Here is a 57,671-nt window from a genome sequence, read left to right on the forward strand (position 1 = left end):
ATCATGATGGGATGCTGACGAGAACCATCTTCGGCGACATATTCCAAGTTAAATCTTTCTTTTGATGGCAAATTATAATCTACCTGTACCGTTCCTAATTGCCATTCTCTTTCCAAAGCATCTTTAACGATAAAATCTAACTTGGGTCCGTAAAATGCTGCTTCACCAATTCCCTCGAAGTGTTCCATACCCAAGGTTTCTACAGCACGACGGATCGCATTTTGTGCTTTTTCCCAAACCTCATCAGAACCAATATATTTATCCTTATTATCAGGGTCGCGGAAACTGAGCCTAGCTTTGAAATTCTTGTCCAGTTTCAACTTCTTAATAACGGATAAAATCAAATCTACTACGTTGAGAAATTCGCTATCAAGCTGTTCTGGAGTGACAAATATATGTGCGTCATCTTGAGTAAATCCACGTACCCGCGTCAATCCACCTAGCTCTCCTGACTGTTCGTAACGGTACACAGTACCAAATTCCGCCATCCGCATTGGTAATTCTTTATAGGAGCGCAGCTGGCTTTGATAAATTTGGACGTGGAAAGGACAATTCATCGCTTTAAGAACAAAACCCTGTTCTTGTTTTGCTGCTTCTTCATCCTCTGCCATCATTGGGAACAGATCATCTTTATATTTTTGCCAATGTCCAGATTTTTTAAATAAATCTATTCGACCAACATGGGGCGTTACAACCTGTTGATAACCACGTTTGATTTGCTCTCCTTTCAGAAAATCTTCCAGAATTGTCCGCAGCAAAGTTCCTTTGGGAGTCCATAAGGGTAAACCCGGTCCAACAATATCAGTAAATACAAATAATCCTAGTTCCTTACCGAGTTTACGATGGTCGCGACGTAAAGCTTCTTCTTTACGACGTTTGTACTCGGTTAATTGTTCGGGAGTTTCCCAAGCAGTACCGTAGATACGTTGCAACTGAGCTTTGTTTTCATCACCGCGCCAGTAAGCACCTGCTACGCTTTCTAAAGCGATCGCTTTGGGGGTTAAATCCTTAGTGTTTTCCAAATGAGGTCCAGCACATAAATCCCACCATTCTTCTCCTAGGTGGTAAATGGTAATTGGTTCCTCTTTAATATCATCGAGAATTTCTAACTTGTAAGGTTCGTTAATTTCTTGAATCCGGCGTTTTGCTTCTTCCCGGCTAACCTCTTCTCGAACGACAGGTAATTTGCGTTTAATAATTTTTACCATCTCTTTGTAGATGGCTTTTAAATCCTTATCGGTAAATGGTTCTGGATTTTCAAAATCGTAGTAAAAACCATTCTCAATCCAGGGACCAATTGTAACTTGCGCCTTAGGAAACAGCTTTTGTACAGCCATCGCCATCACATGAGATGTAGTGTGACGAATCTTTTTCAGATTTTCCGATTCGCTAGTACGGGGTAAATAGATTTTTTTTGGTTCTTCCGACTGATTTTCTTCAGATTTCGGCGATATCGGCTGTTTAAGCATTGGCGAAGTAACTACCTATTATTAAGTGATTTCAACTGCATATATATTAACCAGACTTACATCAACTCACACCATATGAATACAAAGCAAAGTTAAGTCTGATAAGTAATAAGTTATTTTCAAAGTAAATTATGAGAGGTTTCTGACTGTTGAAAGAGTCTCAGACATCTAACAATACTAGATCTATCTCTACTACAGTTCCAAAATTTAAATTGAAGTTAGAAACCAAAATCGAAAACTAAAAAATAGTTCTACTGTTAACTTTATAGAAAACTATAAATTACTCAGACTTTTTTGAAATTTTATTTCAGTTTTAGTTCGTAGCTTGATTCAGGCGATAAATTGAGATTTAGTCGAAATATTCCGCCATATCAAAAATTTTCATTATTTCTGTAAAACTTGGTCTAAGGTTAGTCTAGAGCTTTTGGAAATTACATTGATTGCTTAATTAATGGGTATAAATTAATGGGTACAAATTCTACTACAACTTTTTCCGCAAAAATCTCTTTCCTAGAGTCTATCAGCTGCTGTAATCATTAACTTTTTCTCAAGGCTCACCTTTTAAAGTCTCATCTTAAGACTAATAAATCATATTGTAGTCAGCAAAAGTGTTATATCGTCCATTGCTCTTTATCATTTCTTCAGATTTCGTCTGAATTGACTCAATTAGCTCCTCTTACACCCAAAGCAATTGTTAAAAAAATGTTAAAAAATTAAAACATTTTGGGATTGAAAATCTGAATGTCACTCACTGCGGTTCTGCTCAAGGAATCCAAAACTCCAAGGATATTAGAGCTAAAAACTCAGTTTGTAACAAAAATTAGAGCGATAAGTAGTTCCGATAGTGAATTGGTTTTTGATTCGATGTCAAGCTTGTCACACAGTCAGAGATATGGGTTGGGTCTCAAACCCCAATATTTCCCTGAGTTTTTCACACTCCTTCCTTTGGGTATATACATAAAAACTTCATAGTTTAATATAATAATTGTGTAGTATTGTTAACATTTTTTTTAATGTATATGGTTTAGGGAAAACATTTACTAAACATTAAGAATAGTAAAGAACGTTAATATTAGTAAGAAACTTGGAATAATCCTTCTCATTTATGCGAGACTCGAAATTACCGGACTCAGAGTTACTTAAAACGGTATTGCAACCGTTGTTAGAAGATTTTCAATATTGGTTTGCACGCTCGCGTGAATTTCTTGAAAAGGAAAAACTTGAGTTCATGAGTGGTGAGGAACAATCTGCCCTACTCGCCCGAGTTAAGCAGGCTCAAGAAGAAGTAAATACAGCAAAAATGCTGTTTAGTGCAACTGAAGGACAAGTTGGAATAGATATGGATACTTTGATACCTTGGCACCATGTGGTAACAGAATGTTGGAAAGTCGCTATGCGGTTTCGTTCTCAACAAGCTAAGGGGCATTAAGACGACACGATAGTTTGTCAGATGATAAAACACTTTAAACGTTGAACTTCAAAGTAGCTCTAGCAAACGTCTAAAGATACTTTGAGGCGATACAACGGTAGAGTTTTTAAGTACTTGAATTCTGTTGTATCATAAATCACTTGTCCGTATTTATGTGGATAAGCGAAATCATAAAATATTCAATTTTGAAACTTGCTTCTCTTGGAGGAACACCCTATGCTACACCTGCTTTACATTCTTGTTTTTACAATCCTTGCTTTAATAGCTGTTGCGAATTTAATCCGCAATCTAGTAATGTTCAGTTTTGATTCGGAGCAAAATTACCCTGGAAAAACTTCTTCTGTAGCAAATAATGGTAATTTAGCTTACATGGCAACAAATAAACAGCATCCAGAGTTACTGGATGAAGCGGGTAATTTGATTAAAGAACCATTATTAGTAATGCGTTCGATTAATGTTGAAGATGCACGCCAAAAGCTTGATGCACTTTATGAAGCTTCTCCTGGGAAGAAAAGAGATAATAGAGAAGAAAGTTAAAGTTAAATATTTAGCTTAGCAATATACCAAATACTACCCGCATTCAAGGTTATCTTTGTTAAATGCTAGGTAATAAAGACTAATAATATCCATCTAATTCAAGTTAGGAGTAAGGTTTTTCTATCTGTGACTCCTAACTTTTAGTTGTTTGGGGAGTAGAGAACAGGGAATAGGGAGCAGGTAATACAAAGAAGGGGAATAAATAATAAAAGATATATCCTAATCCAACAAACTAGTACCTCTGCGCGGAAGTCACCAGCTATCGTCTACTCTTTAGAGTGGAGTGCAACCTATGTCCAGTTTTGGATAGGTTTTACACAAGTGTCTTGAATTATGAAAAAACTACACACCAATCTTTAAGAAAGGTGTGTTTTTATTTTGAATTTGCTGGGTCATGCTTCAATGACGACGCGCAAATTACCCCGTTTTTTGGCTACGCGACAAGCTGTAGTATTTCCAGAACGCTCGAACTCCAAATCGAGGATTGTCCCACCAACTCTTAAGTTTTGTAAGGACAACCTGTTAATTGATTCTGGCAAAGTGGGGTCAATAATCCGCAAGCAATTGTTAGGTGCATCGGGAACCAAATTAACGATCATATGTAATAGTTGGAAAACACTTCCAGTCGCCCAAGCTTGAGGCGTACAAGCAACGGGATATTGTACGGGAGCATTTTCGCCATTACGTTCGTAACCACAGAATAATTCCGGAGGACGTTGATAAGCTTGCTGAGAAGTCATATCAAACAAACCTTCAAAAATTTCTAAAGCTTGATCGACAAGACCTAGCGATCGCAGTCCCATAGCAATTAAAGCATTATCATGGGGCCACACAGAACCAATATGGTAACCCATAGGATTATATGCGGGAGACAAACTACTTAAAGTTCGAATTCCCCAACCGTTAAACATATCTGGTGCGCGCAATCTTTCCGCAACGCTGTAAGCTTTTTCAGGAGAAAATAAACCCAAATGCAGGCAGTGACCAGGGTTAGAAGTAATACTATCAACCTGCTTACCCTCACCATCCAAAGCTAAAGCACAAAAATCTTGGTCTTCAATCCAAAAGTCCTTATTAAAATTCTGCTTGAGGTTTCTGGCTTCTTCTTGCCAGCGATCTGCTAGATCCAAGCGCTTTTTCATTTTGGCTATTTCAGCCAATCGAAGTTTTGCAGCGTAAACGTAAGCTTGAACTTCGCAAAGAGTAATCGATCCATGGGCTAATTCTCCTTTGCGGTCAACAACACAATCTCCGGAATCCTTCCAACCCTGATTAACCAAGCCACCTTTTGATTTGCGGAAATAGCTTAGATAACCGGTAATTTTCATATTACGGTCAATCCAATTCATTGCAGCCAAAGCATTTGGCCATAGTTGCTCTAGAGTTTCGCCATCATGGGTCCAAGCATAATACTCACAATAGAGCATTATCCATAATGGTGTAGCATCAACAGTTCCATAATAAGGAGTATGGGGTATTTCTTGAGTTCGAGCTAGTTCACCCCAACGCAGCTCGTGTAAAATTTTACCTGGTTCTTCTTCGCGCCATTCGTCGTCAACTTTACCTTGATAGTGGGCTAATAATTTCAGAGTTTCTTTGGCAATTTGCGGATTTAGCATTAAGGTTTGGGAAGCCGTAATCAAGGAATCTCGACCAAATAAAGCTGAGAACCAAGGAACCCCTGCCGAAACGGTTTTATACTTGCCAAAAGATTGGCGCAATAAATACATATCCTGCTCAGCTCTTTCAATCACGCGATCAAAAGTTCCTTTGTCCGAGCGAATTTTAGTAATATGTTGTCCCCAATGTTGCTCCTCCATTAATTCAGCAGATCTTGCTTGAACTAAAGTCACAGGAGAGCTAACAATGGAACTAGATTTATTATTTGTTAATAAATTTATTCTATAACCTAACCTTTGGGTTTCGTGGGAAGCCAACTCTAACTGCCACACAGCAGTATAACCTTTAAAATAATCGGGCTGTCGATGTTGAAAATGGATACGCGATTCCATTATCAACCCGTCAAGACCTTGATAGGCCATAGTTAAAGCTTTATCTTCTTCAGCCTCAGATAATTTCTGATTTTGGGAAGTGCTGCTACCATCACCATTAGTAGTATTTTCTTCCAGTGGATTTTCTACCAAACGCAACAGTCTACCCCTTTGGTTTCGACCATAACCGCGCACTTCAAACAAATCGGCAAAATCTGCCTCAAAACTTATACTTAATTCAAAACTCGCGCTGGAGGTACCGTAGTTAGATATTTCTAATTCTTCAAATAATGCACCGTTAAGTACTATCTCACGCCGAATACCTACTGTATCAGGCTTTAATCCTTCATTTATTTTTGGATTAGTACATAAGACGGAGAGGGAAAATCCTTTATCTGCTGTAGAACTCAATAGTACTGGTGATCGCCCTTCAATTTGTAGCTCCAAACGATTAATGAACCGGGTATCGGAACAAAATAATCCCATACTAGGATTATTATCACCTAAGGAACATCCAGTAATATTACCTAAAGTATCTGTTACTAAAAATAAATCATCATCCTTAACAGTCAATGTTGGCTGCGGTCTTTCACTCACAACACAAGGCCATTCTGGGATGGGCATTTGCTCTGCATAAATGAAAGTTTTTCCGTCTAAAATGATGTTTTCTGATGTCATAAATGTATCTAAACTCATCCGCTTATTTACGTGTATGTCCTAGGATTTCTTAGACTCTTTCAGCCCAACAGGAAAAATATGCTGTTTACAGCTGCTTGAACTATTTGAACAAAAACAAGCAATAAAACAACGGTTCTCAATTTAAATAATCAAATCTTTATCTATCTAACCGCTGTCTAAAAGTATCAATAGAAACATTTTACGCATAAGTGTAAATTGTCGTTTCATTTGCATACAATAAAATACTCAAACTAATTTGGGTGGGACAATTACATGGAAAAATGACATGGGAAAATGCTTGAATTCATATCAAGCCGTATTTTGAGAACACCAGAAATAAAAATAAAAAATAAAAATATCTATAACTTTAGTCAATGGCCAGAAGTTGTAGAGTCGGAAATTTAAACTAAATAATTAGTTTACGAGGTTACCAGCTGATCGTAAACACGGAAAAAGTTTTGGGCATATTTTTGAGTTAGATTAGCTAGCAGGTGCTCTTCAAATCATTAATTAAATTTATTATATCCCTAGCTAATTATAAGATTTTTTGTGTAAAACAACTTCATCAACGGCATAAGTAATTTTGGTAAGGTTGAGAAAAAGATTTGTAGAATAGGGATTGGGAATGCTTCCTTACCCATTTTGATTTACCCCATCCGATCGGTTTTAAATCTCTTCAACAGCTTATTAAGCATACCAACAAAAATTACCTCCACAGAATAAATATGTTTTTTATTTTACTTATGTTAGTTAATTTTAATTACGCTGCAATAAGTTATACGAAGTTTAAAATATATTTAAGCTTGCTAAAGCAATGAATTGATTTTGGCGAATTATTACTATTTTTGAAGTCAAAAGTCAATTATTTCTGTCAAAATCAAGTCAAATCATAATATTTCACATAAGTATTAATACTTTAGAGAATAAATAATTAATGTCGCTGTTTATGAATAAAAATATTATTTTTTTAATTTATCTTAGTAATTTAAATTTTGCATATCAACCATCAAAGTGTTTTTTTGCAAAACTATATAAATAATTTAATAAAAATCTATTTTTTGAATCGACAGAATCGTAAATATTATTAGAATTACCCTGTAAATTTTATATTTTGCGATATTTTGCTGGTAAGCCTTGAAAAAATGGCATTTTTGAAATGTTTATTCTGGCTTAAAAATTTATAATTAATAAGCTGTATCTATTTCTAATTAAAATCTGTAATTAAATTTTATGGAGAAATAAATAATTATTTCTGTTTTACAGATTGCTAAATAATCAAGTAGGATAAAACGCTAAATTAAAACTTCCAGCAATTAAATGTAATTAATATAACAAACCAACAATATTGTACTTAAGGTTAAATAGTTATGAGCTTTATCAAAACCACATAATTTATGTTTGAAAGAGCGTGAATTACAAATCTTATGAGTAAGTGCTAGCAGATTTTCGTGTTGCTCAAGATGTATATTGAGCTAGTAGTTTATGATTTAAGACGTTACGGTGTCAGCATAATGAGAAAATGTAATTTGAGTATGGATGAGCCTGGAGCGAGTAAAAAGTTAAGACTCGTTCATGTTTATTTCCGGGAGACACATAAAGAAAAAAACGCCTACAGTGTTGATATCTGATAATTTTCAGGAAATAGCAACAAGCTTTGCAATACTGTATCGCCTGAAAGCTCTTTTCCTAAAAGAGTATGGTAATAGAGATGATGAATTATCGTAACAGGTGTTGTACAGACAATAAATGCTTGCGAGAGTAAGTGTTGTTGTTACGGGCGGTTTTTGGAGCGATATACATTTTGATTTGTGTATTCAGAAGGAAAGCTCAGCATTGCCTACATATTTTTATTTAATCGAGTCTTATTCGACCGAGGTATGCAAATTAAAGTCCTTTTGGCTTACTTTCGATTAATGAATCGAGCCAATCTCTCAAATTAACTTTACTTTGCTATTCTTTACGTGTAATAGCTATGGTAGTTAACTTGGGAAACCGTTGTAATTTGTACAATGCATCTGAGTTGATGTTGTCCAGATTGTGGCTCTAAACAACATTCATGAGCATTTCGACTTCAGTGCTAAGTGATTTGCTACAGGCGCTACCCCACCTCCGACCCCAGCTTTACTTTAAGGCTTCACTGACAGCACTTTCTCACGCAATGGAAGATCAAGTTTTGGCTGCTACTTTGGAGCAGCCATTGGTGATTGCGAATTTTCAAAGGGAAAGATTTTATCGCCAGGAAGCACATCGATACCAGCGTCTAGCACAAATCAGCAATCAAATTTATGTATTATCTGCGCCAGAAACGGATTTTGCTAATAGTTCAGAGTATTATGAAAAAATTGCTTTCGAGCCAGACGATTCTTTAAGTCAGGAATGGCATTTAGTTGTAATTGCTCAGAACTATGCTACCTGTTTGGTTTGTCGTGAAAGCGTTGGTTCATTAGCAAAGCATAAGCAAATACGGGAAGTCGCTAGTAGTCTTGATATGGACGCAGCCCGCAGATTTGAAGGAATTTGGACTGCAGAAAGGGGAGTAAGTCTCAAAGCGGCAGACTTCCTACTCCAAAAAATTTTGACTTATCGACCCGAACTAGCCGATAAAGTCGAGCAAGCAAAGCAAAGGTTGGGAATTGGGACAACAGGAGGTCAAGAGTTATCAACGTTAGAGCAAAATAATGAATACGCTTGTGACATTGATACTAATCCTTTTGTCCAACGCTTAGTAACCTATCTACAAGCCAGCCAATATAAATTACATAAAGCTTATCGTTCGATTTCTGCTCAAGCTCGCAAAGAACGATTGGTAAATTCCATTAGTACTGCAATTCGTCGCTCCTTGGATCCGCAAGAGGTTTTAAAAGTCGCAGCACAAGAATTAGGGCAAAATATGGCAGCTTCACGTTGCTTAATTTATCGTGCCCAAGCCAATGACAATAAGGCGACAATCGAACATGAGTTCTTAAATAATGGTTTAGTATCTGTTTTGGGGAAAAAATGGCCCTTAGCTAATAATCCTTTGTTTCAGTCTGTTGTCCAGGAGGGAGAAGGAATTTGTGTCACGGATGTAATTCACGAACCAAGGGTTACCGGTTCTAGGGAACTTTGGCGCTTGGTGGAAAAATTTTCAATTCGTTCTTGGTTGATAGAACCCGTACTATTTCAAGGAAGATTGTTGGGGATTGTGGAATTGCACTACTGTACTGAAGTTCCCCACGAATGGCAGACAGGAGAAGTAGATATGGTCAAAGCGATCGCTACCCATCTCGGTTCTGCTTTAATTCAAGCTGAAGCCTACGCCAATTTAGAAGATCTTAACCAGCAATTAGAAGCTCTCGACCGTACCCGCAGCAACTTAATTGCGATTACCGGGCACGAGTTGCGCACGCCCCTTTCGACAATTCAAGTGTGTTTGGAAAGTCTTTCCACCGAACCTGATATGCCCGCAGAACTCAGGCAGGTGATGTTAAACACAGCACTTTCTGATTCTGAAAGAATGCGGAAATTAGTGCAAGATTTTCTTACCCTTTCTAATTTGGAAAGCGGACGGGTAGAATGGCATCCTGAATCTTTAACATTAAAGGAATGTATTGACCTGTCCCTGAGCAGGGTTAATACCCGTGTTGTTCAAGAAGAATTACCTGAAATCACAACTGATGTTGCCAAAAAATTACCTTTAGTCAAAGCAGATGGTGATTGGTTAGTTGAGGTACTAGCAAAATTAATAGATAATGCCTGCAAATTCACGCCGTCAGGGGGGCAAATTAAGATTTCTGCCCACTTGAATAAGCAACACATGGTAGAGGTTACTGTTGCCGATACTGGTAGGGGTATCGAACCCAATCGCCTGGAGGTAGTTTTTGACCGTTTCTACCAGGAAGAAGGAGCTTTGAGGCGAACTGCAGGTGGAACTGGGCTAGGCTTAGCCATTTGTCGCCAGATTGTTATTGGCTGGGGTGGAGAAATTTGGGCAAAGTCATTAGGTAAAGACCAAGGAAGTGAGTTTCACTTCACCATACCTGTATTTGAAGGGAGTCAGGGACAAAAACGCTCCAAAGTTAATAGTAATTAGTGGTTGGGGATAGCACTGCGTGCCGCCGCAAGCGGCATATGGGGATAGGCGACTGGGGTACGCCCGCACTGCGATCGCAGTGCGCAAACCTGCTACGGGTGTCGTCTGTTTTGACTTTTAACTTATGTCCTACGGACACGCGATGCTAATGACTTTTAACTTTTAACTTTTGATTTTACCCCCTACGGAGTGTTCAATTAGCGTTCGGAAAATTGAATTATAAACATTGGGAAAAAAAATAAATGACTAAAAACTGTTAAAGTTCCTTACATAATCGCAATATTTGCCCGACGGGAGTGCTACGATGCCGTAAAAACCTTGAGAGAAACTTTATGGCAGACACACTTACTGGAAAAACTCCAATATTTGGTGGTAATACGGGTGGCTTGTTGCAAAAAGCACAAGAAGAAGAGAAATACGCCATTACTTGGACTAGCCCTAAAGAGCAAGTTTTTGAATTGCCCACAGGTGGCGCAGCTGTTATGAATGAAGGCGAAAACCTTATTTATTTACCTCGCAAAGAACATTGCATCGCCTTGGGTGTAAGAAAACTAAGACCATTAAAAATTACTGACTACAAAATTTACCGAATTTATCCCAACGGAGAAACTCAGTACCTGCACCCTGCTGATGGTGTCTTCCCTGAGAAAGTTAATGAAGGTCGCCAAAAGGTACGTTACGTTCCTCGTAACATCGGTGCTAATCCCAGCCCCGCAACAATTAAATTTAGTGGTAAAGCAACCCACGATGTTTAGTTAAGATTGGGGAAATTTCAAATTAAACTCCCGATCTAAGCTATGCTTCAACGCTGACTAGCTAAGAATTACCAAGGATGAAACAAATAAATTCCCTATTTATTAACTTTCTCCTTGGTAGTTTGCGATAATTGCTAGATTTGAATATTTAATGCTTATGGCTCAATAAATGATTGCTCCTAACTTTTCTCTGTTTTCCGAACTCGCGCAGCAAGGTAATTTTGTACCTGTGTATCAGGAATGGGTCGCTGATTTAGATACTCCTGTATCGGCGTGGTACAAGGTGTGTGTAGACCAACCATATAGTTTTTTGCTTGAGTCAGTGGAGGGTGGAGAGCAATTAGGACGTTATAGTTTTGTTGGTTGCGACCCCTTGTGGGTTTTAGAAGCTAGAAACGACCCATCTTCACAGGATAGTTTGGCAAATTACCATACCACTCAAACTCACCGTGATGGTTCGCAAGTTGTTTTCAGGGGCGATCCATTTACAGCTTTAGCTGAATGTCTCGAAGTATACAAACCAGTAAAAATACCTCAGCTACCTCCAGGAATTGGTGGTTTATTTGGCTTTTGGGGTTATGAATTAATTCGTTGGATAGAACCACGCGTACCCGTTCATTTACAAGATGAAAGAAATCTTCCCGATGGTTTATGGATGCAAGTAGACCATTTATTGATATTTGACCAGGTCAAACGCAAAATTTGGGCTATTGCTTATGCCGATTTACGTAACCCACACACGGATCTAAGGCAAGCATATGAATCTGCTTGTATTCGGGTAAATCAAATGGTGAGCAAATTATCTTTACCTTTGAAACCGGAAAAAACTATCGTAGAGTGGGTACCTCCGGGAAGTAGTACTACGGGGGAACGAAGTAGACTAAATGTGCAGGATTATAAAAGTAATTTTACTAAACCACAATTCTGTGCCAGTGTCAATAAGGCTAAGGAGTATATCAAGGCTGGAGATATCTTTCAGGTGGTCATTTCCCAGCGTCTCTCTACAAAATATACCGGACACCCTTTTGCACTTTACCGTTCTCTCCGCCAGATAAATCCTTCTCCTTACATGGCTTACTTTAACTTCAATGGTTGGCAAATCATAGGTTCTAGCCCGGAAGTGATGGTAAAAGCAGATCGCGATCCAGAAGAAGGTATCGTAACGACAGTGCGTCCTATTGCTGGGACTCGTCCCCGTGGTACAACTGCAAAGGAGGATGCTGCTTTTGCGAAAGATTTGCTACAAGACCCCAAGGAAATAGCCGAGCATGTGATGTTGGTAGATTTAGGACGTAATGACTTGGGGCGTGTTTGTGAAAGTGGTACTGTCAAGGTTGATGAGTTAATGACAATTGAGCGTTACTCTCATGTCATGCATATTGTCAGTAATGTTATTGGTAAGTTGTCGCCAAGTAAAACTGCATGGGATTTATTAAAAGCCTGTTTTCCTGCTGGTACGGTGAGTGGTGCACCGAAAATTCGGGCTATGGAAATTATTCATGAGTTAGAACCTTGTCGACGTGGGGTTTATTCTGGGGTTTACGGACATTATGATTTTGAAGGACAATTAAATAGTGCGATCGCAATTCGAACGATGGTGGTACAAAATAATACCGTCTGTGTCCAAGCTGGTGCGGGTTTAGTGGCGGACTCGGATCCGGAGAAGGAGTACGAGGAAACTTTGAATAAGGCGCGGGGTTTGTTAGAAGCGATACGTTGTCTGCAGTGAATCTAATTTTAGCAGTAAAAACTCATCTAAAAACTACATAAAACGAAAAAATCACCCTATTAAATTAGTAGTAAATCAAATATTATTGTTATATCTAAGTCATATTATATCCGTTAGCAATAAAGTTGGTATTTGCGTTATGTTCTGACAGACATCATGCAACTACAAATAAGGTTTTTTCATAAGTTTATTTTTTAAAGATATATGAGGGAAGGGTTATGTTGAAACCTAAAAAACTATCTCTGGAACAAGAATTCAATATACGTGTATTTGAGACTAAGGTAAAACAAATGAACCTCGAACAAGCTCAAGGTTTTTTAGTCGAACTCTATCAACATATGATTGCACAGGAACAGATTTACAAAGAGTTGCTCGGACAAAAATAGAACTTACAGTCAATCTAGTACGCCAGAATAAATATCTTTTAATCTGTAAAGTGTACAATCAAATTATCTGGAATTTTATAACCACGTCCGTATAAGTATTTGAAAGTTAAAATATAGCAATCATCGTTGATTTATGGACAGATAAATGCTGTAAATCAATATCCGGGTGGTGCTTGAAAAGTTCCAGTAATTTGGGTCAATTTTTCCGCAATTGAGAGAAGTTTCATATCACTTCCACGCTTTCCTACTACTTGCACACCAATGGGTAATCCTTGCTGCGATCGGCTAAGTGGTAACACTACTACCGGGTTCCCAGCTAAGTTAAAAATTGTGGTGTAAGCTCCAATACCTCTCAAATAGGGAAACTGCTTACCATCAATTTCAATATCTTCTCCCGATCGCCGATGGGTAAATGCTGGAATTGGTACAACAGGACATAACCAAACATCCCAGTTATTTAAAAAACTTTCCATCTGAGCAATTATGTCTTTGCGTTGTTCAAGAGCATTTTCATACTGTTGTTGATTTACTGTAGGTATACCTAATTCGAATCTGAAAATCTCGCCATAAGTTTTGCTTGCTAAATTAAAATCCAAATTGAGTGGGTTGTGTTGTTCAATACAACACCCTAAGTTTTCTAAAGATAATGCAAGTTGTTCTAAGGATATCTTCGTTTCCGTTGATGCAGGAATAATACTAAAACCTACTGTCCAAGCGTAGCGATATGACTTTAAATTCTCCACTATATGATATTCATTTTTTGATATAGGGAGTAACCATTCCTGTTGAGGGTCAAGTCCTTGAATTAACGATAGACACAACCGTAAATCCTCCACACTACGGGCTAGAGGTCCTACTGTTTGTAAATACCTAATGGTTTTTGGTTTTCCCGGTAATTCAGGAATATGTCCAAACGTTGACACTCGGTGTTCTGTAGGTTTAAAGCCAAATACACCACAAAAATGTGCGGGAACGCGAACAGAACCGCCATAATCACTACCTAGTTCTAACGATGATAATCCCGCAGCTACAGCAGCTGCACCTCCTCCCGTACTACCACCGGTTGTATATTCCAGGTTCCAAGGATTATTGCTTTTTCCAAACAGGGGACTATTGGTCTGAAAATCTCCCGTCAACTTTGGTGTATTGGTCTTCCCGAGAATAATTGCTCCAGCTGCACGTAGTCTAGCCACAACAGTTGCGTCTTGGGTTGGGACATAATTAGCTAGGGGTTCATAACTACAGGTAGTTCGTAATCCTTTGGTCTCGAAGCTATCTTTGATGGTTATGGGAACACCATGTAGTGGACCCCAAATTTCTCCTCTTGCTAAAGCTTCATCAGCTTCCTTGGCTCTTTGATAAGCATTCTCTTGATTTAAGGTAATAATGGCGTTGAGCTTGGGATTGTGCAAAGCAATATGTTCAAAATGAGCTTCTATAAATTCAGTTGATGAGACAGTACAATCGCGAATTAATTTTGCAATTTGAGAAGCTGATAAAAATACTAGGTTATTCATTACCTAAAAGTATGTAAATATTCAGACCGAATAAATTATGACGATATCGCTTACTGTTAATATATGCGTTGATAAGTAAGTAGGCGAGAAAAAATTAAACTATGTGAATAAACATAAAGTACACGTATTTGGCTCTTAGTAGTGCTTTAGGACTAAAGCGCTATTACAAACAAGTTATGATTTTTCTTACTAAACTACTTACAGCTACACCGCCTAAATTAAATTATTGTTACCAAGATTGTTGTAATCGGAGGTTGTGCTTGTGCCAGATCCAGCAACTGAAGGCAATACTCACTTTATCTCACCACGTTTACTGAAAGCATTAAATTACCAAACTCCTGTAAGTAAATTTTATGCTGAAACGACCTATATGAGTCGTCGAAATGACCCAGAGAGTATTGATTTTACCTTGGGTGATGCCCATGAAATGCCACCTACAGGATTTGTAGAAGCTTTACAACATTGGAGCGTACCACAGGATGAAGGTTGGTATGGTTACAAAACAAATATTCCTGAAGCCCGGGTTGCTGTATCTACCTCTCTTAAGGACAAACGCGGACTTTCTATCTTACCTGAAGATATTTTTATGACTAATGGTACTGTAGTTGGTTTGGCAATGTGTCTGCAAATGCTGGCTTCTGATGGAGATGAAGTAATAATTATAGCTCCACCCTGGTTAGGCTATAGGCGTATGATTCATTTAACTGGTGCAGTTCCAGTGAGTGTATCTGTTGATAGAAGCACCTTCGATCTCGATCTGGAAGCGATCGCAGCAGCAATTACACAAAGAACTCGGGCGATTATCATCAATTCACCTCATAACCCTACTGGTAAAATTTTCTCTACTGCAACTTTGGAAGGTTTAGCAGCTATACTCACCGAAGCTTCTAAGCGCTATGGTAATCCTATTTATCTAATTTCCGACGAAACTTTTAGCCGCATTATTTTTGACAATCGGGATTGTCCTAGCCCTACTCAGTTTTACCCGTTTTCCTTCTTGGTATATGGTTACAGTAAAACCTTCATGGCTCCCGGTCAACGTATCGGGTATATTGGCTTACCTCCAACTATGCCAAATCGGGAAGAAATAAGGCGAATAATTAGCATCTTACAAGGAAGTAATTTTGGTTGGTGTTATCCCAGCGTATTAATGCAGTATGCCTTAGCTGACCTAGAAAAAATCAATTTGAACCCCAATATCGAGCATCTACAAACAAAACGAGATTGGATGGTCAAGGAATTGCAGGATATGGGTTACAAGCTGCACAAACCTGATGCGACATTCTTTCTTTTAGTGCGAACGCCTTGGGAAAATGACTGTAATTTTGCTGAGTTATTGGCGAGTCATAATGTATTTGTTTTTCCAGGTACACCTCAAGAAATACCTGGTTATTTCCGTATTTCTCTGACTGCGAACGAAGATATGATTTCTCGTTCTTTACCTAAATTTCGAGCCGCAATAGAATACACACAATCTCACGAAAGTTTTAATCAAGTCGTTTGAAAAAAACATTATTAAGTGGTGCTAGATTTATTAATTCTATGGTAATAAACAATTACAACCAAAATTGCCTATTACCATCTAATCCACCGGGATAAATACCTCTTAACCGTCGATAAGCAATACGGTCAGAACCAAAAAGCGGAATGGGTAAACGTGGTTCCCTAAGGGAACCATGGTGGAGTAGGGTAAGTTTGAGCGTTGTTTCGGCTAAGTCTTCAATTGATACTTGATGTCCTGCTTCATGAATTTTCAAACGTAAGGGGAGAGGTAAACCTACATTCTCAGACTTGAATTCTGTTGTGACCAAAATTATCTCGCGAGCAGATAAACGCAATCCTAAGCCTTTTGTCGGTGCTTTGATAATTTGTTGTTCCCAATTATAAAGTCGAGGTATTCCAGATTTGTAACATTCAACCAGGATAAACTGAGAACCTGTAGCTTTAGCCCATTCTTTCAAATGTAAAGCTTCATCACCACAAAATCGTCCATCTCGGTAAATCAATACTGTCTTTTCTTTAAGTTTCGCTCCTGGAAGAAAATTTTGTAATACTACTTGAGGAATCTCTTCACCTTCAATCAAAGCGTCTCCTATTTTATAATCATCAAATTCACCTTGTTTTCCATACAATCGTGAACTTGCGCAAGCGTTCATACTTCCTTTACTTCTCTTTTTAGAAGCCCTAGAAACATCTAAACCAATAAAATAATCAGCAATTTCTAATGGTTTAGCTAATACAAAAGGTAAATTACCTAATTTTGCTAAAATTCCAGGAATAATTTGATTGAGAATATTATGAAATTTGACATCTTTCAATGTGCGTTCATAAATAAATTGACTCGCAATTCCTCGTCGCAGTAAACACGAAGAAATTAAAGAATATAAACTACCATTTGGAGTATCATCACTATTACGATCTTCCTGTGGTAAAAAGACTAAAACTATATCGGGATGCTTTTCCATCAAATCATTGATTTTTTCTTCGACTTTAGTTCTAGCTTCAATGGTTGTAAAGTTTTCTAAATATAATGATTTAACGTTTTCTTGAGGAATTATACTTTCAAAACCATATTGCTGTAAACGTTCTTGTACTTGCTTTAAACAAGAATTTTTAACCAGGAAATTACCTATTTTCAATGCAGCTATAGTAATTTTGTCTGATGGATTCCTATAATTTTGATGACGGCGATAAACCCCACCTCTAGAAAGACCTTTAAGTATATTGCTTTGAAATTCAGTAATATTGTTTCCAAATAGTAACTTAGTTGCTGAGATTTTAAATTTTGGTTGCCAAAATAATTGTGGATAATTGCGACTATTGATACTTTTCCCTAATCCAAATCCATAATTAGTTAAAACCTTTTCAGCTTCCTGTTTATATAATATTAAAAGTTCTTTTCTTTCTCTAGGAACGATTTTAGCTACATTAAGTAGTTTGTTATGTTCCAAACCAAGTTTAATTGCTGTTTCAAGAGTTATACAGGGACGTAAAGCTCCCATTGCATAGTGAAATTGCTGTTTATTTTTACCAAACTGTACAGAAACTAATGGTTGTTCGTCTGGTGCTTCTTCTAATGCTTGTTTACTGATTGTACCAGTTGCACTTGCTTTTAATTTTTCTTTATGTTCGCCAACAGTACCAACAATTCCGGTAATGGTAGCAAAACTACTACGTTCTATATCTTGAACTTTTAAGCCGACTAATAGTTGTTGGGGATTTTGTTTATAGGAATGATTTTGATAAAACTCAGCTAAATTAATCGTACAATTAAAGTTACTCTTAGCTGTTATTGTTAAAGCTGGGATAAACTGACCTTCTAGTTCTATAATTTCTGCCCAAAAATTAGCTTCACGTCTTACTTCTACTTGTTTTTGGGAAAAAGCAATTGGAGATGAGAATGGACAGGCAATTTTTAAAATTCTAGTCGCTAACTGAGCAAGAGTAGAAGCTGTAATTTGTGGTTTTTCTACCAACTGAACCGAGTAATTGTTATGGAAAGCAAAGTTAAAATTGTAGCTATTGCTAATATCTCTTTTTAATTCCTCACAAATTTCTAGAAGAGCTTTTTTGAATTGTTTATGGTTAGGGGGTATTTGAGTAGGTTTATTTAAAACCCAGAAAAAATTATTTTGCCAAATAACAATTAGTTCGGTAAACTTTTGACACAAATGCCAGCTTAAACGATTACCAATTTCTCGTCCTACTTCTGGAAAAATTTGAAAACATATTATATTCTCTTTTAAATTATATCTTGAATTATCAACTTCAAATATGAGTGGTAAAATCTCACTTAAAAATATTGGAGTTACCGCAGATTGCGGAAGCGGTTTGGTAATAGCAATATTCATGCAGCAACCTCAACAACAGCAAATTCACAGATAGAACTGAAGGGACAAAATCCACAACTCACACCAGGGTTTGGTGGAAATATGTATTTGAAATCAGCAGAGTTTTTTCGATAACGTTGCAAATCTTGTTGATGTTGCTTTGCAAGTCTGGACATTACAATCTGGAAAGATTCTAATACTTCAGCTGTTGCTGTAATTGCTTCTGAATGCTTGCAATTTTCTAGGTTATAAAAAGAAGCTATCGCTTTTCGTTGCGGATAAAGATAGCTCGCTGCTAATAGATAAATATAAGCTTGTCTGCGATCAAAGTCAGTTTTACCTGTCTTGAAGTCTAAAATATGCAATGTATTGTCTTCTTCGACAAAAATGCAGTCAATGGCTGCATATAAATTAAATAGATAATTACCCTGTTGAATGAAAATCGGTTCTGGAAAACCCTCATCACCCCGACTGAGCTTAATTACTTTCTTACCTAATAGAATCGGATTTTCCAAATAATTATTCAATATTTGAGTGACTCTTTCCCGGACTACATCAGAATATGAGCTTAATTGAATCGTTTCTATTACCAGTTGTAGAGTATCTCTTCGGTGAAGCATTGAAGAGTCTTTATGCAACTCATAAACACCTTTTTGTGCAAGAATTCCTATCTGTTGAGGTGTATTGTTTTGTTTCAGAAGTTTTGCAATTTTGGGTTCTCGTTTTCGCGCTCTGGTATAACCTCGCTTCATATCGCAATGAAAATGCTCCAGACCCACTGCTGGAGAAAAAGAAGATAAAAGATTATAGCTAGCAAAGTTCCAAATTTTTCTTGAATTAGATTTTCTTGGCTTAAATTTTGTTGAGTGAGATTTTATTGGATTAGAAACCTGATGATTCATCGAGCAGAAGCTTTTAAGTATGCACTATGTTGTTTATGTAGCTCGTGTTTACTATTTTATTCAACCCAAATATTACTTAAGCTCAGCAACTAAATGATTCTTCGATTGAAAGGTTATTACAAATTCTGACCAACAAACACCCTGCGATGAGTTAATATATATTTACAATTTAAGTAGGTTAACGTTGATATTCACCCGGATATCCGAGTGGATACTATCCGGAATGTTATCCACTTGTCAGCAAGAATAGTCAGTGGATAGTAGTAATACCTCAGAACCTTCGAGCATACTTAGCATATCGATAACTAAAGAAAAAATGCTCGACAAAAAAAAGAAAAATTCAAACATCAAAATTATTTCCAGTTTCTTAAAAGAGCAAATTACTCATATTTATAACAGTAATTATATCTAAATTTGACTTTAAAGATAAGTTAATCATACTGTTTTTTTACTATTAAATTTTGACTGCATATTTATTTGGCATTTCCGAAAGCTATGTAATTAGAGACTTCAAAGCTTTATTCATATTTGTAAAAATTATCTTCTGTAATATTGGCTGTCTTCAAAACAGCTTCAAAATTATTTCTGTCCTGTGTCTTTTGTGTCAGGTTTCGTTGTAAAAACAACTTTATAAATCTGATGTTTTCTATTTCGCTATTATCCAGAAAGTATATAATTCTCCATTTAACTTGGTTCGCTTTTTTCCTATCGTTTTTAGTATGGTTTAGTTTTGCACCTTTTGCGCTCGAAGTTCACAATGATTTAAGTCTGACTTCGGAACAACTTAAAACCTTAGCTATTTGCAATCTAGCCCTAACGATACCAGCAAGAATCTTGATTGGGATGTTGTTAGACCGTTGGGGAGCGCGAATTACCTTTGCTGGTGTCCTAGTATTTGCTGTAATTCCTTGCTTTATGACTGGATTTGCAACTAGTTTTCACCAACTTGTCTATAGCAGTTTGACTATGGGTGTAATGGGTGCAGGTTTTGTGGTAGGAGTACGCATGGTTGCAGAATGGTTTTCATCCCAAGAGATTGGTATTGCTCAAGGAATATACGGTGGTTGGGGTAATTTTGGTGCTGCTGCATCCCAATTTTTATTACCATCCTTAGGAACAGCAACAGCAATGTTTGCAATGGGAGAGGTAAACTGGCGATTTGCAATATGTTTTGTTGGGATTGTTTGTGCAATTTATGGTGTTATCTATTGGTTTAATGTTCGAGATACCCCACCTGGACAAGAATTTCGTCGTCCCCAACGTAGCGGAGCGATCCAAGTTACCAGTCGCAGCAGTTTTTGGGCTATGACTGCAATGGATTTAGGATTGTTATTATCCTTGGGTTTACTGTCTCTTCCCTTACATTCGGATTCAATTAATTTTCTCAACGACAGTCAATTTATTTTGATTTGGATTGCGATCGCTGTTTTATATCTCTTTCAATTTTTCAAATCATGGGAAGTGAATCGGGAGTTAATTGGTTCAATCAATCCTTTCAGTAACAACTTTTTGCAGTCAGAGCGAACCTATCCCCCATCGGAGCGCTATGAGTTTAGACAGATTGCTTTATTAAGCTTTACCTACTTGACCAATTTTGGTTCGCAAATTGCAGTGGTTTCTATATTACCAACTTTTTTTGCTCAAACTTTAAGCCTAAATTTCGTCCATGCTGGTTTTGTTGCTGCGAGTTTTCCCTTTCTCAATTTAATTTCTCGTCCTAGTGGTGGATTAATTTCTGATCGTTTAGGAAATCGCAAATGGGTAATGACAGGTTTAACTGTAGGAATCGGAGTTGGTTACTTGTTGATGGGAAGAATAGACGAAAATTGGACACTTATGAGTGCAATTTTAGTGACAATATTTTGTGCTTACTTCGTTCAAGCTGGTGCTGGTGCAACATTTAGTATAGTTCCTTTGATTAGACGGGAAATTACGGGACAAATTGCAGGTAATGTTGGTGCTTATGGAAATGTAGGTGGCGTACTTTTTCTAACTATTTATAACTTTAGTGATACTCAAACTTTATTTAACGTGATGGGTATAACTGCGTTGATTTGTGCAAGTTTATGTGTCTTTTTTCTCAAAGAGCCTAATCATTAGTTAGATATAAATTTACTTGTTATAAGTTAGTTCCCTACAAATTAATTAACTCCAAATCTCATCTATTAATCAATTTAAATATACAAGCGTATGCTATTTGGCTGCTATCCACTCGAAACCAAAAATTATGATTTGGTAGTAGCCATATTTTCTCCGTAGCATTCCCCAGGATTATTTCTAAATTTACTCAGCATGTATTGACAAATAAACAAATATATTTTGCAGAAAAGATGAATCATAAAATAAGAGTTCAATCAATTATTGAACAATATCGTTATTTGTTTCCTGCAAGTTTAAAAACTAATAGATTAGGTAAAAAATCAAAAAAATCAAGTAAAACAAATTCGGGTAATCTAAATGTAGATAAAATAACCCCAAGCAAGACAAAATTAGTTAAAGACTCTATTATCTCTGAGGCTGCAGATTTTATTAAAATTTTTTATAAGGAACGAAATATACCAACTGCAAATCTTGAAAAACGACTGATTGAAATATACAGTGAATTAGAAAAAACAGGAACATATCGACAAACTCAAGAAGAAATTACCTATGGATCCAAATTAGCTTGGCGACACAGTTCGCGCTGTATAGGGAGAATATTTTGGCAGACATTAATGGTTCGCGACCTGAGACATTTATCGACCGCAGAAGAAATATTTCAGGCAATATTAGAACATATTCAGTTAGCAACAAATGGTGGCAAAATTAGATCTATAATTTCAATTTTTCCAGCTAATAAACCAGGAGAACCAGGTATTCGGATTTGGAACCCTTTACTAATTCGCTATGCAGGTTATGAACAGGCTGATGGTACAATTATTGGCGATCCAGCACAACTCGAACTCACGAAAATCTGTCAGACAATGGGGTGGAAAGGTAAAGGAACTCCATTCGATATTTTGCCATTAATTATTCAAATGCCAGGAGAAAAACCACAATTATTTGAAATTCCTCAAGACATAGTTTTAGAAGTTCCAATTACCCATCCCGAATTACCTTGGTTTGCAGATTTAGGTTTAAAATGGCATGCTTTACCTTGTGTTTCTAGTCATTGTTTGGAAATCGGCGGAGTGTCATATTCTGCAGCACCATTTAATGGTTGGTATATGAGTACGGAAATCGCTTCCCGTAACTTTGGTGATGCTCATCGCTACAATTTACTTCCAACTATTGCTGAAAAGTTGGGATTGGATATTAACTCTAAATTATCTTTATGGAAGGACAAAGCATTAATTGAATTAAATACCGCTGTTTTACATTCATTTGGTAATAGTGGAATTTTAATGGTCGATCATCATACAGCTTCAGAACAATTCATGATGCATTGTAAGCGCGAAGCTAGTGAAGGTAGAACTGTTCCTGCTGATTGGGGCTGGATTATTCCACCAATTTCAGCTTCAGCAACAAAAGTATTTCATCAAGAATTTGAAAATACACTTTTAAAACCTAATTTATTTCCCCAACCCGAACCTTGGAAAAATATAGGAACGGGAGGAAAATGTCCATTTCATTAGAATTTTAAGTCAGGAGTCAGGAGTTAGGAGTCAGGAGTCAGGAGTTAGGAGTTAGGAGTCAGGAGTTAGGAGTCAGGAGTCAGGAGTCAGGAGTTAGGAGTCAGGAGTCAGGAGTCAGGAGTTAGGAGTTAGGAGTCAGGAGTCAGGAGTCAGGAGTTAGGAGTTAGGAGTTAGGAGTTAGGAGTTAGGAGTCAGGAGTCAGGAGTCAGGAGTTAGGAGTTAGGAGTTAGGAGTTAGGAGTTAGGAGTTAGGAGTCAGGAGTTAGGAGTCAGGAGTTAGGAGTTAGGAGTTAGGAGTCAGGAGTTAGGAGTTAGGAGTTAGGAGTTAGGAGTTAGGAGTTAGGAGTTAGGAGTTAGGAGTCAGGAGTTGGGAGTTGGGAGTTAGGAGTTAGGAGTCAGGAGTTGGGAGTTGGGAGTTATGAATTTTTAATATCTTATTTCTTCTCTTCGAAAACCAGAGTAACCATCTGTTGTAAACCAATATTCCCAACTTCCCCCAGAAGCTGTTAACCAATTATTCAGATCGAATAAACCACTTCCTTCAGGCGTTCCTGAAATTCTATAAACCTTTACTGCTCGTCCGTAATTATCCCAAATTAAGGGCGAACCGGGTTGTATTTGTTCCGGGAAAGCACCATTAGTTTGTAAAAAATAGGCATCTTGTCCCCGATCAGAACCGTTCCCGAAAACCCGACCAATTCCCTTCTCATCAATACCTACAAATGCACCTTCTTCTAAACCGATACCATAAACTTTATGATTCTCAGCCACCATAATTCGAGCAATTAACCCAAAGATTCTTCCATACCTAGTTTCGGGATGACGGTCGTTATGTCTATCTAAGTGAGTATCAGTAATGACATGCTTGAGGTAAGGAACTTGAAGAAAATCACTACGATAAATATCTTTAGTGTTGGTATGAAAAGGATCATTTAAAATTTCTGAACTTATCAACCCTTGTCGAGAGGGAGCATAATAATAATCCCCTAAAATCGCCATCCCGGCGCTGGTTCCAGCAACAGGAATTTTTTTATGATTAATTAAATAGTTAATAGCATCTTGTGTTGCTGTTCCTTCCCAGTAATCTTCATATTCATTTTGATCTCCACCAGCAAAGAATAAAGCGTCAGCATTTTTAATATATTCCACTACATCAGGATTATTTGCTGCTTCTCGACTATCAATAGAAAGTTCTGCTGCAGAATTGATCGAGTGACTATAATTATCCGCTACCCACTGGGCTTGTCTACCTATTCCCCTGCAACGTAAAACTAAATAATCTCCTCGATCTGCTTGTTTTAAAAACCATTGAGTTGCTGCATCTTCTCCTACTGTTCCTCCCTCTGAACCACCGATTAAGAGAACGGCGGGTTTTTGAGTAGAAATATTTACCTTTCCATACTCTAAAAAGTATTCATAGTTTTCACTATCGTCTGTTCGTCTAAAATCAGAGATTTTTCTCGACATAAACTGGTTACCTTCACTTCTCGTAAATACCACTCTTGTGAAATTCCCCCATAGCAATACTTCCTGCTGGTCAATCAAAGTTTTGATGAACTACACAAAAAATTGACCTAGAAGGATAGTAGAAGCTGACAAAAAAATCACTAAAACGTAACAGTTTATACTTGCAATGACTAGATGTATTTTCAAACTATTGTTCGCAGTGCTTGCTGACTTTTGAATTCCTATAAATCTATCGGAAAAGGAGAATATGAAAAGATTTACACCTTTACTAAGTTGGATTTAAGGGGTAGAACTTAGCTCGAATACATACCCTAGTTTTGTTGTCTGCGATTTAATTCCATTCCATTTTTTACTATTTCTGTTTTTTGATTTCTGTTCAATTTATCAACTATGCAGAGAGTTAATTGTTCGGGATGACGCTTTATTAAAATGCGATTGCTTTGCACGCGCTGACGAGAACATAGAACACCTATACGGCATTTATCGTTGTTTTGTATGTTCTTTTTCTAAAGTAGGAATAACATTGGCTACATAAACTTAAAAACTAGTTAAAACATATATAGTATCTGTTTACTTATAGCTGCAAATCAGCAAAAATAACTATGCATATTGCTTACTTTGATTGAGTAGCCCCTATGTCCCTCTGTATTAATCCCCATTGCTCCAAGCCAGATAATTCTGACAACATATTGTTTTGTCAAAGTTGTGGTTCAGAATTGCTGTTGGAAGGACGCTATCGAGCAACCAAGTTATTAGGACGAGGTGGTTTTGGTCAAACTTATGAGGTGAGTGATGCCCGTAGGAATATTCCTAAGGTACTAAAAATTCTCATCAACAATCAACCCAAAGCAGTGGAGTTATTTCAACGGGAAGCAGAGGTTTTAAAAACATTAAATCATCCCGGTATTCCCAAGGTTGAAGAAGACGATTATTTTGTTTATTTACCCAGAAGTCAGCAACCATTGCACTGTCTAGTGATGGAGAAAATTGAAGGGATGGACTTATATCGTTATTTGGAAAAGCGAGATGGTCGTCCGATTAATCAAAAGTTAGCAGTGCAATGGTTAAAGGAAATAGTCACTATTCTTCATTTAGTCCACGAGCGAAAATATTTTCATAGAGATATTAAACCTCCAAATATTATGCTCGGGGCAAAGGGGAATTTAGTACTAATTGATTTTGGAGCAGCACGTCAAGCAACACGAACATACTATGTCGCTCACCAAAAAGGTAATGTTACAGGTGTGATATCCGTTGGGTATACTCCAAGCGAACAAATCAATGGTCAGGCGATACCACAGTCAGATTTTTTTGCTTTAGGGCGCACGTTTGTATTTCTACTTACGGGTAAAGAACCTAACGATCCAGCAATTTTTGACTCATATAATGATCGGGTGGATTGGCGTGACAAGGTACCGGAAATCTCACCAAAGTTTGCAGATTTAATCGATAGAATGATGGCACGTTCGCCTAGTCAACGTCCTGCTAACACAAAGGAGATTTTACAAGGTTTGGCAGAAGTTGAGCAAGTAGTGAATCCCTCACGGAAAAGTTCTCAATCGAAGCGATCGATACCTCCTCTTTCACAATTACCACCAACTGAAGTAAATCCACAAACTCCAACTTCAGATCCAACTACTCCGAAGAAAAATATTGGGTTGGGTTTTTGGTGGTGGTGGTTACTAGCAAATTTAGCTGGTTTTTTATCTTTTGGTATGTTGCTCCCAGTTACCCAATGGCTGGTTTTACGAGGTAGGGTACATTCTTTGCCTAAAACGGCTTGGTGGGTTTTGGTAACTGCTGTGGGGATTGTTTCAGGTGTTTTTGTATTGATGATTATGGCGGATTTTATAGGATCGTCTGATGCTATGGTGGTTTTTACATTAGGTGCTATAGGTGGTGTACTTGGAACTATACAATGGCTGTTACTGCGGCAATGGATTTCCCAGGCTAGTTCGTGGATTTTAGTCAATGCTATCGCGGGCGTTATGAGTGCTGTTGTAGGTAATACCTTAGATGATGTTGGCTATGATACTTTTTTAGTTTGGTTTGCCGTATTAACAATCTTCTCAGGAATTACGGGATTTGCTCTGATGCAGCTACTGAAAAATCCGATTTCAAAATCTTAAAACAAGGATGTGTTACAACAGGAAACATCGCAAAGGTAAATAAATATATAAACGAATATATTGTTTTGCCATAACACACCGATCTAGTAATTAGCTTTTGGGTTTTAGAGCCTTTTAAAACATCTTTAAAGCAGCACCGATACTTAAAAACTCTTTAAATCATCGCTACAACTTTTTCTAATAATCCTGCGAACATCTTCAAACCGTCAGTACCTCCGAGCATTGGATCGGCTGCTCTTTCTGGATGGGGCATCATTCCAATCACATTACCCTGAAGATTGCAAATTCCAGCAATATTATTTAAAGAACCATTAGGGTTATCACTTTCATAGCGAAAAACGACTTGGTTGTTTCCTTCTATTTCCGCCAATATAGCTTCACTTGCATAAAATTGTCCTTCACCGTGGGCGATAGGTAAGGTAATAACCTCACCTTCGTTATAAGTTGTAGTCCAAGCTAGATCGTTACGTTCTACCGTCAATGAAACGCGATCGCAAATAAAATGCATATCTCGATTTCGTACTAATATTCCTGGTAAAAGTCCCGACTCAGTCAATACCTGAAAACCATTACAAATTCCTAGGACAAATTTACCTTGATTTGTATGTTCTATAACCTGTTGCATCACCGGAGAAAACCTAGCGATCGCACCACAACGTAAGTAATCTCCGTAACTAAAACCACCAGGAATTACAATAACATCTATATCGGAAATATCAGTTTCTTGGTGCCAAATCATACGTGTTGGTTGCTTGAGAATATCTCGAGTTACGTAAGCAACATCGCGATCGCAATTTGAACCGGGAAAAACAATAACGCCAAATTTCATTTTTTATAGGTAACTGGTAACTGGTAACTGGTAACTGACAACTGTCAAACAATTCCCGTTTGTGTTTCTACTTCTCTCATGTCAAAGCGATAGTTTTCAATCACAGGATTCGCTAACATGGTGTCACAAATGCGGTCAAGATTTTCTCGGGCAATTCTCTCATTAGGAGCTGTAATATTTAATTCAATGTATTTACCAATTCTTACTTGTTCGACAGTACTGTATCCTAATTGTTGAAGTCCAGATTCTACCGCCGTTCCGGCTGGATCTAACACAGAAGGACGAAGAGTAACAAAAATTTTGACCTGATATTTACTTTTCACTAGCTTTAATTGAATACTGCTACGCTAATACTATTATTTTTCTGCGATGATTGGGTATTTGCAATATTATCAAATGATATGAAGATATTAAATTAGATTTAAAGCTAAAGGGCTTTCAAGCAAAAGAACTATGAGCTAAATCACGTGTATTTTATTTTTTTAATAAAATTAAGTTCTAATAGGGTAAATTCTCCATTTGCCCATAATGAAGAAATATTTACTTAAATCTTGGTGAAAAATTTCGCCAATGTCAATTTTGCTAATCTCTAACTACAACCAGTGGGAATTATAATTTTTCTATGAAAGTAATACGCACTCGCTCTCAAGAAAGAGTTTTGAGGCTACTCAAAACTATTAAGCAGAGTATTTCTGCACAAGATATTTATGTTAAATTGCGTAAAAGAAACCAAGGCATAGGTTTAGCAACGGTTTATCGTTCTTTAGAAGCTTTAAAACTTGAAGGCTTAGTACAAGTAAGAACTTTGAGTAATGGTGAGGCTGTTTACAGCTTAGTAAAACAAGATAAACATTATTTGACTTGCCTGCAATGTGGTAATTCTATTCCTATTAAGCAATGCCCGGTCCATCAACTAGAAACTGATTTACAAAATAATCATGACTTTAAAATCTTTTATCATACCTTAGAATTCTTCGGTTTATGTAATCACTGTCAAATAGAACAAGCAGCAGAAGAAACTGCATGATATCATCATTTCATTGCAGTAGGCAGTAAATAGATATGAGCAAAAGTACAGTTGTGCTAATTAACCTGTGCTAATTAACCCTGTTCTCTGTTCTCTTTCATAAACGTTCTGCTTGTCGCGTTCTAAGTGTGGCAATCTTAAAGGAAATTGGTCTTAAAAATTAAGAGTTAAGAGTTTGAAAAATCAGAACCCTTAACTCTCAAATTTCAATAACCTAAGCTTCGTATGGTAACTGGTTATTGGTTAGCGGAGAAATTTGAATATTGAAAATTTGAAAAAAGCTCGAAAAATTTATTAACTAAAATTTCCGTTGGTATTTACGCTGGCATCTATTTGGCTATCGGAAACTATGGATCGTATGCCTTCTAAAGTACCAGGAATAGTACGAGGATCCATAAACATGACCTTGCTACTATCACTTTTACCGATTGTTGCTCCCATGTCAAGATATCCCAAAGCAAGTAATACTTCTAAAGCTTGTTTGGCTGTGGCATGAGTTTGCATTTTTTGAGAGATGATATCTGTGGCTTCAGCAATAGCTTGGGCTTGAAGAACCTTTTGTTGGCGCTCTGCTTGGGCTCTAAGTACTACAGCTTTCTGGTCTGCTTCTGCTCCCAAAATCACTGCTTTTTGATGGGCTTCTGCTTCTAATACTTGAGCATCAGCTTTACCTTTTGCGGAGTTAACAGCAGATTCCCTTTCCCCTTCAGAAGTTAAAATAGCTGCACGTTTACGTCTTTCTGCTGACATTTGGAGTTCCATTGCTTCCAAGACTGCTGGTGCAGGAACGATGTCTCGTAATTCTACCCGCGTTACTTTTACACCCCAAGGATCAGTAGCAATATCCAAATCTCTTAATAGAATTTCATTAATTTGAGCGCGAGCGGTAAAGGTATCATCAAGTTCGAGTTTACCCATTTCGGCGCGGACTTGGGTTAGCACCAAATTTGTCATGGCTGAATGGAGATTTTCGACTTTATAGTAAGCTTTCTCCATATCCACGATCCGCCAATACACTACCGCATCTACGGTAATTGAGACGTTGTCACGGGTAATACATTGCTGCGGAGGAATATCTAAAACCTTTTCTCGGATAGTTTCTTTGTAAACAACATTATCTAAAAAAGGGAAAACAAAGTTTAGTCCTGGTTCTAATTTTTTGTTGTAGCTACCTAATCTTTCAACTAAAGCTTCATTACCTTGATTTACAACTTTGACAGAACCAACTAGAGCAGAACCCCCAAACACCAACGATATCAATAAAAATAATGGATTCATTTTGATTCTCCCTATTTTTGTTTGGTAATTATTTGATTTGGTAATTATTTGATTTGGTAATTATTTGATTTGGTAATTATGTGATTTGGGAATTATGTGATTTGGGAATAAATATTAAGAATGCAAAAGATTTTCGGGCATCACAATTAAAGTCGTACCTTCTCGTGCTACTACATATACTGGTGCATTCGGTGCAATGGCTATTGTTGCATCATCACATCTAGCTCGCCAAGAACTACCTTCATATAAAACTCTCCCAGCTTTACCCGGAGGAATTTCTGTTAAAGTTTCAGCAGTAATTGTTTCGCGAATTTTAGATTTTCCTTTAGGGTGGGATATCAGACGTCGGGTGTATACTACCGAAAATGTGGAAAGGGATAACCAAACTAAACCTTGCAACCACACATTTCCAATAAACAGGGACATAGCCGCAACTAAAATAGCACTGACACCCATCATCAAAGCTACAAAAGCTGTTGGTAAGAACAGTTCTGTTAAACATAGACCTGCTCCAAAGATGAGCCAGATTAAAGTAATGTTTGGCATAGTGCTGCCTTATAAATTACATTCTTGAAAATGTATGTATTTATAATTTAGATACAGTTCCCACTAGTATATTTTAGTAAATATATGCTAAGTATTTATACTTTATACTCGAATTATTAACTAACCAGGAACAGTGACCAGTGGAGAAACTAATATGACATAACGCAGTGAATTATTAGTACAAGCGCGCAAGCGTAATTTAGTACTGGCTGCACGTTAGCAAATTAACTAGCGTTAACCGTGGAAGACCATTAATTATATATAGTCTAATCTAACTTTTTTGAATTTGGCGGTAAGTTTTCATCTAAGTTTACTTGTTTCATTTTTTATTTTTCGTTTTTTGATTCTTAACTCTTACTAACCAACTCTTAACTCTTAATTTTTACCTCCTGATTCTTAACTCTTGATTATTAATTATTAATTCTTAAGCTCTTGGATTTATACTGGTATGATTTCTAGCCAATTAACTCAATCAACAATTTATTGCACCAACCCAGAGTGCGATTTTCCCATTAATCAAATCGGCAATACTTTTTGTGCTGGTTGTCAAACACCTCTAATTCGCCGCTATTTATGGGCGGTTGGGGAAGGAGCAGAGCGAGTACCCCTGGGAGAAAAAATGGGGGAGCGATACGAAGTCATTGCACCCCGTCTATGGCTGGACACTAAACCTGGAATGTCGCCGTATATACCTGAGGCTGATTCTTTACCGCCGGAAATAATTCCATATTCACCACTGTATTCTTTGCGGTTACACTTACCAACTATTTATGGTTTTACTAAGCTACCAACAGGTACCGATAATATTATTTTGTTAGACAATTTACCTGTAGATGAAACTGGCGGTCTTTACCCATCAATTACTGATTCATGGGAAAAAGTAAGTCCGGTTCGTCAAGTATATTGGTTATGGCAAATTCTCCAATTGTGGACGCCACTTAAGGAGCAAAATGTTGCAAGTAGTCTGTTAGTGGCGGATAATTTGCGCGTTCAAGGTTGGTGTGTCCGATTATTAGAACTTACAGCAGATTCCTTATCTGATACTCAGTCACTGAGTATTAAACAACTAGCAGAAAGCTGGCAGATTTGGGTAGAAACAACTAAGTCAAATGTATCGACGGTGTTACAGGAAATAGTCACCCAAATGCAGAGTGATGAGGTAGAGCTAACAGAAATTCAGTACCAACTTAATCAATTACTACTTTCATTAGCTGGCGAACTACCCCTAAGTTTGGAAGTTGTAGGTGGAACGGATACCGGTCCAGTCTTAAGTAAAAATGAAGATACTTGCTTTCCTCTGAGAAAAGATGCTGATGATTCCTTGTTACCCAACTTAGCAATTATTTGTGATGGGATTGGCGGACATCAAGGGGGTGAGGTTGCTAGTAATTTGGCGGTACAGTCGGTAAAACTACAGGTACAAGCCTTTTTAAGTGAAGTTGCATTACAAAAAGAACTAACATCTCCAGATTTATTAGAAAAGCAATTAGAAGCAAGTTTGCGGGTTGTAAATAACTTAATTTATACAGCCAATAACGAACAGAATCGCGTTTCTAGGGAGCGGATGGCGACTACCATTGTTATCGGGGTTCAAGTACCGCAATCAGTGCAGACTTTCTCGGGTCGGAAGTCGGGAAACGCCCATGAATTATATATTGCTAGTGTGGGTGATAGTCGTGCATATTGGATTACTGCTGAATATTGTCAGTTGCTGACTGTAGATGATGATGTAGTGGGAAGGGAAGTACGAAGTGGACGTCGTTTATATCAGCAAGCATTACACTGTGAGGATGCTTCTGCTTTAATTCAAGCTTTGGGAACAAAAGATGGAGAATTATTGCAACCATCGGTGCAAAGATTCATTCTTGAAGAAGATGGTTTATTGCTACTATGTTCTGATGGGTTAAGCGATAATAATTGGGTACAACAGTCATGGCGGAGTTTTGCTGTCCCAGTTTTAGCTGAGCAGGTTTCCTTGCAAGACACTTTAGATTCTTGGATCCGATTAGCAAACATGAAAAATGGTCATGACAATACTTCAATTGTTTTGATTCATTGTCGGGTATCTCCTGAATATCCATCCCTGAGCAGTCATCTTTCAAGTAGTGATTCCCTCAGTACTAATTCTTTAAGTAATAATTCTTCAGATAACATAAGTGAAACAATTGCATTTACTAAATCTCCATCTGTTGAAAAATCTGAAGTTAAAAATCTAGATCTGGATTTAGATCTAACTTTACCGGATCCAGAAGAAGATATCTCCCCAACAACTCCAGTCTCAGAAAGTTCTGTATCAGAAAGTTCAAACCCAGAAAATGCAAGTGCTGAAGAAGTCACACTTTCCAAAAAATCTAAGAAGGGTACTTCCCTGAGGGTAACGATATTGAGTTTAAGTTTATTGGGCTTAATATTTGCAAGTGCTGCGGGAATAATTTTCTGGAGACGAACTTCTCCAAAAACTTTCAACCAAACTTGTAAACAACTTCCACCAGGTTTAGAGGAGATTTGTCCGCGATAGAGTAATAAGTAATGAGTAATAAGTAACAAGTAATGAGTGAAGAATTTCCAATTACCAATTACCGATTACCAATTACCAATTACCAATTACCGATTACCAATTAACAATTACCAATTACCAATTACCAATTACCAATTACCAATTACCAATCATGCTTGATTTTACAGTTTGGGATGAATTACTTCGTCGGTATGTAAATGAAAAGGGACTGGTAAATTATGCTGCTTGGAAAAGAGAACAACCTCAAGTACTTGCTAATTGGTTGTCGAGTCTCCAGGGTATGGAACTTAATTCAGATGCTAGTTCTTCTGAACAGTTAGCGTTATGGATTAATTTGTACAATGCATTTACCATCGCAACAATTTTAGAAAAATATCCCATTAAATCGGTTCTTCCCAAAATTTTTGATCGTATTCCTAACTGGATTGCTTTTTTGTGGTTTTTTCAACGTCGAATTTATGATGCTTTCGGTAAACGTTATAGTTTGGCTGAAATCGAAAATCAAATTCTTCGCCAAGATTTAAAGGAACCACGAATTCATTTTGCTATTGTTTGTGCTTCGGTGGGTTGTCCCCTACTGCGATCGCAAGCTTATATTCCCGAACTAGTGGAACAGCAATTAGATGAAGATGCTCGTCGTTTTATTAATAATCCAGATAAGGTTCGTTATGATTCTTCTTCGGGAATACTTTACTGTAATAAAATCTTCAAGTGGTATCGTCAGGATTTTCTGTCGGTAGCAAATTCAATTCCAGAATATATTCATTCCTATCTAGAGACAGATTTACCTTTAACTGCTAATACAGCGATCGCTTACCTCCATTACGACTGGAGTTTGAATCAACGAATATCCTGATAAAACTGTTTGAGATAATTTGCATCTACACCTATTCCCCATAAAACCCCAATGTAAATATAAATTGCAGTTGCTTTCCAAGCACCCCACCGAGCTACCCGACGGTCGGAACTTTGGACTATGCGGTTAACTAAACGAATTCGTCCTTTGCGAGCAAGTTTGCAACATAAATCTCCATCTTCCATAATTGGTAACTTGTGATCGAATCCCCCAAATTCCCAAAAATCATTGCGACGACAAAATATTACTTGATCTCCAAATAACAAACGTAATCCTTTCCAAAATGAAAGAGGTTTGAAAATTAAAGGAGCGTAATAAGTTTTCAAGTAATTATGGAGAGAAATTCCCCACCGCGTTGAATTAGCTCCAACCATTAAAGAAATAAATCCTCCAGCAGCAACTTTTGGATCTGTTAGGGTTTTTTGAATAATTGCGATCGCATCATTTGGTAACCAAGTATCCGCATGCAAAAAACAAAGAATATCTCCCGTTGCAATATCTGCACCTTGATTCATTTGAATGGAACGACCGCGCTTTGAACTAAATATGATTTTTGTTTTGATTGATTGGGGAAATAATTCAAAACTAGTTTTGACTCGATCTACTGTTTCATCTTCGCTTCCTGCATCGATAACTATAACTTCGTGGGGTGGAGGGTTGAGTACAGTTAATTGCTGTAAAGTCTGTTGAATCGTGCTTTCTTCGTTTAGAGCAGGAATAATTATCGAAACGTCCCTACGGACACGCTTTGCTAACAAAAGTCAAAAGATAATTAATTTACAAGGAGTTGCGGTACTCTGGTTTGAGTAGTTTTCCCCATAATTTATTATATGGGTGTACCGACTTTACTAATTGGTTTTTCTGAAAAACTGGTTTTTCTTCATTCACCCATTGGAAGATACCACCACTTAAATTGAAAACGCGAGAAAAACCGGCTTTGACGAGGGAATTTGCAACGTCAGCACTACGGTAACCGATAGAGCAATAAACCACGATTGGTGTATCTAGCGTAGAGACGTGACATGTCACATCTTCTAATAAATCTTGCACAGACGTAAACAATTCAGCAGTTTTAAGATGACTAAGTTCATATTCTTCGATATGACGTGCATCGATTAATAATGGATCTGATTTATCGGGGTCTTTTAGCCAGAGATCTAGTTCTTGGGTTGTTAGTGGTTTTACTTGGGGAAAGTTTAATTTGATGAGAAACTGTAGGAGATTAAGTGTTAATCTTCGCCAAGATGGGAGCATTTCTTAGTCAAATTATTTAGAACTTTGAATTATCAAATTTGTGAAAATTTGATAATTCATGAAAATATGCGTACAACGTCGAAGTAGTTATCTTTTATAAGTTACAAATCTCTGCCCGAGAGAGAAAACTTATAATAGTCTGATTATGAAGACTGATTACTGATGATTCCCAACTCAATCTATTGTTCTTCGTGTAACGTCGATTTACAGGTAATGGGAGACTACCTCGAGTTGGAGTGCTGAAATTAAATTGTAAATCGCGTGGACCTAACCAAGAACCCCTTTCGCGCCAACCTACACGATCTCCGAAATCAACTAATTTTCGTTCATCGTCGTATTGTAGTGTAACTCCCAAGCTTTGGTAAATTTCTTGTTGAACACTAAAGCCAAAGTATCCCTGACTGTAGGCGACCCACAATAAATTTATGATATAGAAATCTTCACAAGGAAATTTTTCGATATCTTCTATATTCAGATACCTCTGTTCGTCCCTCCTCACAGCTTTTAATATTATATGTAAAGTTTCATCATCAGCTTCTCGCCATTTTTTTCTGTACAAAAAGTCTGAAAGTTTTTTATATCGAGATGGTAACTTTACCCTAGATAATCTAATTTTACCATTTTCTTCAATTGGTTTATAAAATGTTTCTAATTTACTTAATTGAGAATTTAAATATTTTCCAGTCAACCAAGTACAAAAACGATTGATATCCCTTTTATTTAGTCCGTTAACTGCTTTCTTTGCATCTCCAAATATAAATCTATTATTTAGCCATTTCTTTGGGGAAGTATGTTGTGAATCATTTATAAATAACTGATATTCAGCACAAGTTATATAACTATTATCTTGCTCTAAAATTTCATTTACCCGTGTTAGATTATTTAACTGTCGTGCTAATTGTACTTCAGCAGCTAACTTAAATATTTCTGCATCATCTGATTCTAAACCTGCATCCAGTTTATCTATTAACTGTTGCCTTACTTGTTTATCAATTCGCCAACCTTCTTCTTCATAATACGCTATTACTAGAAATGCATTAACTGACGGTGAAGGCATATTAATAATCGTACTGACAATGTTAGTTGCATCTTTTGATTGTGCGCCGTATAAACGAATAGTTTCTGACCACCAAGTTTGATCTATGTTTTGAATTAATATATTTTCTTGATGGGATTCACTGATTTCAATAGCAGCTAGATATTCTTGAAAGCTTAAGTGTGCAAATTCATATTCTCCTATTTCCTTTTCGACTAACAAAGCACAATCATCTTGAATATGTTTGATAAAATCTCTTGTATTATTTAAGTTTGGTAAATTAGTTAACTGTTGAGATATCCAATTTTTAGCTTCAGCTAATGTAAATTCTCGTGTTTGCTTTTGCATTAAACTTAATGCTAGTACTTGCAAAACTGATTGTTTTTGCGAAGCAGTTAAACCATGGAATATATTTTTAGCTCTTTGACGTTTTTCTAGTAAAATCTGACAAATATCTTTATATAATTCTACTCTTTTTCCTGGTAAAACATTTCCTCGACGATGAACAGTCGCAATCATTTTCAGTAATAGTGGGTTTACAGCCATTGCAACTAAAGGACGATTATTAATAATCCGCTCAATCAAATTAATAGCCTTTTCTTCTGCGACTTGTTTAACTCCATCGTCAAATTGTCCTGCGCGACTTTTTATTTCTGTCTGTAAATACCAACGCTGTAAAAAATTTGTGATTTGTTCCCGATTAAATGGCTGAACTTCTAATTGATTAACTGCAATTCTTGATTTTACTTCTTTGTAACCATTGGGACGAGAAGTGAGAATAAAAACTGTATCAGGATAGTCTTGCATTTGACTATCTATCCAAGTTCTCACTTGCTGGCGTTGGGTTTTATTTGCAACTTCATCTAATCCATCCAGCATAATGATAAATTCGTTTTTCTGTAACTTATTATTTACCCAATTAGAAGGTGGAATTAGATTTTTATTATTGATTTTTAAATTTTCTATATATTGCTGTATTAATGTTTTTAATGATGATTTATTACTGATTATTAAGTCACGTATATCACGCAAATAGAATAAAACTGGAATAAGTTTTGGTGCTTTTTTATTAATTTCCTGCTCTTTTTTTATACTATAGATAAGTGTTAAATGTCTTAGTAATGTTGTTTTACCAGAACCTGGTCTACCTAAAATTACTAATCTTTTATATATACCTCTTCCTCCTAGATCTCTCGCAGCTAAACAATCCCAAATTGTTAAGTCTACCAAAGACTTATTTTGTGATACAGGGATAATATCTTGTCTCGTATTACTTGCATTATTTGCTGCTATTTTTAGAGGAACGAATACTTTCTGTAATTCTAAAGTAAACTCATTATCTAAACCTTGGGTTTCATCATCTCGACATTTATACTCTAATGCTTTGTAATAACTATTTTGAAAATCTGAAACCAAATCTTCCAGTCTGTCATTAATCAATTGACCTGTTTTTATAGCTTGCTGACGCTGTAGTTTTACCCAAAACAATCCTACATCTTTAATTATCTGAGCTAAAAACTCCCGTATTGTCAATGATACAATAAAAATTAAAGTAAAAATAAAAGATATAAATGCAGCATCTAAGTTGCGAATAATAAAATTATGAAATGTTAAAAATACTCCAATCCCAGACAATAAGAATAATAATATATTTTGCCATAATTTCGGAATTAATAGAAAGCTTGGTATTATTGCACCAAATCCACATAAAATTAATGATATGTAACCAAATAGGATATTATATTGTCCAGTTAAGATATTAAATTGCTGTAATCCATAGATGATACCACCTACTATAAGTAGTGATAATCCAGCGAGCGAATTTGATTGTGAATTTATATTATGTTTTGTTTATTTTGGTTGTATGTCTGTCATTAAAAAAGTGAGAATACAAAGTATAACAGTACAAACAACTGTAACAATCAATATTATCTTTGGATCTGCTTTAATACCCGGTATTTGATTGATAAAGTAGGCCAAAATACCGTTAATTAGTACTGTAAATATTGGCGCTAAATAGTATTTTGTAAATTTAGGCATACTTTTCGAGTACTTTTAGCTATTTGTATTTTTATAAACAGAGAATTGGCATATCTAAATATTCACATTTAACCACATCTAAATATTTAATTATAGGATTTCAGGTTACAAAACCCTAAACAGCTTATTATTAGACATCTCCGAAAAAGAATATAAAAGCCTTGTGTTGTCAGGGGTGATATCTCATTCCTGGAGATGTCTATTATATTTCGCCAAAATCATACTGATAATATATGAGGTGCGTTACGCTTCGCTAACAGCACCCTACAAATCATTGCAAAATAGAAAGAATCTTCCCAAATATTAAGTATTTTGAATTATGCTCTCTTCAAATTCTTAAATAAACTAATTATCACCAAAGCTGTTACACATAAAAAAGCCACAATCTTGATGATATGGTTTTCCCAATTTTTAATTGCGATCGCAACTAAAGCCCAAATAGTTACACCTGTATAAGTAAGGTCTCTATTTTGCAGGACAGTAACGACAGAAATTGCAGCAGCGACCAATGTCATAATTACAGTCCAAGCTTGAGCAGATATACCCCAACTATTCCAATTTTGAGCGTACAAAGCAGAGGCGACATTAACAACCGTAGCAACGCTAATCCAACCTAGATAAATCCCTATGGGATAATGAACGCACCATCTTTTGACACGAGATGTCGCAGTCTTACTAGTTCCCAAATGCAGATATGTTGCAATCAGTGGTAGCAAAATTATAACCATTGCGACTACTGAAAGTGTAAATAAACGAAATGAAAACAAATATACCCAAATACTTTGAGCAATAGATGCAATTACTAAAAAATACCCGATTTTACGTAAATCGGGGTCATTTCTCTGGTTAGGTAAGACTTGATAAGTAGCGAAAGCAAATAATCCGAGGTAGATTAACCCCCAAATAACAAATGCATAATTAGCAGGAATAATCAAAACTTCTTTGAACAAAGTATTAGAGATTTGACCAATAGTAAGTCCATTAAACGGGAAAATATTTGATGCAACGTTGACGACGAAAGCTAGGATAATTGCTACAAGAGTGACAATTTGTCGCAGAAAATCCCGGTGGTTACTAGATGAAGAATGCTGCATGGAATTGAAGAAAATTACCTATTTTCAATATTCTCACTTCCCCAATAAGGAATACAACTCTCCTAAATCGGGAGAAAGGGTATGGTGATTATTAGATATAAATAATACTTCAATCCCACAACTAAAAACCTAAGCTATTAAACAGTTTTGAGTTTCAATATATTAAATGACTGTGACTATTCTTAGTAAGTCAATCGTCCGTTTCTATTGTGAATATCATTTAACCTAATTGAGGTATTTCTGTATCTACCATTTCTTTTTCTACAAGATGCGACTAATGTACTTCCTCTAACTCCAATTTTACGACAACTTCTTTGGAAGGAGGCTGATTCTCTTCCACCACTAAATCTTAGGACGCCGTTATCATTATAAATTCCCTGTAAACGTATTGAACTTTTCTTATAGCGACCATTTATCATACGACAACTGGATTGCAAGTAAGCATTACCCCTAAAACTTACTATTCCGCTCCTGCGACAGGTTTTCTGAAAAGTTGATGGGGCAGCAGAAGCGGGGGGATTAATTGCTAAAATAGCAGAACTACCAACGATTATTGCACCAACTGATAGTAAGAGTTTCTTTTTAATAGACATAACTTTATCCTTTATCTTTTGATAGGTTAGTTTTTCAAAATTCTGTTTTGGCTTGTTTGCCATTCTTTCTATACATTAATAAATTCATGCTTGCAAAATAAACTACAAAATCTGGTCTATTTAATACACTTTTTTGAACAAATATTAGCGTAATTATGCACGCAGTATTGCAGAAAACTGCATGCTACCTATCGAATAATGCATTACAATGTAAGGCCGGTAAAGGTTAATTTAAGTTACTAAAAGCTAAGAAAAGTAATAGTTTAACTGAAGCTTACAAGCTCCTAGTAATAGGGTATAACGAATAAAAAGCTGCTCAAGATGTCTAATAATGAGTAGCTTTATATATCAATTAACTTTCAGATTGTAACCTTGAATTATTTATCAGCTTTCTTCGGGACCTACAATATTAGCAGCAGGAGGATTACTATCGTCACCGATCGTTATCTTAATATTAATCTTCTTCCTTGACGGTCAAAAGTATCTTTCCCAGGTGTTTTAAACTCTATTTTTTAGGACATTTTGATACAGCACAGAAGGAGGAAATTTTATTAGCAAACCTACCAAGACTTCGTCCCGTGTTGGGTCTGACCACAGTAGATCGACCTTTGAAATTTTTCCCAGTATAGAACCTCCAGGCTACACTGCTATTGATTTCAACAAAATCAGCTCTATTATCAAAACCAACTTTACTGAGATCTGATATACCGCTGTTACTCCCAAATGAGCCTCTTCTATCTCTATCCCTTAAAGTTACTTCTTTTAAAGCTCTCGAATTTCTTCTAGGTCTTGCAGATGCTTCTGAAAGAGTAAGCGTAGTTCCAGCAACAGAAGTTAATGTTAAAAGTGCTAGAGCAGTTAGCTGTTTATTAAATTTGAACATGATTGTTATTTCCTAGGTTGAGGATTTATCGTAAAACTTTGCTTTATGTATTTCCAATTAATAGATTAATGTATTTGATTTAGTCAGATAAACTACAAAAAGTGGTGTTTGCATTACATTTATGTGAATATTAATATGCTGAATTATGTATGTTAAATGCCAGAAAAGTGTATGCTATCTATCAAATGCCAAACATAATTTAATTGTAAAAAAAGATTAATTTAAGTTGATTAAATATAAAAAATTAACAAATAAACTGAGTCTTAAAAGCTTATAACATAGGATATGACGAATAAAAAGCTACTCAAAATGTCTAATAATGAGTAGCTTTATATAAAAATTAAGTTTTAGATTTTAACCCTGAATTATTTTTTTATAAGTCTATTCCTCAAAAGGAGCTATTTGAGGGACAGGACCATCTGTACCACCAGTTTTTAACACTAACTTTCTTCCTTGACGGTCAAAAGCATTTCTTCCGGGTGTTAGTCTTACACTTGCAACTCTGTATCCTTGACCAATAATTTCATCATATTTGACTAATGGATGACGTACTCTACGTCTAAGTTTAAAACAACGTCGGAAACTAAATTGTCCTTTTGAACGTAAAAAAGATTTCCTTCTTCCAAGATTGAAGTCAACTCCACGATTAGTTCTGTTTATGAGAGTATACCTATAACAACGTCGTCTAATTTTGGTCGGGCGTATTTCTTGTGCAATTGCACTATCAAGAAATATCATTCCTCCTAACATTGATGCTAAAGCTGCACCACCAAATAGAATATGCTTTAGATTTATTTTTTTTGTTGTATTTTTCATAGTTTTAGCTTTAAATAAAGAATTGAAATAAATAGAGATTTTCGCTTTTTTACTGACTATTTATTTATTTCGTAATACCAATCTATCCTTGAGATATCGGGTAATAGTTACGTATTTTTCGGAATTAAGAGACAAAACAATTAAGTATTTTTAGATTTTCACACTTTGGGGTTGTTATATCCTGTTTTTATAAGTTTTTTTGGAAAAAAATTAAATGCAATAACGATAGCAAATAACTGTCTAAACAATTACTCACTACCACCATCATTAATATTTGCTAGATCTACTCGAATAGACTCTATTTAAAACTCAAATTTTAGTGATTTTAATTTTTGTTAGCAAAGCTACTTTGACTTTCACGTAGCGTTACAATTGCTATATTACTTCGACTTTCCTTGGTTTTATCTTTAGTTTTAGACGACTTTACAGCGTTGTGCTTTCCTCCAAGCATCTGGAGTATTGTTATAGTAACCGTGAAACTGTTCGTAGAAATGATTGATATTTTGATAACCTACATCTAAAGCAATTTGCTTCACTGAGTGGTTAGTTTCTAAAAGTAAACGCTTTGCTTCTACTATCCGACGTTCGACAATCCAATTATTAACTGTTTTCCCTGTCAGTCTTTTTACTAAATCAGTTAAGTAAGCAGAGGAATAACCCACAGCTTGAGCTACTTTTTTTAAACTAATAGGTTGATCGTAATTTAATTCAATAAACTCAAATACTTCCTTTAGTCTAGAAGTCGATGGGAATATAGACTCAGAGTAATTTGATTTTTTACTTGCTTCAGTACTATAAATCTTCTTATCTGCTAACTGAATTTTAATAAAGTCATTTTTTGCACTAATAACCTCAAATCCTGCCTTTTTTAGGCATTTAACTACAAAATTTTTGGTTTTAGTATGTTCATTGTCGAATACAATCTTAATCATTGTCTCTTGAATACTTGAGATAAATCATAGGTGATCCTATTATTTCTTCACTTGAGAGCAACCCTATTTATCTCAAATAGTCTATTTTTTAATAAAAATTATTATTTTATAACCTACTTGTATGTATTATTTGGATGTTTTCCCTTGGGTAACGACACCACATCTGAGATCCTTTATAGCTTCCGAACTGGGGATACAATAAACCTGTACTGATTTAATTGCAGCATCATCACGAAATTCCTTTGTTTGGTTATATTCTCCTTGTTGAGATTTGTAGATACCTGCAAAGTTGTTAGGTGATGTTGAGGGACGAAAAGCGATATTTTTGGGTTGATTTGCAAAACTGACAGACTCTCGAGACTCATTAGCAGTGCTGTAAGCTAGAGTTGCTTCACCGTAAGCAGCTTGTGCATCTTTAATTGTTGTTCCGACCCCTATTCCTTTATCCGTACGATAATCAGGGTTGTCAGTAATTATTGTTGTAATAACATCGGAATCAGAGAAAGTGGTGTTAGCGGGATAGATGATGTGATATTGGGTGTTTCCATCTTTATTCACAGAAATTGCATCAAAATCTACCATGAAAGGTGATTTCACCTCAAATTTGACTTCGGAACCTAAGGATTTTTTCAGTTCCCCGTAAGTCATTCCTAAGCGCGCATCACCAATTCCTTGGGGAGATATGAGGTGGGAAGAATTGACCTTAGTTGTTTTAGGTGATGTCGAAACTAGATCTGTGCTTGGACTTGCTGAGGTTTCTTCGGAAGTAGTTGTAGAAGTAGGTGGGCTACAACTAGCGAGGGTTACTAAGATGCTGAGAACAAATAATGGGTAAATAAACAGGTTCTTGATTTTATTATTTTCGCTGCTTGATAAAGTCTTAATCATTCTCTATGGGATGTTATTTGAGATAAATTAGGGTTTATTTTACAGTTGAGCGACTTAAGAGCAACCCTATTTATCCGAAATACGGTAAATATTTAATAAAAGTTTGTAAAACTTGGAAGTAAAAACAGATATACCCAAATACCGTAAGCAATGGATGCAATTACTAAAAAATACCCGAATTTAGGTAAATCGGGCTCATGATTCTGAACGGGTAGGATTTGATAGATTTCTGTATGAGAAATTATTGAGAGAAGTAGGACTGGAAGTTTTTAAATAGGTATGTTGATATAGCGATCGCCCGCAGATTTGTGAATAGATAAATCCTGTAGAGACGTTGCATGCAACGTCTCTACAATCTTGATTCTCATGAGTGATTTAGGATTACTATATTTCGCTATGACTGAACTATATTTATCTATATCCCGTACGGTAAATTACTGATACTAAATCCGGTTTAATTACCCCTTTTTAGAATGAGAGAGGGAAGTGTGGAAAGTGTGGGGGAAAATCCCAAAAAATATAAAGGGGTTTTAAAAATCGGATTTGGTATGAGGTAATGATTGAAAAAATTGGAGCCTAAAAGCCCTCAGTTTCTCCTTTTACTGGATCTGAATTTTTGAACTTTAACTAAATGCTCCATTAGCAATCACCCGACCCATTTTTTGATACTCCCGTCGAGCCGCCCAGAGTAGGTGATTCATTCCTACTGTACCGCCATCATCGGCTGCAAGGAAGGCGGCTGCGAGGGCTATGTTACGGATGTTACCACCGGCTATTTCGAAGCGTTCTGCCATCAAGTCTAAGTTTAAATCTGGGTTGCGGGGTGTGTCATCTGGCCAAATTTTTTCCCAGATGCGACGACGCTCTTTTTTATTGGGAAAGGGAAATTCCAGGCTGAAGTGCATCCGACGAATAAAAGCGTCATCCATATTTCCCCGCAGGTTGGTGGCTAGAATTACCATTCCTTGGTATTCTTCCATTCGTTGTAGGAGGTAGCTTACTTCGATATTGGCGTAGCGATCGTGGGAGTCACGAACTTCACTACGTTTACCAAATAGGGAGTCTGCTTCGTCGAAAAACAAGATTGCATTGCTGCTTTGAGCTTCGTTGAAAATTCGAGATAAGTTTTTCTCGGTTTCGCCGATATATTTACTGACGATGCTGGAAAGGTCTATTTTATAAAGGTCTAATCCCAATTCTCCGGCAATAATATCGGCAGACATGGTCTTACCTGTACCTGGTAAACCGGCGAAGAAAATGTTTAATCCTTTACCCATTGCTAGTTTGCGATCGAAGCCCCATTCTTCGTAGATCAGTGCGCGGTATTTGAGGGTGTTACAAATTTCTCGCAAGATTTGCAGTTGGTCGCTAGGGATAATAATATCACTCCACTTATAATGGGGTTCAATTTTCTTGGCGAGTTTGCTTAATTTACGGTTGGATTGCAGGCGACAAGCTGCGTACAAGTCGTCTATTATCAAGTTTTCCTGTCCGGCTTCGCGCCATTGGGCTAGGTTGCGGGCGGTGGCTGTTGCGTCTTCAATTTGACCACCACTAAAGCGGAATTTACTGGCTAATTCTTTCAGTTCTGTTTCGGAAGCAGGATTTCTTTTACTGTTTAAGTTCTTTAACTTTAAGTTCTTTGATTTTAAATTTTTCTCCCACAGTTGTACCCGTTGGTTGGTGGTAGGATAGGAAAATTCCACTCGTAGGAAACTGACATTTTTTAATGCGTCTGTTGGTTCCCAAATTATGTTTCCAGCGAGGAAAGTTAGTGGAATTTGTTGCTCTTGCTCTGACCATTGCTGTAAGAGTAAATTCAGCCACGGGTGTTTTTCCTCTTCGAGGAAGCTATCAAAGCCTTTCCAATATAAGGCTGCTTCTTGTAAGATTGTTTCACGATGGATTAAGCTAATTGCTGTTTGAAGTTCCCTTGGTTCAAGTTTGAGTAGTTGTTCTCCATCAACTATTAATAATCCTGTACCTAAGTTGTTGCAGATTGCTTCTGCTGTTGCTTGCTTACCGACACCGTAGTCACCCTGGAAGTAGAAGATAAAGTTGTTTGTAATTGCTGGTTTTTTCTCAATTAGCTTTTGGAAGCGTTGTTTGGTCTCATTTGGTAGTAATAAGTCTTCTAGGTTTTGTTCTGGTGTTTGATAATTTGTATAAAATTTGATTTGAGAGTCAATTTCGTTATCATCAAGTAAATAATTGACTATACGCTCTTCAATTTTTAGATATTTACTCAGCAGTGGTGCTTGAGGTTGAGATGGATCGTTGAATAAATTTAATAGGTGATGTTTTAACAGGGGAGAACTGGGAGTCAGGCTTTGACGGGCTTCTAGTTTGGCTTCTAAGTTGGGAGAAAGTAAGTTTAAAACTAGGTCTACGCTGGGTCGTTTTTTGGTGACATCACCGTGGAGGTAAGCGTAAAGACTTTCGTAGCGTAGGTCGAGTTCTGGTGCTAAACAGATCAGGAGGATATCAACATCGGTAGGGGTAAGGTCGAAGTCATGGGTGAGGGATTCTAGGCGTAATTTTATGCCTTTTTTTGTGCTTTCTGCCTGGCGTTGAGCAATATCAGCAGCTAAACTATCAAATACAGTTTTGATTTCGTCGTTAGATAATGGTGTTTCCGCAACAGCCCAACGGGGTACTCCGATTGGTATGGTGAGTAGTTCTTCTAGTTCTTGTTCGGATATATATAGTCCTTGGAATTCGGGATCGGTTGACTGGAGTTTTTGCAGTCGCTGGAGTTGGATTTGGATGAGTAAGTCGATTCTTTCTAGGTTCGCAAGTATGTGTTGTAGAGAAGTTTTGTAGTGTTTCATAATACAGCATATTCATTATGAATCATGTATTTACTTGTGTTTTGATTTACTCATCTTTATCGACTAAAAAGTTAATTTCCGACATCCAGTCTGTATCTGCAAATGAGGGTATTTTAAAAGAACTTAAAGCTTTTTCCACTGCCTCTTCTGCGGATTTTTTTATTTCTTGTTGGCGTTTTTCTTCTAAACGTTTTTTTCGTTCGCTGAAGAAATCTTGGCTTAAAGATGTGTAAAATTCATAGATTACTTGTGCTAGTAATTCAGGATTATCTTCTATTTTTTCTTCTATTTCTCCTAATTTGTTAATAAAATCTGGGAGACATTTTTCGATATTTGACTCGGAGAATATTTCTTCGAGCATTTTGGGGATTTCTTCTAGACTATCCTCACTGATTTTGATTTGTTCAAATAGCTTATTTAATTCTTTTTCGAGATGAGTATTAGCTTCTTCTTCTGTTATTTCAAAGGAAGAAATTGCTGTTAGTGCTACTTTCTTTTTTTTACCAGTGAGGTTAAAAAGGGTGAAATTTCCAGGGGGAATATTCTGGTTTTCGGGAATGAGAAAGTAGCGCGATCGAGTGGAGTCGATCCAGAGAGCAGGGGTATTTTTGTTGTTCATAAAAACCTCTAATAGTCTATCATTGTAGCTATACTTTCTATGCTTGATATTTAGCTGGGGTCGATCTCCATTGCATCCCCATTGGATTCAGAATTATTGTCAGTTCTTGTTGCTTGTAACCACAAATAATCTTGCTTAGCAACCTTGGAAGCCCATGGTATGTTCCAGTTCGAGATTTGCTGTGGGTTGAGAATTTGGTTTGGGTTCTGGGTCAGATATTGTTCCATTTGTTGCCAGCCATCTGCATAATCTTGCTTAGCCTGGTTGAAAGCGGGATTTCTATCCCAGTCCCTGTTTCCCCATCGGATAGAAGCCAAGCCAGTTTCATAATCTTGCTTAGCCTGGTTGAAAGCGGGATTTCCATCCCAGTCCCTGTTTCCCCCTCGGATGGAAACCAAGCCAGTTTCATAATCTTGCTTAGCCTGGTTGAAAGCGGGATTTCTATCCCAGTCCCTGTTTCCCCATCGGATAGAAGCCAAGCCTTGTTCAAAAGTCTCTTTCAGTCCTAGATAATTTGCCTCCAGATATGCAAGCCCCATAGTTCCTTGTTCTGCTTCGCCCAATTTCGTTCTAACGTCAGTAAAAATTTTGTCATTGTTTGCGTTATTTTGTGAGCTTTCGATTGCTTGTTGGTCTGGAGGAGAAGGTGGAGGAGTTTGATTTGTTGATGGTGGATTACTGCTGCTGGATTGATTAATTGAGGCTGTGATTTTTTCGTTTAATGTCTTTTGTAACAACCGAACTTCGTTCTTGTCTATATCCCCCCTGGTTGCATCCATGATGTGGTCAAAAATTTTGTCTTGATTATGCTTGTTTAAAATCTTTATCCTCATAAAGTCTGCTTGCCCTGTTTTTGGATTTATGTAATTCGTGAATTTAAGTAAGAGATCGTCACGAAAATTAGATTTTCTGAAAACTTCTTCTATTGCTAATTGTTCTGTATTTTGATGCAGCGATGCTGGCCAAGCATTTGTTATACGGGTATGACCTCCCGTTCCAGCTCCCATCATATGGGATATCTCTAAATACCACTTTGTCTTACCTGAAGAAAGAGTAGCCCATGTTAGACGGTTGTTTTCTGTCAATTGTTGTTCTAATGCACTTCTGTGTTGTTTTTGAGCATCTGACCACCCCCTTGGGCCGCGAGTTATGAAAATTGGAAGACCACTTGTTTTCCCTCCTTGGTTTTTCCATCCGTTTTGTCTTTCTCCTTTTACATGAACCCTTTCCAATTCTTGTTTCCACTGTTTATTTTGTTTATTTGTCAGATATGGCAGTTCTTTCAACAAGCCTAAATCTTGTGGAGTTCCCTTCTTGTAATAATTTTTATCTGGTATGTTCATTTTGGTATAGGGATTGCCCTTATCGTCAAACACTACTAGATAACCATTTATTTCTTGTTTATTGTTTGGAAATTTAGCGGCCAAATCTTCAATTTTATATTCATCAACTTTTGGTTGTACTGCTCGTCCTTTGGCTCCTCCAAATCCTCCACTTGTGCGCGGCAACTGCGATTTATTTTGTTCAAGCCAATCGGAAGCTTCTTTAAATGCTTTTCTATCTGTAGTTGGATCGATCATGTCAATCCAACTATTGCCGTAGTTATGCTTTAAACTGAGAATTGACACCTGTAGTGTTTCGTCTTCAGAAAGCTCTGTGTTTTGTTTGATAAAACTTTTCCATTTTTCTCTTAAATTATTTTCTGATAATCCCCCATGCTGGACATTTATTTTGTTCTTGTGAAATTCTTTTTGCTCAAGAAAATAAAGATACCCCCAATCCCTTAAAGTATCAAAATCATTTGGTTTTCCGAGAATTGATGATAGACTTTTCTTTTGGCTCGATCCGTCTAATTCGTATTGAGTTATAATTCCCTCATTCAAAAGTTTCAATAAATCTCTTATTTGAGTTGGAGCTAAACCGTTAGTTAAATCTTTTTGTATATCTTCTATTTTGCGATTATCTATTAGGTTTTTAATATCCTTGGGTGACAAAGTTAAATCTAGATCCTCAAGATCTTTCAGAATGTGATTGGCTCGATCGAGTTTTATATTTTCATCATTTTCTTGGTTAATCTTATTAATTTCATCCTTTAAGTTGTCACTCTTGATTTTCTCGTTTATTTTGTTTATTTCTTTCATTACGTCTTCACAACGCGAGCAGCGAATCACGCGACCATCTTGAAGAACTTTGATCTCATGTCCATCATCCGTCTTCTGTTTTGCAACCACACCAGGGTCGTTAACAGGATCGATTTCTGGTTTATCATAGTGAATGCTGCGATCGCCAGATTTAATTGTCTCAGGTGTTTTTTCCGTATCTAGTGGTTTGATTTCTGTAGTGCGCCCTGGAGTATTATCTGGAGTATTATCTTCAAGAATATCCCTTTCTCTTGTCGTCATTGGTACATCAGCGTCGGGTTGTAAACCTCTGGGTGTTTCTGTGTCTGCTAAGGGGCGATTACTAGATGTGCTAACGTCTGCCTCACTACGGCTACCGCCAAAAGCATTCTTAATCGGTCTTGTTACCGCAGAACCAACCCGCTGACCAAATTCAGCCCCACTTCTTTGGTAATTCTCAAACCCTTGAGCAAAGTTTTTGATTTTTTGACCAGCCCAAGAATCATATTTACTATTACGCTGTTTAGCGTTTTCTACATACTTCTTACGTTCATCTGGTTTTAGTTTGGAAAGTTGCTGAAGTTTTCCTGGATCTATCCCCGTTTCTTTTGCCAGCACATTGATTTCGTGGGGTTTCATACCAGGAAGCTTGTTAACCAGATCGGGGTTCTTATTAAAAGTATCAGAAACCTTAGCCCTATTACTAATTCCTTGTAGCTTATTTATCGAACCATCAACACTTGCCCCAATTGCCAGACCCATAAGAATTCCTTCAGCGGTAATTTCTTCGCCTGTCGCTAAATTGCCAACTATCTCACCAGTAATATCAAAAATAGAATTAACTCCAAACTCCCAGAAAGCTTTAGTTGTTCCTACACCCAATTTACCTGTCTGAGCTAGTAACCTACCAGCAACACCACCAGCAGTACCAAATAAACCGCCAATAGCACCCATTAATGCTGCTTTGCCTGTATCTTCCATTAGGTCTTTACCATCAATAGCATTAAATGCTATTTGAGATAAAAATCCAGCTAAAGCTCCTACGGCAGGAAGAATTATGGCTTGAGCAACAAGACCGAAACCAGCAGTGAAAACTGCAATGACTATTGATGCAATAATGACAGCAATTATTACAAGACCTTTTAAGAATACATCCAACCAATTAACATCATTAACATCATCTTGGTTCTCTTCTTCCTCTTTATGGGCTTTGGCCACATAGTTTTCTATATCCGTTTCTAAACAACCTAATGTTCCACAAAGACTTTTCCTGAGTTCAGGTACACTCTTTTCTAGATCTTTCTTTATTCGTTTGCCAGTACAATCAAGCGAGTTAATTAAATCATTAATGGCATTAGGCAATTCTTTTTGTATGTCTTGAGTAAAATCATCAATTTGTGTGCTGTAAGCATCTAGTGATTTTGTAAATGCACAATTTGAACTATTATTTAAGTCGGAAAATAGCTTTCTGGCTTCTTCAAAAGCTATTTCTATTTCCTCAATGCCTACTTGAGCTATTTTATTTACAGCATCAATAAGTTGTAATTCCCCTAGTTTGATACTTTGCTCGCTAGTTGCAATACCTAGTTCGATTTTTTCTTGCACTGTAGCAATATCGTTATCAAATACTTCGAGTATTTCTGCTATAGTTATACTCAAATCTTCAGGGTGGGGAGCTTCCATTCCCTGAAATTTATTATAAGAATCCTGTAGAACATCAAGCAGCTTTGTTGCAGTTTGATTTACTCCATCTTGTAACGACGCGATCGCCTTTTGAGCATCTGTTTCAATTGTTGATACTTGGCGATCGCCGTAAACCTGTAATATTTGTAATTGAGCAGTTTCTTGTCGATCTAATGATTGTAGAGTCCCTTCTAGATATTGATTTGTCTGTTTCGTTTGTATAGTTCTGATGCAATCAGCATCTGCAACACTGGTTTTCCTTAATTCTTCTAAATTATCATAAGTCTCGCGTTCATTTTTAAATAATTCTTGGCGAATTTGTTTTGTTGCACAGCAAATACTTTCAATAATATCTTTTTTGCTATCTACAAGGTCATTAGCCTGTTTATTAGCTTGATTTTGTAGTGATATTTTATAGTTATCTGTAACTTCTCGAGCTATTCTAGCTTTATCTTCACCTGTTAGACTTTTATTTAATAGCTCAGCTAGTTCTTTTTGCTTATTCACAAAATCTTCGTCAGAAACACTGTCATCATCATCACCAGTAAAAGTACTGAATTCTGATGGAAAAGTTATTACGTCTGTCGATTTATTCGATTCGTCGAACATGTCCTGCTTGAGTTCCTGGAAGACTTTGTCAGCCTCTGCCTTTTCGTCTGCAACTTCTAGTAAATATCTTGTTTCATAACTCCCTCCAATCTTCTCTGCGTCGATCGCTGCAGTTGTACCAGCTGATACATAATAATCAAAAGTCTTACCATAACAAGTGTCAATATTTTCAAGTAATTGGGATTGTTTCTCTCTAAGTTCGGTAAATACTTCTGTGTATTTAGATCCGATAGTTTCGATGGCTACCCTATTTTTTTCGTTAATCTTGCCGACTTGTTCTCCGTGTTGTGTTTCAATATTGAGTTGAGTTTCTCTAGCTAGACTTTCTGCTTGAATACGTTTTTGTTTTACTTGAGCAGAAATGATATCTTTTTGTTGCTGGACTGTTGAGAGTACGGCTGCTTTTGCATTTTCTGCAGTTATATTAATACGAGTAGATATACTTTCTCCTAGCTCTGTAAATGTGTGTACTCGCAAAGCTGCGTCTGTCAAAAACTTACTTGCCATGCTGCTTGCAGTAGCTCTTTGCTTTTCTAAAACCGTAGAATTATTTTCTGTATAGGTTTTTTCGCCTTGGGGCAATTTAAAGTTTATTTTAGCCGCAGTTAGCCGAATGATTTTACCTTGTGTAGCTCTCAGCCCAGTTTGTACATCTCTAGGGTTGTTTATAGCTTGGACTTTTTCTGCTATTGTTTCTGAATTATTTGATTCCCCTGTTACCAAATTTTGTTGAGTGTTTGGGGCTGTTATGGCCGAGCTTTGTTGATTTAACTTTGGTTTTGCTTCTAGTGAGGTATTTGCTGAAGGTTTTTTATTTAAAGCTTTTGTACCTTTGTTAGCTGTATTATCTGGTTGATTAACGTTATTTTCGCACGTAGAATCTTGTTCTAGACTTCCTTTTTCTGCTTCAATAACTTCTTGTTTTCCCCCACCTTCTTCTCCTTCCTTTCCTTCCTCTTCCGAAGGACACTTTTGTTCATCAGAAGACTCTTCTTGTTCAGTTTGTTCCTCATCTTGCTTACCACAATCATCAGAATTTAAGTCAGCTGTACTATCATTTTCTGATGAATCTTCTTGTTCAGTTTGTTCCTCATCTTGCTTACCACAATCATCAGAATTTAAGTCAGCCGTACTATCATTTCCTGATTCACTTCCAGTAATGTCTTCAGCCGTACTGTCATTTCCTGATATACCTTCGGTAATGTCTTCATTGTTACCACAATTATCAGAACCTGAGTCAGCCGTACTATTGTTTCCTGATGGCTCTTCTTGTTCAGTTTGTTCCTTTTGTTTGTCACCTGTATTTTGCTCACCACAATCATCAGAACCTGAGTCAGCCCTACTATTGCTTATTGATGGACGTCCAGTAATGCCTTCATTAGGAATTTCTCCTTTGGATCTTTTTGATTTATTATTACAAGTGCTGGCATGAGTTGCTGTTGTTACCTCAGGTGCTTCTTTTGATACAGACCCACCCGATTCTTCTTTCGCTTGAATAACACCTTCTGCTTTCTCTTCTTGCTCGCACTGAGCGCAAGCATGCTGTACTTCAGTATCTTCAGATACCTCAGAAACTTTTACTCCTGCGTCTTCCTTCGACTTAACCCCATCGCCATTTTGCTGCACCACATGAGTCAACTCATGGGCTAATAACTCCTGTCCCTGCTTACTTTCAGGAGTATATTCTCCCTGACGGAAAAAGATATCTTGCCCGATAGTAAAAGCCCGCGCTTTGATAGAGCGTGTCAGCGCGTCTGCGTTGGCATCTGCATGAATCCTCACCCTGCTAAAATCCTTACCAAATGCCTGTTCCAGTTGTTGTCGAAGCTGCCCTGGTAGGGGTTGTCCCTTACCCCTTTGGCGTTGAATGGAACTAGTCAAATCTGGCGTGGCTTCTACCCTACCTCCAGTCGCCTTGCGCTGCACCATCAGGTCTTCATTGTCTGCATCTTCTGACATTTCTTCTGGATGCAAAGCCTCAGTTTCCGGCTGACGCTGCACCATCAGGTCTTCATTGTCTTCATCCCTTGACATTTCTTCTGGGTGCAAAGCCTCAGTTTCTGGCTGACGCTGCACCATCGGGTCTTCATTGTCTTCATCCCTTGACATTTCTTCTGGGTGCAAAGCCTCAGTTTCTGGCTGACGCTGCACCATCAGGTTTTCCTTATCTTCCTCCTCTGACATTTCTTCTGATGGTAAAGCCTCGGTTTCTGGCTTCATTTGAACCCGATCGTCTTTTTGCCCGCACCCGCTGCATTTTTGTTGTATTTGTGGAGAATCCGTTTCCTCTTCGACTTTGGCGCGTTCTTCTTTTGGTGCAGTCTCAGATTCAACTTCTGATTCACTCATCTTCTGTATCACCTGATGCGCCGTACGATCTGCTTCTTGCTCATACTTATCCCCCGCTTGACCAATAGTTAATTTTGCCTGAATTACTGGTTTTTCCCTTGGTGTAACAGATGTTTCCTCTTTATTAGCCCGGGCTATTTTCAACACCCGATTCACATAATCATTCCCATGCTGTTGCTGTAGCAGTAACAGTAATTCCTGTTTAGAAGATTGCTGACTTGCCGGAGCGCGATTTAAAATAGCAGCGTGCGCGCTAGGGTTAGGAGCATTACCCATCCGGGAGAGCTGCTTCAACAGTGGATTATATTGAACAGGGCTTGGACGAACAGCGCTCTTCTGGGTTAAAAGGGACTTTTTATTGGCAGTTTTTAGCTTTGGTGCATACATGGGTGGTGCGGGGGGGGTGAAGAATTAGTCTTGGGTATAAATTTGAGACGAGGAATGGAGAACCGGGAGCAGGGAGCAGGGAGCAGGGAGCAGGGAGCAGGGAGCAGGGAGCAGGGAGTAGATTTTATAAATCGATAAGGTATAGCTATATAAATAAATAATTTTGAACTTTGTAGAGACGTAGCATGCTACGTCTCTACGACTTATTCAACTAGGATATACCTGCTACGACCGCTACGCTCGATCGCACCTTCATTGACCAACTTATCTAGTTCGGTATCTACGCTGGAACGCTCCACATCCAATTCTCGACTGATTGCGGTCATAGTCATACCTTCGGGATTATTTGCAAGTAATTCTAGAATTCGATCTCTTAAAGAAGGTGCTTTTGCTCCAGCTATTACCCAGTAAACTACTTCCACCTCCTTGAGGTCAAGTTCGCTTAAATTGGGGTCGCAACCGTGAATTTCAAAGCTTTTATTATAGGGTTGTGGAACATAAGCAACATAGGTGCGCGGTAATTCAGGATGGGAACCAAAAACAAAACGCAACCCCGATTTATTATCTTGTTCTCCTAAAGTGGGAGTAAAAACAGGAGGAACAGTAGCAGGTAATAAAGGAGCTAACATTACTGAAAAAGGTTCTTCTGGATTGAGTTCATTAATCTCAACGGTGACAGGTTGGAGAGAACCCTTGGGTAACTCCTCATTAGTTGTCAATTCCAACACTTCCTTACCCGTAAATACCCGGCTACGGTTTTGAGTACTTGGTTCGGTCATTCCAGAAGCGAGGGTAAAATCAAATTGTTGTGGTTCCTCTGTTGGGGTAATGGTAATACTTTCATCGGAAGATATGAAACTATTAGCATCAATTCTGGGAGTTGCGATCGCTTCTTTGGTTAAATCATAGACGTGGCTGAGCAGATCGTACAACATGGGATTACTGCGCAGAACGGGGCGATATTTTTGGGTTTCTTCCTCATTGAGAGTCGCTTCTCCTCCTTCTGAAATATCGACTACGGCTAAGGGAATTTGATCGTATTTATTTCGAGAACAAGTTTTTAATGCTTGGTTATGATATTGTCGGACTAGTTCATCTAACGATTCTGCAGTCATTTCAGAGTCAGAATTTTCAGTATCAGAATCTTCAGTATCAGAATCTTCAGTATCGGAATCCTTAGTTGGTGGTGCTTCAGAACTAAGGGAAAGACTATAGCTTTCTTCAATTCGGTTATAACGACCCTCTGATTCATCAGCAGAACCGTTTGCTAAATCTGCAACAGGTTCTTTAGAACGCTCATCATATTCAATATAGATGTATTTTTTACCCGGTGACTTGATTTCTAATTGCTCGGATTTGGTTTTGCTGACAACAATTTCACATCCACAGCGATCTAAAGCAACCCCTGGAGTTAAACTAACGCTGAGTAGATCTGTTTCCTGTTGCTCTTTAAGTTCAATTTCTAAACCGCAGACAATTCCTTCCCCCAAAATCAAACGATTGATGAGGTGATTTTTTTCAATACCATATCTTTGTTCCAGTTCAAAATCGCGAACCGTTAGCAGCTTACTATAAAAATATTTGTTCCGCTCAAAGGTTGATAAAGAGCATCCGTTATTTTTTACCATAGTGATTTCTCCTGTCTTTAATAATTCTGAATTCTTGTATCTGTTATTTATCCTTCTTGTAGGAGACGCGACATGTCTCGTCTCTACAATTCCTGACTCCTGTACAGACGCGACATGTCTCGTCTCTACAATTTCTGACTCCTGTACAGACGTAGCATGCTACGTCTGTACGACTTTTGACTTTTGACTTTTGAATTTTGACTTCAATTGAGCACTGTATCTAAACTTACTCTCGAACGTATTCCAATCTGTGCAAATTCTTCTGTGTCGGTTAAAGTACTATCCTGAGAAATTGCTGCTCCTTCCTGAAGACGTAAAACTGGCTCGAATATGCGGGTGTTAAACTCTAGATAGCTCTCCCGATCCAAAGCAATCCAAGGTTGTAATATTCTTACCGAGGCTTCCGTATAAGCTGGTTTTTCTGATTCAATTAAGCGTTGTAAGGTTTGCAGTTCTTTTTCGTTTTCGATATGAGAGTTATCAAGCAAAACCCAAAAACGGAAAGGGTTGTCGCCATAAAGCTGTTTCAATTCACTACGGTTTACTTGGTTATTAGCTGAACTATTAGCTAAGCTTGTTACTTGAAAAGGCTCAATGAGCAAAGGACGAGAGCCGGTAAAAATTTCTACAGTTCCAGCAATTCCTTCTCTAGTACCCCGCTGCTGGTAAAGTTGGGGAGCTTTTTGCATCAGTTGACGCAATTGTGCTGACGTCCAATTTTCATCTACTGCGATCGCTAACCAACCAGCTAACCAAGGTAAGAAATCTTCAGAAACTACCTCAGCATCAAAATAGCGGACGATATGGTCGATCTGTTTTTCTATATTGGTTAAACTAGTTTCAAAAATCGAGAGAAAGCGTTCGAGAAAATCGCGACTTTCTTCGTCTTCTTGATAGACCACCGGTAAGTAACGCAGGTAAGATAGACGAGGAAAGTACACCCGCAAACTTTTTAAAATTGGTGTTTCCCGCTCGTTACCGATCAGTTCTACTTTTAAATAAAGATAACGTCCAGCAGGTCCGCGAATCAGAGCATCTCGAGGATTAATTAGAGGTTCCGACCATTGGCGAATTTCGCGGGGGTCATCACTAATGGCATAATAAACTTTGATTTGGGTATTAGTTGGAATATGAGCATCTAATACAATTTTGTGCCAGCGTTGTCCGGGATTAGTGCTGTCGAGAACTTGGGAACGGAAAATTCCTGATGGTAATCTTTGCTGCTGCGGTCTTAACAACCGCTTTTCTCCCCGCAAAATATTGATTTCTTGACGTTTGGAATTAAAGATAAACAGACGATTGTTGCGATCAAGGACAAGTTTTGTGACCGCACCTCGATAACCCGCAACTAATTCAGTGATGTCCCCTGATGGGAAAAAGTGAAAAATGAATCGTTCTTCTTCTTCTCCCACACCTAAAGGACGGCGATCGCCAATGTAGAAATTTCCTTCCTCATCAAGTGCTAATCCAGAGGGTTCTATGCTTTGAGGAATTAATTCTCCTAAATCAAGCCTGGATTGAGATTCGGTGGGACTACCATCAAGGTTAAATCTCACCACTGTTTCCCCGTCGAGGACACAAATATGTTTATTATCTCGATTAGAAGTAAGAGTATTAGAAGTAAGAGTATTAGAAGTAGAAGTATTAGTAGCAATAATATTAGAACTAGAACCAAGAGCGATCGCTTTGGGTGATATCAGGTCACCCCTAGTAAATCCTGCTGTTGGTATTTCTTGTCCCGAGGGAGCATATTTTGCAATTAGATGTTCACCAATATTTAATAAAATATATAGTGTTCCATCGCGATCAGCGACCATATCGATCGGCTTCATCCCTAATGGAAGGGTCACCATCCATCGAACTTCCCAGTTAAGTCGATGAGCAAAAGCATAAATACGAGTTTGGTTTGACGGTTGAAATTCGTCTGCGACGTAAATAGTTGAGGGACTATAAGCAATATTGGTAGGAGAGTCGAATAAATCTTGGAGAAAATCAATGGACTCAGAATAGTTTTGCTGAGAATCGAACAAGACAATTTGTCGATTTTTAGCGTCAAGCAAATACACTTGAGCCAATTCTCCCACTGAGAAATCGACGATATCAAAACGTCTCAGTTGCTGCTTAGAGAAAAACCGCTCGGGGAAAAACTGCAAACCGGATCTGAGTTGGACTCCCTCGTCACCAACAGTCAAATTGTCCAGGTCTCCCCCTTCCCAATCCGCTTTTGTATTCAGAACTAAAAATTGAAATTCTTTTGGTTTCATCTCAACTCCTCCCAGAGACAATCTCGATTTGATGTCTCGTCGAATAAATTAAACTCTCAGGATGAATTGGAATATTTCCCAAGCGAT

The 57,671-nt window shown here is 37.3% G+C and carries 39 protein-coding genes (2 of these 39 cut by a window edge); 14 read left to right on the top strand and 25 right to left on the bottom strand.

Features of this window, described 5'->3' with window-relative positions; genetic code table 11:
* Positions 1–1,469: the 5' portion of a threonine--tRNA ligase gene (gene thrS / locus BC008_RS43575; RefSeq protein WP_027845348.1), read on the bottom strand. 388 nt of this gene lie to the left of the window's left edge; only the first 1,469 of its 1,857 coding nucleotides appear in the window; the start codon lies at positions 1,467–1,469; its stop codon lies beyond the left edge, outside the window.
* 1,105 nt (positions 1,470–2,574) lie between these two features.
* Between thrS and BC008_RS43580 the strand changes: the two genes are divergently transcribed.
* Entirely contained in the window at positions 2,575–2,898 is a 324-nt protein-coding gene (locus tag BC008_RS43580; protein WP_027845347.1) for a DUF2605 domain-containing protein, read from the top strand.
* A gap of 216 nt (positions 2,899–3,114) precedes the next feature.
* Complete coding sequence (locus BC008_RS43585) at positions 3,115–3,435, top strand: DUF2973 domain-containing protein (RefSeq protein WP_027845346.1); 321 nt, start codon at positions 3,115–3,117, stop codon at positions 3,433–3,435.
* A 392-nt stretch (positions 3,436–3,827) separates the two neighbouring features.
* On the opposite strand, the gene BC008_RS43590 is transcribed toward BC008_RS43585, so the two are convergent.
* Positions 3,828–6,122 carry an amylo-alpha-1,6-glucosidase gene (locus BC008_RS43590; protein WP_027845345.1) on the bottom strand — a complete coding sequence of 765 codons (2,295 nt, stop codon included), beginning with the start codon at positions 6,120–6,122 and terminating at the stop codon, positions 3,828–3,830.
* 2,038 nt (positions 6,123–8,160) lie between these two features.
* Between BC008_RS43590 and BC008_RS43595 the strand changes: the two genes are divergently transcribed.
* The 4 genes from BC008_RS43595 to BC008_RS45970 all read left to right on the top strand — a co-directional run bounded on the left by BC008_RS43595 (position 8,161) and on the right by BC008_RS45970 (position 13,046).
* Positions 8,161–10,176, top strand: coding sequence for a DICT sensory domain-containing protein (locus BC008_RS43595; protein WP_027845344.1), 2,016 nt, complete (start codon positions 8,161–8,163; stop codon positions 10,174–10,176).
* A 332-nt stretch (positions 10,177–10,508) separates the two neighbouring features.
* The gene (gene psaD / locus BC008_RS43600; RefSeq protein WP_027844942.1) at positions 10,509–10,931 is read left to right on the top strand and encodes a photosystem I reaction center subunit II PsaD; all 423 of its coding nucleotides are present in this window, start codon (positions 10,509–10,511) and stop codon (positions 10,929–10,931) included.
* A 169-nt stretch (positions 10,932–11,100) separates the two neighbouring features.
* Positions 11,101–12,660, top strand: a complete 1,560-nt coding sequence (gene trpE / locus BC008_RS43605) for an anthranilate synthase component I (RefSeq protein ID WP_027844943.1) — start codon at positions 11,101–11,103, stop codon at positions 12,658–12,660.
* Positions 12,661–12,878: 218 nt separating this feature from the next.
* Positions 12,879–13,046: an NblA/ycf18 family protein gene (locus tag BC008_RS45970; protein WP_063800872.1), complete on the top strand. Its 168-nt coding sequence runs from the start codon at positions 12,879–12,881 to the stop codon at positions 13,044–13,046.
* A gap of 155 nt (positions 13,047–13,201) precedes the next feature.
* Here BC008_RS45970 and BC008_RS43610 read toward each other — a convergent pair whose 3' ends face one another.
* Positions 13,202–14,563, bottom strand: coding sequence for an amidase (locus BC008_RS43610; RefSeq protein ID WP_027844944.1), 1,362 nt, complete (start codon positions 14,561–14,563; stop codon positions 13,202–13,204).
* Between the two features lie 262 nt (positions 14,564–14,825).
* On the opposite strand from BC008_RS43610, the gene BC008_RS43615 reads away from it, so the two are divergent.
* Positions 14,826–16,067 (top strand): aminotransferase class I/II-fold pyridoxal phosphate-dependent enzyme, encoded by a 1,242-nt coding sequence (locus BC008_RS43615; protein WP_058184788.1) that lies wholly within the window; start codon positions 14,826–14,828, stop codon positions 16,065–16,067.
* A 52-nt stretch (positions 16,068–16,119) separates the two neighbouring features.
* Here BC008_RS43615 and BC008_RS43620 read toward each other — a convergent pair whose 3' ends face one another.
* Both BC008_RS43620 and BC008_RS43625 read right to left on the bottom strand, forming a co-directional pair.
* Positions 16,120–18,414, bottom strand: coding sequence for a Piwi domain-containing protein (locus tag BC008_RS43620; RefSeq protein WP_027844945.1), 2,295 nt, complete (start codon positions 18,412–18,414; stop codon positions 16,120–16,122).
* Positions 18,411–19,295, bottom strand: a complete 885-nt coding sequence (locus tag BC008_RS43625) for a PD-(D/E)XK nuclease family protein (protein WP_082650747.1) — start codon at positions 19,293–19,295, stop codon at positions 18,411–18,413. Before BC008_RS43625 ends, BC008_RS43620 begins: the two co-directional genes overlap by 4 nt.
* Positions 19,296–19,934: 639 nt before the next feature.
* Between BC008_RS43625 and BC008_RS43630 the strand changes: the two genes are divergently transcribed.
* Positions 19,935–21,395: a NarK family nitrate/nitrite MFS transporter gene (locus tag BC008_RS43630; protein ID WP_058184789.1), complete on the top strand. Its 1,461-nt coding sequence runs from the start codon at positions 19,935–19,937 to the stop codon at positions 21,393–21,395.
* 230 nt (positions 21,396–21,625) lie between these two features.
* Positions 21,626–22,909, top strand: coding sequence for a nitric oxide synthase oxygenase (locus BC008_RS43635; RefSeq protein ID WP_082650748.1), 1,284 nt, complete (start codon positions 21,626–21,628; stop codon positions 22,907–22,909).
* Positions 22,910–23,334: 425 nt separating this feature from the next.
* On the opposite strand, the gene BC008_RS43640 is transcribed toward BC008_RS43635, so the two are convergent.
* Positions 23,335–24,375: a cyanophycinase gene (locus tag BC008_RS43640; protein ID WP_058184118.1), complete on the bottom strand. Its 1,041-nt coding sequence runs from the start codon at positions 24,373–24,375 to the stop codon at positions 23,335–23,337.
* 635 nt (positions 24,376–25,010) lie between these two features.
* Here BC008_RS43640 and BC008_RS47920 point away from each other — a divergent pair.
* Complete coding sequence (locus BC008_RS47920) at positions 25,011–26,504, top strand: protein kinase domain-containing protein (RefSeq protein WP_082650662.1); 1,494 nt, start codon at positions 25,011–25,013, stop codon at positions 26,502–26,504.
* A 154-nt stretch (positions 26,505–26,658) separates the two neighbouring features.
* Here the strand turns inward: BC008_RS47920 and purQ are convergent, their stop codons facing one another.
* Complete coding sequence (purQ, locus tag BC008_RS43650) at positions 26,659–27,333, bottom strand: phosphoribosylformylglycinamidine synthase subunit PurQ (RefSeq protein WP_027845670.1); 675 nt, start codon at positions 27,331–27,333, stop codon at positions 26,659–26,661.
* A 44-nt stretch (positions 27,334–27,377) separates the two neighbouring features.
* Positions 27,378–27,656 carry a phosphoribosylformylglycinamidine synthase subunit PurS gene (gene purS / locus BC008_RS43655; protein ID WP_027845671.1) on the bottom strand — a complete coding sequence of 93 codons (279 nt, stop codon included), beginning with the start codon at positions 27,654–27,656 and terminating at the stop codon, positions 27,378–27,380.
* A gap of 299 nt (positions 27,657–27,955) precedes the next feature.
* On the opposite strand from purS, the gene BC008_RS43660 reads away from it, so the two are divergent.
* Positions 27,956–28,360, top strand: coding sequence for a Fur family transcriptional regulator (locus BC008_RS43660; protein ID WP_027845672.1), 405 nt, complete (start codon positions 27,956–27,958; stop codon positions 28,358–28,360).
* A 294-nt stretch (positions 28,361–28,654) separates the two neighbouring features.
* On the opposite strand, the gene BC008_RS43665 is transcribed toward BC008_RS43660, so the two are convergent.
* Both BC008_RS43665 and BC008_RS43670 read right to left on the bottom strand, forming a co-directional pair.
* On the bottom strand, positions 28,655–29,638 hold the full coding sequence (locus tag BC008_RS43665; protein WP_027845673.1) for an SPFH domain-containing protein: 984 nt from the start codon (positions 29,636–29,638) through the stop codon (positions 28,655–28,657).
* A 114-nt stretch (positions 29,639–29,752) separates the two neighbouring features.
* Positions 29,753–30,184 (bottom strand): NfeD family protein, encoded by a 432-nt coding sequence (locus tag BC008_RS43670; protein WP_036267449.1) that lies wholly within the window; start codon positions 30,182–30,184, stop codon positions 29,753–29,755.
* Between the two features lie 448 nt (positions 30,185–30,632).
* Here BC008_RS43670 and BC008_RS43675 point away from each other — a divergent pair, with 448 nt between their 5' ends.
* The 3 genes from BC008_RS43675 to BC008_RS43680 are packed head-to-tail and all read left to right on the top strand — an operon-like array spanning position 30,633 to position 33,558.
* Complete coding sequence (locus tag BC008_RS43675) at positions 30,633–32,702, top strand: PP2C family protein-serine/threonine phosphatase (RefSeq protein WP_027845675.1); 2,070 nt, start codon at positions 30,633–30,635, stop codon at positions 32,700–32,702.
* Between the two features lie 36 nt (positions 32,703–32,738).
* Complete coding sequence (locus BC008_RS52400; protein WP_268768253.1) at positions 32,739–32,861, top strand: hypothetical protein; 123 nt, start codon at positions 32,739–32,741, stop codon at positions 32,859–32,861.
* On the top strand, positions 32,854–33,558 hold the full coding sequence (locus tag BC008_RS43680; RefSeq protein WP_027845366.1) for a DUF547 domain-containing protein: 705 nt from the start codon (positions 32,854–32,856) through the stop codon (positions 33,556–33,558). Before BC008_RS52400 ends, BC008_RS43680 begins: the two co-directional genes overlap by 8 nt.
* On the opposite strand, the gene BC008_RS43685 is transcribed toward BC008_RS43680, so the two are convergent.
* From BC008_RS43685 to BC008_RS43755, 15 genes are all read right to left on the bottom strand, one after another.
* Positions 33,543–34,316 (bottom strand): TIGR04283 family arsenosugar biosynthesis glycosyltransferase, encoded by a 774-nt coding sequence (locus BC008_RS43685; protein WP_027845367.1) that lies wholly within the window; start codon positions 34,314–34,316, stop codon positions 33,543–33,545. The two genes, BC008_RS43680 and BC008_RS43685, sit on opposite strands and share 16 nt — an antisense overlap.
* Before the next feature lie 19 nt (positions 34,317–34,335).
* Positions 34,336–34,812, bottom strand: a complete 477-nt coding sequence (locus tag BC008_RS43690) for a rhodanese-like domain-containing protein (RefSeq protein WP_027845368.1) — start codon at positions 34,810–34,812, stop codon at positions 34,336–34,338.
* A 94-nt stretch (positions 34,813–34,906) separates the two neighbouring features.
* On the bottom strand, positions 34,907–37,381 hold the full coding sequence (locus BC008_RS43695; protein ID WP_153009682.1) for a GUN4 domain-containing protein: 2,475 nt from the start codon (positions 37,379–37,381) through the stop codon (positions 34,907–34,909).
* A gap of 824 nt (positions 37,382–38,205) precedes the next feature.
* The gene (locus BC008_RS43700; protein ID WP_027845370.1) at positions 38,206–38,982 is read right to left on the bottom strand and encodes a hypothetical protein; all 777 of its coding nucleotides are present in this window, start codon (positions 38,980–38,982) and stop codon (positions 38,206–38,208) included.
* A gap of 182 nt (positions 38,983–39,164) precedes the next feature.
* Entirely contained in the window at positions 39,165–39,575 is a 411-nt protein-coding gene (locus tag BC008_RS43705) for a mannose-binding lectin (RefSeq protein WP_161938178.1), read from the bottom strand.
* Positions 39,576–40,080: 505 nt separating this feature from the next.
* Positions 40,081–40,458, bottom strand: a complete 378-nt coding sequence (locus tag BC008_RS43710; protein ID WP_058184120.1) for a hypothetical protein — start codon at positions 40,456–40,458, stop codon at positions 40,081–40,083.
* A 381-nt stretch (positions 40,459–40,839) separates the two neighbouring features.
* Entirely contained in the window at positions 40,840–41,274 is a 435-nt protein-coding gene (locus BC008_RS43715) for a hypothetical protein (protein ID WP_058184121.1), read from the bottom strand.
* 413 nt (positions 41,275–41,687) lie between these two features.
* Positions 41,688–42,206 (bottom strand): helix-turn-helix domain-containing protein, encoded by a 519-nt coding sequence (locus BC008_RS43720; RefSeq protein WP_027845371.1) that lies wholly within the window; start codon positions 42,204–42,206, stop codon positions 41,688–41,690.
* A 126-nt stretch (positions 42,207–42,332) separates the two neighbouring features.
* Positions 42,333–43,094 carry a hypothetical protein gene (locus BC008_RS50995; RefSeq protein ID WP_063800833.1) on the bottom strand — a complete coding sequence of 254 codons (762 nt, stop codon included), beginning with the start codon at positions 43,092–43,094 and terminating at the stop codon, positions 42,333–42,335.
* Positions 43,095–43,717: 623 nt separating this feature from the next.
* A complete protein-coding gene (locus tag BC008_RS43730; RefSeq protein ID WP_027846769.1) occupies positions 43,718–45,925 on the bottom strand; it encodes an AAA family ATPase in 2,208 nt (735 codons plus the stop codon).
* 46 nt (positions 45,926–45,971) lie between these two features.
* Positions 45,972–46,544 carry a hypothetical protein gene (locus BC008_RS43735; RefSeq protein ID WP_027846770.1) on the bottom strand — a complete coding sequence of 191 codons (573 nt, stop codon included), beginning with the start codon at positions 46,542–46,544 and terminating at the stop codon, positions 45,972–45,974.
* A 50-nt stretch (positions 46,545–46,594) separates the two neighbouring features.
* Positions 46,595–53,599, bottom strand: coding sequence for an eCIS core domain-containing protein (locus BC008_RS43740; protein WP_161938228.1), 7,005 nt, complete (start codon positions 53,597–53,599; stop codon positions 46,595–46,597).
* Positions 53,600–53,895: 296 nt separating this feature from the next.
* Positions 53,896–55,320 (bottom strand): helix-turn-helix domain-containing protein, encoded by a 1,425-nt coding sequence (locus tag BC008_RS43745; protein ID WP_027841932.1) that lies wholly within the window; start codon positions 55,318–55,320, stop codon positions 53,896–53,898.
* Between the two features lie 203 nt (positions 55,321–55,523).
* Positions 55,524–57,584, bottom strand: coding sequence for a phage tail protein (locus BC008_RS43750; RefSeq protein ID WP_027841931.1), 2,061 nt, complete (start codon positions 57,582–57,584; stop codon positions 55,524–55,526).
* 1 nt (position 57,585) lies between these two features.
* On the bottom strand, positions 57,586–57,671 hold the final stretch of the coding sequence (locus tag BC008_RS43755; RefSeq protein ID WP_027841930.1) for a putative baseplate assembly protein. The gene runs 2,437 nt beyond the window's last position; only the last 86 of its 2,523 coding nucleotides appear in the window; the start codon falls outside the window, past its right edge; it ends in the stop codon at positions 57,586–57,588.

It is taken from the genome of Mastigocoleus testarum BC008 (assembly GCF_001456025.1).
GTDB lineage: Bacteria > Cyanobacteriota > Cyanobacteriia > Cyanobacteriales > Nostocaceae > Mastigocoleus > Mastigocoleus testarum.

What these genes read in the sequence shown, in the direction of transcription:
- BC008_RS43580 (WP_027845347.1), top strand. Translation starts at nt 2,575, where the DNA reads ATGCGAGACTCGAAATTACCGGACTCAGAGTTACTTAAAACGGTATTG.
- BC008_RS43585 (WP_027845346.1), top strand. Translation starts at nt 3,115, where the DNA reads ATGCTACACCTGCTTTACATTCTTGTTTTTACAATCCTTGCTTTAATA.
- BC008_RS43590 (WP_027845345.1), bottom strand. Translation starts at nt 6,122, where the DNA reads ATGAGTTTAGATACATTTATGACATCAGAAAACATCATTTTAGACGGA.
- BC008_RS43595 (WP_027845344.1), top strand. Translation starts at nt 8,161, where the DNA reads ATGAGCATTTCGACTTCAGTGCTAAGTGATTTGCTACAGGCGCTACCC.
- psaD (WP_027844942.1), top strand. Translation starts at nt 10,509, where the DNA reads ATGGCAGACACACTTACTGGAAAAACTCCAATATTTGGTGGTAATACG.
- trpE (WP_027844943.1), top strand. Translation starts at nt 11,101, where the DNA reads ATGATTGCTCCTAACTTTTCTCTGTTTTCCGAACTCGCGCAGCAAGGT.
- BC008_RS45970 (WP_063800872.1), top strand. Translation starts at nt 12,879, where the DNA reads ATGTTGAAACCTAAAAAACTATCTCTGGAACAAGAATTCAATATACGT.
- BC008_RS43610 (WP_027844944.1), bottom strand. Translation starts at nt 14,563, where the DNA reads ATGAATAACCTAGTATTTTTATCAGCTTCTCAAATTGCAAAATTAATT.
- BC008_RS43620 (WP_027844945.1), bottom strand. Translation starts at nt 18,414, where the DNA reads ATGAATATTGCTATTACCAAACCGCTTCCGCAATCTGCGGTAACTCCA.
- BC008_RS43625 (WP_082650747.1), bottom strand. Translation starts at nt 19,295, where the DNA reads ATGAATCATCAGGTTTCTAATCCAATAAAATCTCACTCAACAAAATTT.
- BC008_RS43630 (WP_058184789.1), top strand. Translation starts at nt 19,935, where the DNA reads ATGTTTTCTATTTCGCTATTATCCAGAAAGTATATAATTCTCCATTTA.
- BC008_RS43635 (WP_082650748.1), top strand. Translation starts at nt 21,626, where the DNA reads ATGAATCATAAAATAAGAGTTCAATCAATTATTGAACAATATCGTTAT.
- BC008_RS43640 (WP_058184118.1), bottom strand. Translation starts at nt 24,375, where the DNA reads ATGTCGAGAAAAATCTCTGATTTTAGACGAACAGACGATAGTGAAAAC.
- BC008_RS47920 (WP_082650662.1), top strand. Translation starts at nt 25,011, where the DNA reads ATGTCCCTCTGTATTAATCCCCATTGCTCCAAGCCAGATAATTCTGAC.
- purQ (WP_027845670.1), bottom strand. Translation starts at nt 27,333, where the DNA reads ATGAAATTTGGCGTTATTGTTTTTCCCGGTTCAAATTGCGATCGCGAT.
- BC008_RS43660 (WP_027845672.1), top strand. Translation starts at nt 27,956, where the DNA reads ATGAAAGTAATACGCACTCGCTCTCAAGAAAGAGTTTTGAGGCTACTC.
- BC008_RS43665 (WP_027845673.1), bottom strand. Translation starts at nt 29,638, where the DNA reads ATGAATCCATTATTTTTATTGATATCGTTGGTGTTTGGGGGTTCTGCT.
- BC008_RS43670 (WP_036267449.1), bottom strand. Translation starts at nt 30,184, where the DNA reads ATGCCAAACATTACTTTAATCTGGCTCATCTTTGGAGCAGGTCTATGT.
- BC008_RS43675 (WP_027845675.1), top strand. Translation starts at nt 30,633, where the DNA reads ATGATTTCTAGCCAATTAACTCAATCAACAATTTATTGCACCAACCCA.
- BC008_RS43680 (WP_027845366.1), top strand. Translation starts at nt 32,854, where the DNA reads ATGCTTGATTTTACAGTTTGGGATGAATTACTTCGTCGGTATGTAAAT.
- BC008_RS43690 (WP_027845368.1), bottom strand. Translation starts at nt 34,812, where the DNA reads ATGCTCCCATCTTGGCGAAGATTAACACTTAATCTCCTACAGTTTCTC.
- BC008_RS43700 (WP_027845370.1), bottom strand. Translation starts at nt 38,982, where the DNA reads ATGCAGCATTCTTCATCTAGTAACCACCGGGATTTTCTGCGACAAATT.
- BC008_RS43705 (WP_161938178.1), bottom strand. Translation starts at nt 39,575, where the DNA reads ATGTCTATTAAAAAGAAACTCTTACTATCAGTTGGTGCAATAATCGTT.
- BC008_RS43710 (WP_058184120.1), bottom strand. Translation starts at nt 40,458, where the DNA reads ATGTTCAAATTTAATAAACAGCTAACTGCTCTAGCACTTTTAACATTA.
- BC008_RS43715 (WP_058184121.1), bottom strand. Translation starts at nt 41,274, where the DNA reads ATGAAAAATACAACAAAAAAAATAAATCTAAAGCATATTCTATTTGGT.
- BC008_RS43720 (WP_027845371.1), bottom strand. Translation starts at nt 42,206, where the DNA reads ATGATTAAGATTGTATTCGACAATGAACATACTAAAACCAAAAATTTT.
- BC008_RS50995 (WP_063800833.1), bottom strand. Translation starts at nt 43,094, where the DNA reads ATGATTAAGACTTTATCAAGCAGCGAAAATAATAAAATCAAGAACCTG.
- BC008_RS43730 (WP_027846769.1), bottom strand. Translation starts at nt 45,925, where the DNA reads ATGAAACACTACAAAACTTCTCTACAACACATACTTGCGAACCTAGAA.
- BC008_RS43735 (WP_027846770.1), bottom strand. Translation starts at nt 46,544, where the DNA reads ATGAACAACAAAAATACCCCTGCTCTCTGGATCGACTCCACTCGATCG.
- BC008_RS43745 (WP_027841932.1), bottom strand. Translation starts at nt 55,320, where the DNA reads ATGGTAAAAAATAACGGATGCTCTTTATCAACCTTTGAGCGGAACAAA.
- BC008_RS43750 (WP_027841931.1), bottom strand. Translation starts at nt 57,584, where the DNA reads ATGAAACCAAAAGAATTTCAATTTTTAGTTCTGAATACAAAAGCGGAT.